Source organism: Asanoa hainanensis (assembly GCF_900188485.1).
Lineage (GTDB): Bacteria > Actinomycetota > Actinomycetes > Mycobacteriales > Micromonosporaceae > Asanoa > Asanoa hainanensis.
Genome location: NZ_FZPH01000022.1, coordinates 56,411 through 113,178, shown reverse-complemented (window position 1 = coordinate 113,178; position 56,768 = coordinate 56,411). Strand labels below are relative to the sequence as shown.

Here is a 56,768-nt window from a genome sequence, read left to right as displayed (position 1 = left end):
GAGACCGGGCGGGCACTCAACCGGGCCGGTGTGGCCGCCGGCCGGTTGCTCGCGGCCGACCTGTTGCTCGACCGGCTGGCCAGCACCCGCGCGGCCCTGCTCGACCAGTTCGCCGGCTATGCCGAGGAGGACTGGCGAGATCGGGTCGGCCCACTCGCGACCCGGGTGTTCACGGTGCCCGGCCGACCGTCGTTCTGGCACGCCGCCCTGCACCTCGACGCCGTGCCGGCGGGTGCCCGGTGAACCGGCGGATCGTCAGCGAGCCCCGGTTCACCGCGGAGGCCGACGCGTTCACGGTCGTCGGCGCCGCATCTGAGGTAGCGGACCTCGCCACGCTACTCGCAGGTCGCGCCTTGCCGCCCGAGCCGGCCCTCGGAGGCACGTTGGACCCAGCAGTGCACGGCGCCGATCTCTACCTGCCGCTCGTCGGCGGTCCGACGCTGGCCCGGGTCTACCAGGCCGCGCCAGGGCCGCGGCCCCTGCTGCTCTGGCTGCACGGCGGCGGTTTCGTCGGCGGCACGGTGGCCGACCTCGATCACGTCTGCTCCGGGCTGGCCCACCGGTCCGGCCGCACGGTCGTCTCGCTGGAGTACCGGCTCGCGCCGGAGCATCCCTATCCGGCCGCGCTCGACGACACGTACGACGCGATGTGCTGGCTGAGCGCGCACGGGCGGCTGCTCGGTGGCGACGGGCGGCTCGCGGCCGGTGGGCAGAGCGCCGGCGGTGCCCTGGTCGCCGGTGCCACGCTCCGCGCCCGGGACGAGAACGGCCCGCGGCTGGACCGGCAGGTGCTCTGCTACCCGGTGCTCGACGTGCCGGCCGAGCCGACCTGGGCGGACCGGCAGTATCTGCCCGGCCCGGCCCCGGTCTATGCGGCCCCGCTGCGCGCGCCGTCACTGGCCGGGCTCCCGCCGACCCTGGTGATCGCCGCCGGCCGGGACCCATTGCGAAAGGAAGCGGAGGCGTACGCCGAACGACTCGACGAAGCGAGCTATGTGGAGTACGCGGACACGCCCCACGCATTCTTGAACTTCTGCGCCGTACTCTCGGCGGGGGACCATGCGATAGCGGTCATCGCGCAGGCGCTAAGGGTACCCTAACCAGGGGTTCTACGTCCGTGGTTCACATTGCGGCTTTTCCATGTTTACCTGCTCTGATTACGGTGCGGCTGTCTTTGACGGAGAGATTTGTCGACGGTTCTAGGAGAGCCCGAATGACGGACCAGATCCGCCGCCAGTTGCCAATCGTGGGCGTGGCCAAGGTTTCGCACGGTCGTGACCGCATGACCTGCCTCTACCGCTGCGGAAACGCGTGCGACCACGCCGTGCCGAACGGTTCCGATAACGAGTACTTCGGTGACCTGGTGAAGAACGAGGTCACCCGCCGCGGCGTGCTGCGCACCGGAGCGGCCGGCGCGGTCGCGCTCGGCCTCGGTGGCGCCGCCATGCTCAGCGGCACCCCGGCGTTCGCCGCGGAGGCCCCGCCGGCGCTGCCGCCGGTCGCGGACCTGCACGCGACGACCCCGCAGACCACGAACCTGACCTTCAAGGCCGTCGCGCCCAACCGGGTCGACGCGCTGGTCGTGCCCAACGGCTACGACCACTCCGTGGTGATCCGCTGGGGCGACCCGGTGGTGCCCGGCGCGCCGCGGTTCGACGTCCGCAACCAGAGCGTGGCCGCGCAGCTCAAGCAGTTCGGCTACAACAACGACTTCGTCGCCGTGCTGCCGCTTGACCGGAAGGGCGACCGCGCGCTGCTCGTGTGCAACCACGAGTACACCAACGAAGACCTGATGTTTCCGAACTTCGTGAGCCAGGACGCGCTGACCGTCGAGCAGATCAAGATCGCGATGGCCGCGCACGGCATGTCGGTGGTCGAGGTCGAGCGGGTCGGCAAGACCGGCCAGTACGAGCTCGTCACCAACGGGAGGCGGCCCTACAACCGGCGCCTGACCACGCTCCAGACGCACTTCCGGCTGACCGGGCCGGCCGCCGGCAGCGCGCTGCTGAAGACCGCCGCCGACCGCACCGGCACCGACGTGATCGGCACGATGAACAACTGCGCCGGTGGCGTCACGCCGTGGGGCACGATCCTGTCGGGCGAGGAGAACTTCAACCAGTACTTCGTCGGCGCGGAGACCTCGACGGGCGACGCCAAGGCCCGGTTTACCCGGTACGGCATCGACACCGTCAACCGCTACCCGTCGGGCAGCCGCAAGTGGGAGCGGGCCGACGAGCGCTTCGACCTGACGAAGAACCCCAACGAGGCCAACCGTTTCGGCTGGGTCGTCGAGTTCGACCCGTTCACGCCGGGCTCGACCCCGCGCAAGCACACCGCGATGGGCCGGTTCAAGCACGAGGGCGCCAACATCATCAAGGCGCGCGACGGCCGGGCGGTCGCGTACATGGGTGACGACGAGCGGTTCGACTACCTCTACAAGTTCGTCTCCGACAAGAAGATCGACGGCCGCAACAACTCCGAGGCCCGCCGGCACAACCTGACTCTGCTGGAGTCGGGCACGCTCTACGTCGCCAAGCTCGGCTACACCTCGGCGACCGAGATCGACGGCTCGGGCAAGCTGCCCACCGACGGCGCGTTCAACGGCACCGGCATGTGGATCCCGCTGGTCAAGGGCGGCAAGTCGATGGTCGACGGGATGACCGTCGAAGAGGTGCTGGTCTTCACCCGGCTCGCCGGCGACAAGGTGGGCGCGACCAAGCTGGACCGTCCGGAGGACGTCGAGCCGAACCCGGTCAACCGCAAGATCTACGCCGCGCTGACCAACAACACCAACCGCGGCGTCGGCACCAACCCGGCGGCGGACGAGGCCAACCCGCGCAACGCCAACAAGCACGGGCACATCCTCGAGATCACCGAGGACAACGACGACCACACCGGCACGACGTTCACCTGGCGCGTGCCGATCGTCTGCGGCGACCCGACGGATCCCGCGACCTACTTCATGGGGTACGACAAGACCAAGGTCTCGCCGATCTCCTGCCCCGACAACGTCGCGTTCGACGGTGCCGGCAACCTCTGGATCTCCACCGACGGCAACGCGCTGGGCAGCAACGACGGCCTGTTCGCGACGCCGCTGGAGGGCCCGGAGGCCGGTCACCTCAAGCAGTTCCTGAGCGTGCCCTACGGCGCCGAGACCTGCGGCCCGTGGATCACCGAGGACAACAAGAGCGTGTTCGTCGCCGTGCAGCACCCGGGTGAGATCTCGGGTGCCTCGGTCGCCAACCCGGCCTCCAACTGGCCCGACGGCGACTTCGCCAAGCCCGGCATCGCGGTCACCTGGAGCGTCACGAACAAGAACATCGGCGCCTGATCCGCAGTCTCGAGCGAAGGGCCGTCCCGCCTGGGGCGGCCCTCAGCTTTCGGGGCGAAGCTCGTGCACCGCGTTGGTGAGCTGCACCCGCGACTGCACGTCCAGCTTGGTGAAGATCGAGCGCAGGTGGGTGCTGACCGTGTTGGGCGAGAGGTTGAGCAGCCGGGCGGCCGCCTTGTTGGTGTGCCCGGCGCTGATCAGCTCGGCCACTTTGACCTCCGCGTCGGTGAGCGCCGCCCAACCCTGCTGAGGTCTGGCCCCGTCCGTCTCCCACTTGGCCCGGCGGGCACCGGCCCGGCGCATCACCTGCTGCACCCCGACCACGGCCGACCGCGCCCCGATCCCGTGGTAGATCGCCCACGCCCGGTCCAGCTCGGCGATGCCCTCGTCGCGCCGTCCGTACGCGAGCAGCATCCGGCCACGGTCCTCGGCGGCGTTGCCCCGCAGCATCGGTCGTGGGCTGCGGTCGAGCACCCGGTTCGCGGCCGTGAGCAGGCGCAGGTCCTTGTGCGCCAGGCCCCGCAGGGCCAGCGACACGCCTTCGAAACTGGCCACACCCGGGTTGCGGGCGGCGCCCTCCGCGGCGATCGCCACCGCCTCGCCCGTGAACCGCGCGTCGCCGGTCGCGCGCCCGACCCGCACGAAGACCCGCATCCAGCCGGGCCACCACGGCCAGTCGGCCCGGGAGTCGCGGGCTCCGTAGAGCAGTGGCCGCAGGATCGACCGCGCGTCGTGGGCCCGCCCGTCGCTGGCGGCCAGCCAGCCCTCCATCAGCCGGAGGCCGGGGAGCCGCACCGAATCCTCGACGTGCCCGTCGTCGTCCGCCGGAGCCAGCCGGCCGGCGGCCTCGGCCAGGTTGCCGCGCAGCAGCGCGACCGCGCCGAGGACGAGCACCGCGTCGAGCTCGTGCACGTGGTCGCCGATCTCGCGGCCGATGGTGAGCAGGGTGCGGGCCCCGGCCTCCGCGTCGTCCAGCCGACCGAGGTTGAAGTCCTGCCACATCCGCGCGGCGGTCATGGACGGCAGGGTGGCCTCGATGCCGCCCCGGTCGTCCTGGTGCGCGGCGTCCAGCAGCGCGCCCGCGTCCGCGTACCGGTCGAGCAACTGCAGCTCGATGATCTCCTCGGCCAGGTAGCTGGTCCCGCTGACCGCGCGCAGCTCACGGAAGTAGGCCAGCGACTCGGCGTGGTGACCGCTGTTGCGACCCAGCTCGCCCATCGCCCGCAGGGCCAGCATCGTCGCGTCGTGGTCGTCGACCGAGCGCGCGTCCCGCAGGGCCGGCTCGGCCGCGACCCGGGCCTTCCACGCGGGCTCCTTCCGGGTCAACGCCAGGGCGCGGGCCGCCGTCAACCGGGCCCGCAGCGCGGGGGAGACATCCGGCGCGGCCAGCGCGTCGTCGATCCGGGCCACCGACTCCGCGGGCCGGCCGATCTGCCAGAGCGCCTGGGCCGCGACCACCTGGACCCGGGCGTACGTCTCGGCGTCGCGGACCCGGGCCAGCACGGCGTCGGCGATCCGCACCGCGTCCGCGCAGCGCTGCACCCTGTGCAGCACCTCGACGCACCGTTCGCCGGTCGACTCCCACGAGCCCTGCGCCGGCCGGACCAGCTCGAACGCCTCGACCACCAGGTCGCCCGCCGTGGCCGGCAGCACCGGCACCGCCTGGTGCGCCGCCTCACACAGGATCGCGGCGCTCTCCTCGTCGCCGGGCGTCGCCGCGGCCCGGGCGTGCGGCGCCGCGGCCAGCGCGTCGTGGCCGGAGGCCAGCAGGTAACGCGCGCACCGGCGATGCAGGTCCCGCCGAACCGCTTCCGACAGTCCCGCGTAGACGGTCTCCCGGACCAGGTCGTGCCGGAAGCTCAGCCGGTGGCCGTCGCCGGTGAGCAGCCCGGCCGCCACGGCGTGGTTGACGTCCGCGGCGGTCACCGACGGGAGGACCCGCTGCGCCTCGTCGATCGCGAACGGCCGGCCGAGCACCGCGGCCAGCAGCACGACAGTCCTGTCCGGCAGGGCATCCAGCGCCGCCTCGACCGCCCTGACGAAGCTGGCCGGCGGCTCGCCGTCGTGCTCCGGCCCGTCGAGGATCTGGGTGACCAGGAACGGGTTGCCGCCGACACCTTCGAGCATCCGCGCCGTCGCCGGGCTGGCCGGGTGACCGAGCCGGTCCCGCGCGATGGCGGCGACGTCGGCGTCGGTGAGCGGCCCGAGCGCGATGGTCTCCACCGGAACCGCTGACGGTGTCGTGGTCAGCTCGTCGCTCGGATCGCGGGTGGCGAACGCCCAGACCACCGGGTTGCCGGCCAACCGGTCCGGCAGGACGCGCAGCGCCAGCCGGCTGAGCTGGTCGGCCCACTGCACGTCGTCGACGACCACCAGCACCGGCGCTACGCTGGCGACCCGTTCGAGCCGGGCGCCCACCCGGTCGACGAGCACGAGCGGATGGTTGCTGAGGTGGTCGAGCTCGGCCAGGGCCTCGGCGTCCAGCAGCGGCCGCGGTCCGCTGCGCAGGGCCAGCAGGACGGGTGCGCCAGGCGAGATCCGGCCGATCTCGTCGGCCTTGCCGACCCCGGTGCGGAAGCCCATTCCGGTGGCCTGTGCGCCGATCGCGTCGAGTACGGCGGTCTTTCCGATGCCGGCCTCGCCGGTGACCACCACCATGCCGCTCTGGCCGTGCCGTGCCGCCCGGCGCAGCGCCGGCATCGCTGCCGACATCGCCGCCGAGCGACCACGCAGAACCACCCGTGCCACCTTCCACAACCTAGCGAGCGGCGCTCACGTATTCAGGTGATTCGGGGGATGGGCGGACGCGTTCTGCTGGCGTGATGGACGAAGAACGGTTCGACGTGATCGACGACCTGGGCATCCGGTACGTTTCCAGCCCGGTCAGCCGGTCCGACCGCGAAGCGGACACGTTGCTGCTGCTCAGCCCGTGGCCGGAGAGCCTGTACGCGTACACCCCGATCTGGTCCGCCCTCGCCGCCGAACGCCCGGTGATCGCCGTCGACCTGCCGGGCTTCGGTCGTTCCGAGGGGCGCGCGGAGCTGATGTCGCCACGGGTGATGGGTGAGTTCGTCACGCACCTCGTCGACCACTTCGGCCTCGAACAGCCACACGCGGTCGGCCCGGACGTCGGCACCGCCGCGGTGCTGTTCGCGGCGGCCGCGCAACCCGACCTGTTCCGCAGCGTGGTCGTCGGCGGGGGCGCGGCCACGCACCCTCTGACGCTCGAGGGGCCGTTGCGCACGCTGGTCGAGGACGACCTCGGCGCGGTTCCGGACGGGCAGCGGGTGGTGGCCGGCTTCGTCGACGAGCGACTGCCGCGCACAATCCGGGACGACTACGCCGCCTCGTACTCCGGTGACCGGTTCGCCGGGTCGTTGGCCTACCTGCGGTCGTACCCCGCCGATCTGGCCGCGTTGGATCCGCTGTTGGCGACGATCCGGACGCCGGTGCAGATCATCGCCGGCCGCGACGACCCGTACGGCCTGGCCCGCGACGCGGAGGTGCTCAACGAGAAGCTCCCGTCAAGCCGCCTGGACGTGCTGGACTGCGGGCACGCGGCGTGGGAGGAACAGCCGGGCAACTACGCCGGCATCGTCAGCGACTGGGTGGACGGCTCGTACCTGGGCGTCGCGTGACGGGAGGGCCAATTCGAGCAATTCACCCTTTTGCGTTAAATGTCCAATCTGGCCGTAACCTTCTCGTGTCGGCTGGCACCGTGGCGAACACAAGAGCCGTCTTCGCTTCGGGAGCTGTCCATGCACAAACCCGCCATCGCCGCCGCCGCGGCCGTGGCCGGCGTCGCGTTGAGCGTCGCCGGGATCGCCGTCGCGGTGGACCGGCCGGTGACCCGGACCAAGCTGTCCGCCACCACACCGACCGTCGACTTCATCAACCCGACCACGGCCGCGAGCAACCTGCGCGTGCCGTGGGGAATGACGTACCTGCCGGACGGTTCGGCGCTCGTCGCGGAACGCGACCGCAGGCAGATCCTCCACGTTCAGCCCGGCGAGCCGACCGGGATCGTCGGTGTGGTGCCCAACGTCGTCTCGGGCGGCGAGGGCGGCCTGCTCGGCCTGACGGTGTCGCCGACGTATGCGACCGACGCCCTCGTCTACGCCTACTTCACGACGGCCACCGACAACCGCATCGTGCGCTTCAAGGTGACCGACCTGGCGGCGCAGACCCCGATCATCACCGGGATCGCGAAGGGCAACAGCCACAACGGCGGCCGGATCGCGTTCGGCCCGGACGGCATGCTGTACGCCGGTGTCGGCGACGCCGGCGTGCCCAGCCGGGCGCAGAGCCCCGCCAGCCCCAACGGGAAGATCCTCCGGATGCGTCCCGACGGGAGCGTGCCGGGCGACAACCCGACCGCGGGCTCCCTGGTCTACAGCTCCGGCCACCGCAACGTGCAGGGCCTCGCCTGGGACTCCGCAGGCCGGCTCTACGCGACCGAGTTCGGCCAGGACACGTACGACGAGGTCAACCGGATCGAGCCCGGCGGCAACTACGGCTGGCCGAACGCGGAGGGCAACTCCACCAACCCGGCGTACCGCAACCCGCTCCTCACCTGGAGCCCGGCGGAGGCCTCCCCGAGCGGCGCGGCCATCATCGGCGACTCGCTGTTCGTCGCGGCGCTGCGTGGCAACCGGCTCTGGGTGGTGCCGCTGAACGGCTCGGGCGGGGTCGGCACGCCGGTGGCGGCGCTCAACGGGCGGTTCGGTCGGCTGCGTACGGTCGAGAAGGCACCGGACGGTTCGCTCTGGGTGGCCACCAGCAACCGCGACGGGCGCGGCAACCCGACGGCGAGCGACGACCGGATCTTCAAGTTCACGGTGACGATGCCGACGCCGGACCCGACGACCTCGCCTACGACCTCGCCGACGCCGACCCTGTCGCCGACGGCGGACCCGACCACCACGCCGACCGCGACGCCCACGACGTCGCCGTCCCCGAGCGAGACGCCGAGTGAGACCCCGAGCGAGACTCCGAACGAGCCGGAAGGGGCGTGCACGGTCAGCTACAGCGCCAACGGCATCGCGGGCCTGCTGATCGGCAACGTCCGGGTCCGCAACGACGGCCCGGCGGTCAGCTCGTGGACGCTGACGTGGACGTTCGGCGGCAGCCAACGGATCACCAGCGCCTGGGGCGCCCGCGTCAGCCAGTCGGGCAACAAGGTGACGGCCCGCAACGAGAGCTGGAACGGTGGCCTGTCCGAGGGCTCCAGCGCCAACTTTGGGTTCCTGGCCAACGGAAACGGCACCGGCCGCCCGAGCAACATCAAGCTGAACGGGACGTCCTGCGACTGACCGGCACGCACCAAGAACCGCCCGGGCCCACCACGGACCCGGGCGGTTCCGCTTTCAGCGCACCGTCTTGAGCACCTCGCGGGCCGCTTCGAGGGTGCGGTCGACCTCTTCCTCGGTGTGTGACCCCGAGATGTGGTTGCGCTTCAGCGACATCGGGAGCATCAGGAAGCCGCGCTCCGTCATGCCGCGGTGGAAGGCGACGTAGGCCGTGTGGTCGTTGCGCAACAGGTCGCGGTAGCCGAGGGCCGGGCCGGCCAGGAAGTAGACCGCGAACACGCCGCCGAAGCCCGCGACCGAGGCCTGCATGCCCAGCTCCGCGAGGATGCCGCGCAGGCCGGTGCGCATCCGCTCGCCCAGGGCGTGGGTGCGGGTGTAGAAGTCCGGGTGTGCGGCGAGGTAGTCGATGGTGGCCAGCGCGGCGGCGCAGCCCAGCGGGTTGCCGTTGAACGTGCCGGCCATCAGCACGTCGCCGGTCTGGCCGTTGAAGTGCTCCATCAGGTCGCGCCGGCCGGCCAGGCCACCGACCGGGAAGCCGTTGGCCATGCCCTTGCCGAAGGTGGTCAGGTCCGGCGTCACGCCGATCACCTGCTGGTAGCCGCCGAGCGCGTGCCGGAAGCCGGTGATCACCTCGTCGAAGATGAGCAGCGCGCCCTGCTGCTCGGTCAGCTTGCGCAGACCCTCGACGAACTCCTGCGTCGGCAGCAGCGCGCCGACGTTGTGCGGGATCGGCTCGAGGATGACGGCCGCGATCCGGTCGCGGTGCGCGTCGAAGAGCGCCGACACCGAGTCCAGGTCGTTGAACTCCGCGATCAGCGTCGCGTCGACTGCCTGGTCCAGGATGCCCTTCGAGAGCGGGTCCCGGCCGTACGCCTTCTCCGGCGTCGAGATGACGTTGCGGGCCACCGCGTCGTGCCAGCCGTGGAATCCGCCCTGGAACTTGATGATGAGGTCCCGGTCGGTGACCCCGCGGGCCAGCCGGATCGCCTGCGCGGTCGCCTCCGAGCCGCTCATCGTGGCGATCATCGACTCGGCGGACGGGATGACCTCGACGATCCGCTGCGCGAGGCGCACCTCGGGCTCGGTGACGCCGATGCCCGTCAGGTCGACGCCGCCGAGCGCGGCGCGGATCGCGTCGTTGACGACGGGTGCGTTGTGGCCGAGCAGGATCGCGCCGAACGCGGCGTGGTAGTCCAGGTAGCGCCGGCCGTCGGCGTCCGTCAGGTAGGCGCCGTCGGCCTCGACGAACGCGTACGGCGCGCCGATGTAGCGGGTCGACGAGTTGACTCCGCCGGGGATGACAGCCGCGGCAGCGTCCGCGATGGCTTTGCCGCGCGGGGATTCAGGGGATGGCATGTGCGACCTCGTATCCAGTTGGGCTGGCGGAGCCGACGCTAGAACAACCGTCATCAACATGGCAAGGCGTTCCATGTTTTACGCGAGCGACCTTGACACGGCCCCGTGCCCACCACAGGATGACCGAACATGAAACATCGTTCCGTGCCTGGGGAGGTCACGTCGATGGATCGGATCGGAATCGTGCTGGTGGGCGCCGGCTTCATCGCCGACGCGCACAGCGGTGCGATCGACGCCGACCCGCGGGCCGAGCTCATCGGGATCGTCGACGCCGCACCGGGCCGCGCCGCGGCGTTCGCCCGCAAGCAGGGCGGCATCCGGCACGCCCTCGACCTCGACACCGCGCTGTCGTGGCCCGGCGTCGACGCCGTCATTCTCTGCACGCCCAACGACACGCACGCGCCGATCGGGCTCGCGGTCGCCGCGGCCGGCAAGCACCTGCTGGTGGAGAAGCCGCTGGCCACCACGGTGGCCGACGCGCAGCGGCTGGCCAGGGCGTTCGAAGCGGCCGGCACCGTGCTGGTCGCGGCGCACACCCACCGCTTCTACGACTACGGCGTCGCGGTCAAGCAGACCATCGACTCGGGTGCGATCGGGCGTCCGAAGCTGGTCCGGCTGGCCATCCTCGGTGGCTGGATCTGGCCCGACTGGAGCGCCTGGGTCGGTGACCCCGACCGCTCCGGCGGGCACGCGCTGCACAACGGCGTACACCTGCTGGACCTGGCCACCTGGTGGCTCGGCCAGGAACCGACCGCGATCTACGCCCGCGGCCGCAAGCAGACCGCGGCGGAGCTGCGCATCTACGACTACCTGGAGATGGTGGTGACCTACGCCGACGGGGCTACCGCGGTCTGCGAGATGAGCCGCGCACACCGCCCGGGCTCGCTGGCGCAGCGCGAGCTGCTGGTCGCCGGCACCGAGGGGATCGTCGAGCAGGGCTGGGACGGCGAGTCCTCGCTCGTCTTCGGCGAGGCCGGCACGGCGACGCTGCCGGCCGCCGGTGGCAACGGCTTCGCCAAACAGCTAGGTGCCTGGCTCGACGCGATCGGCGGCGCGCCACCACAGATGCCGGTGGCCGACGCGGTGCGGGCCGTCGTGCTCGGCGTCGCCGTCGAGGAGTCCATCGCGACCGGCAGGCCCGTGGCGGTGACCGCATGACGATCACCGTCGCGCTGGTCGGCAACGGGGGCATCGGCACCCAGGACCACCAGAGCTCCATGTACGGGCCCGCGTTCGAGCGGCATCCCTTGTTCTCGCTGGTGGACGACCCGGCGGCCGCGCAGGTGCTGAGCATCGCGGTGCCGCTGGCCGAGCGAGGCGCCGCGATCGCCGACGCTGTGCGGGCCGGCAAGCACGTCCTCGCCGACAAGCCCCTCGCCGCCACGCTGGCGGAGGCGGTCGAGATCGAGCGGCTCGCGGCCGAGCACGGGGTGGTGGTCGTGCCGGCGCACCACCAGCGGTTCAATGCCGCTCTCCGGTCGGCGACCGCCGCGGTGCGGGCCGGCCGGGTCGGCCTGCCGTGGAACGTCCAGTGCGACTTCGTCGTGGCCGGCGGCGACCCCGCGCCCACCGGCGAGCTCGTCAACTTCGGCCTCTATCCCGTCGACGTGGTGCGCGCGCTGCTCGGCCTGGAGGTGCGCCGGGTCCACGCGACCGGCTCGCCGGACCTGGTCACGCTGCTGCTCGACCACGACCACGGGGTGACCAGCACGATCGTCTGCGGCCGGGTGCCGGCGTTGCGGGACCTGCCGCCGGGCGGTCTCGCGGTGCACCGCTACCGGATCAGCGGCTCGCACGGGGTGCTCGCGGTCGACGCCCGCAAGCCGGCCCTGCAGGTGCGCACGACGGAATCCAACGGTCTGGTGTGGACCGGTCCGGGCACGGTCGACGCGCTGCTCGACGTGCTGGCGGCGGGCATCGCCTCCGGCGCTGGTCGGGCGGCGATCGGCCCCCACGACGCGGTGCGGGCGCAGCGCGTGATCGAAGCCGCGCAGCGGTCCATGGAGACCGGGCAACCGGTCGAGACAGGGGAGTGAGCAACGATGCGACTCGTCACCTACCGCCGCGCCGGCGAGGTGCGCCACGGCCGGCTGACCGACGACGACCGGGTGGTCGAGTTCGGCGACGGCGACCTCGGGGTCCATCTCGACGGCGGGCCCACCGAGGCTCGGCTCGAGGTCGCCCTGGCCGACGTCGAGCTGCTGGCACCGTTGCCCCGCCCCGGCAAGCTGCTCGCGGCCGCCGCGAACTACCAGGACCACGTCACGGAGTCCGGCGCCGAGCCGCTGGACAAGGCGCGGCTCAGCCCTCGGCTGTTCCTCAAGCCGTCGACCTCGATCGTCGGCCCCGACGCGACGATCCCGCTGCCGGCGGTCAGCTCGGAGGTCGACTGGGAGGCCGAGCTCGGGGTGGTGATCGGCCGCCGGGTCCGCGACGTCGCTGTCGAGGACGCGCTCGACGCCGTGGCCGGCTACCTGACCTCCAACGACGTCTCGGCCCGCTCGGTCGACTACGGCTTCCCGCGCGACACCGACGACAAGATGGTCTGGTTCTTCGACTGGCTGGCCGGCAAATGGCTCGACGGCTTCGCGCCGCTCGGGCCCTGGCTGGTCACCGCAGACGAAGTGCCGGACCCGCAGGACCTCGATATCCACCTCGACGTCAACGGGGTGACCAAGCAGTCAGGTTCTACAAAGGACATGATCTTCAGCGTGGCGGAGCTGGTCGCGCACGCGTCACGACTGATGACCCTCGAGCCCGGTGACGTGATCCTCACCGGTACGCCGTCCGGCGTGGGTGCCGCGACGGGCGAATTCCTGAAGGCCGGCGACGTGATGACCGTCGTCGTCGGCCAGCTGGGCCAACTCCGCAACACGGTTGCTTAGCAACCGCCCCCACTGAGAGGTCCAACATGTTCAGAAACCGGATACGGACGGCGGTCGTCGGTTTGACCGTCGCCACTCTCGCGGTCGCCGGATGCACGGGGCCGTCGACCACCCCCGCAGGCAGCGGATCGTCCGCGAACAAGGCTCTCAACATCTACCTCTACCAGGAGCCGGCCGGGGTGTTCAGCCCCATGGCTCCGGTCAGTGGTCCCGACGGCCAGGTCATGTCGTTCATCTACGAAGGCCTGCTCGGCGTCGACCCCAGCTACAAGCTGCAGCCCCGGCTCGCCGAGAGCTACGACGTGTCGGCGGACGCCACGACGTTCACCTTCAAGCTCCGGCAGGGTCTCAAGTGGAGTGACGGCACGCCGTTCACGTCCAAGGACGTGCTGTTCACCTACAACCTGATGGCGAACCCGAAGACCACCAGCACCACGGCCGGCAACTACAGCGGCGTCGCGGGTGTCACCGACTTCGTCGGAGGCAAGGCGACGAGCATCTCGGGCTTCACCGCGCCCGACGACAACACGTTCGTCATCAAGGCCGCCAAGCCGAACTTCGGTTTGCTCGCGCTGATCGGCAGCGTCTGGATCCTGCCCGAGCACATCCTGGGCAAGGACAGCCCGGAGACCGTCGCGAAGGACGAGTTCTTCCGCAAGCCGACGGTGGGCATGGGCCCGTACACGTTCGTCGAGTACAAGACCAACCAGTACGTGCACGTCACCGCGAACCCGAACTACCGCTCGCCGGCGAAGATCAAGGACGTCTACCTCAAGCCGATGACGTCGGACAACGCCACCGCGCAGCTCGGCAACGGCGGCATCGACATCGCCTCGTACTCGCCGACCGACATCGAGACGGTCAGCGGCTTCGGCACCGTCACCACGCAGGAGAAGCCGGGCGCCGGGTTCGTCCGGATCGCGGTCAACCAGGCCAAGCCCTACTTCAAGGACGCCAAGGTACGCCAGGCGTTCCTGTACGCGCTCGACCGCAAGCAGATCGTGCAGACCGTACTCGCGGGTAAGGCCGAGGTCCGGCTCTCGAACTTCGCCAAGGCCAACGAGCCCAGCGGTCTCAACGAGTACGCCCAGGACGTCAACAAGGCCAAGCAGCTGCTGGCCGAGGCGGGCTGGGACAACAACCGTGAGATCGAGCTCCAGTGGGTGCACGGCCAGCGGGACCGCGACGCCACCTCGACGATCGTGCAGAGCCAGCTCGCGGCGATCGGCGTCAAGGTGAAGCTGGTCAACATCCAGGCCGCCGAGATTCCCAAGACCTACGCCGAGAAGACGTACGACATGGTGCTCTACGGCGGCGGCAACTACGCGGTGGACTCGTCGACGATCAACGGCATCACCGCGTGCGCCAACGCGTACCCGGCGGGTGGCAATATCAACTACTTCTGTAACCCGCAGCTGGACGAGCTGATGGCGCAGGCCAACTCCACGGCGGACGAGGCTGGCCGCAAGGCGCTCTACGACCAGGCCGCGAAGTTGGAGAACGAGCAGGCCGACCTGATGTGGCTGTACTCCCCGTACGGTCTCTGGGCCGTCAACAAGAAGGTGCAGGGCTTCCAGGCCTCGGGCTCGCAGGACGCCCTCTTCTGGGACCCGGCGAGCTGGAGCATCACGGGCTGACCAGGGCAACCGCGGTCGGGCTGGTCAACGGCGACCGGCCCGGCCGCGGTCCGCACCACCGAAAGGAGTGAGTATGGGCGCATTCTTGGTCCGGCGACTGTCGATCAACGTGCTGGTCTTCTTCCTGATCACCATCGCGATCTTCGCGCTGGTGCACAAGACACCGGGCGACCCGATCGCCATGCAGATCCCGGCCGACCAGCTCAACTCCGGCAGTGCCGAGTTCATCGCGCAGAAGCGGGCCGAGCTGGGCCTGGACGGGTCGCTGGTCACGCAGTACTGGCACTGGCTGACCAACGCCTTGCACGGCGACCTCGGCTATTCGTTGCTCAACGGGCGCCCGGTGACCGAGGTGCTGGGCGAGCGGGTCGGCCCGACCGTCGAGCTGATGGGCGTCGGCCTGCTCGTCTCCCTGCTGATCGCGTTCCCGCTGGGCATCCTGGCCGCCCGCCGCCGCAACTCGTGGCTCGACTACGGCGCCACCGTCGTCAGCCTCGGCTCGGTCTCGGTGCCCGTGTTCTTCGTGGCCCTGATCGTGATCTACGTGTTCACGCTCAAGTTCCAGTGGTTCCCGTCGTCGGGCATCTCCGACCCGACCAACCCGAGCCTGCTGAACACCCTGCACCACCTGGTCCTACCGGCGCTGATCCTCGGCTTCGGAAACTCCGGACCCTTCATGCGGTACGTGCGCAGCAGCATGATCACCGAGTTGGGCGCGGACTACGTGCGCACCGCCAACGCCAAGGGCGCCCCGCCGCGCCGGGTCGTGCTGCGGCACGCGTTCCGCAACTCGCTGATCCCGGTGCTCACCGTGATCGCCTCCAACCTGCCGCAACTCCTCGCCGGCGCGGTGGTCATCGAACAGGTCTTCGCCTGGCCGGGGATGGGACAGCTCGCGGTGAGCTCGGTCAACCAGCACGACTACTCGGTGATCGTCGGCTTCGCCCTGCTGATCGCGATCCTGGTGCTGCTGTCCAACCTGCTGGCCGACGTGCTCTACACGGTCGTCGACCCGAGAGTGAGGCTGCGATGACGGTGACCGCTGTTCGAACGCCCGCGGGTGCCGCACTGCGCCGCTTCCGCAAGCACCCGGCGGCCGTGGTCAGCGTGGTGTTCATCGCTCTGGTCGTGCTCGCCGCGATCTTCGCGCGCCTGCTGTCCGGGCACGACCCCAACGCGATCGACCTGCTCAACGCCCGCTCCGGCCCGTCCGGCGGGCACCTGCTGGGCACCGACTCGACCGGCCGCGACGTGTTGTCCCGGCTGCTGTTCGCGGGCCGGATCTCGCTCGGCGTCGGCATCGCGTCGGCCGCCATCGCGGTCGTGCTCGGCACCATCCTCGGCAGCATCGCGGGCCTGCTCGGCGGCTGGGTGGACGGCCTGGTGATGCGCCTGGCCGACGTCTTCATGTCGTTCCCGTCGCTGGTGGTCATCGTGGTGGTGGCCGGCATCCTGGGCCCCAGCGTGCTGACCATGGTGATCGCGATCGGCCTGTTCCAGTGGCCGGTCTGCGGCCGGATCGTCCGCGGCGTCACGCTCTCGTTGCGCGAGCAGGAGTTCGTGCTGGCCTCCCGAGCGACCGGCGCCGGTCCACTGTGGCTGATGCGCAAACACATCATCCCGGCCGCCCTGCCCCCGGTCAGCGTGGTCGCCACGCTGGCGGTGGCGCAGGCCATCGCCTTGGAGGCCACGCTGTCCTTCCTCGGTCTCGGAGTGCAACCCCCGGCGGCGAGCTGGGGCAACATGCTCACGGACGCCCAAAGCCTCACGGTGATCCGCTCGGAGCCCTGGCTGTGGTTGTCGCCGGGCATCGCGGTCGCCCTGACCGTCTTGGCGGTCAACTTCATCGGAGACGGCCTCCGCGACGCGGTCGACCCGAGGTCGTCGTCATGACCGAGTCGTTGTTGCGCATCGACGGGCTGGGCGTCGACTTCCACACCGACGACGGGGTGGTGCACGCCGTCACCGACGTGAGCCTGGCCGTCGAGGCCGGGGAGATCGTCGCGATCGTCGGCGAGTCCGGGTCCGGGAAGACCGTTACCGCGATGTCCGTGCTGCGGCTGCTGCCGAAGGCCGCCGAGGTCAGTGCCGACGCCATCGCTTTCCGGGGTACGGATCTGCGGACGCTGTCCGGTGCTGAGCTGCGCAAGATTCGTGGCGGTCCGGTCGGGATGATCTTCCAGGATCCGATGACCGCGCTGAACCCGGTGATGACCATCGGTGCGCAGGTCGCCGAGGCGGTGGTGTTGCACCAGGTCCGGCCCGACAAGAAGGCCGCCTGGCAGCGCGCGATCGAGCTGCTGCGCCTGGTCGGGGTGCCGGATCCGGGTGAGCGGGTCAAGCAGTACCCGCACGAGTTCTCCGGTGGCATGCGCCAGCGGGCGATGATCGCCATGGCGATCGCCAACGATCCCGATCTGATCATCGCCGACGAGCCGACCACCGCGCTCGACGTGACGATCCAGGCCCAGGTGTTGGCGCTGCTCAAGAAGGCGCAGGCCGAGACCGGTGCGGCGACCATCCTGATCACGCACGACCTGGGCATCGTCGCCGAGCTCGCCGACCGGGTCGTCGTCATGTACGCCGGCCGCGTGGTCGAGTCCGCCGGTGTCACCGAGCTGTTCGCGACGCCGCGGCACCCGTACACGAAAGGGCTGTTGGCCAGCCTGCCCCGGATGGACGTCGACGTCGACCAGCTCGACCCGATCCCCGGCAACCCGCCGAACATGGCCGACCCGCCCGCCGGCTGCGCGTTCCATCCCCGCTGCCCACTGGCCCGCGACAGGTGCCGCACCGACCGGCCGCCGCTGCTGGCGATCGGTGCCGGACGGACGAGCGCGTGTCACTTCAACGAGGAGCTGGCATGACGAGCCTGCTGAAGGTGGAGGGGCTGCACAAGCACTTTCCGATCCGGCGCGGTGTGCTGCGGCGGCAGGTCGGTGAGATCCGGGCCGTCGACGGCGTCGACCTCGAGCTGGAGACCGGCGAGACGCTGAGCCTGGTCGGCGAGTCCGGCTGCGGCAAGTCGACCACCGGCCGGCTGCTGGTCCGCCTGCTGGAGCCGACCGCCGGGAAGATCCTGTTCGAGGGTGCCGACCTGGCCACGCTCTCGCAGCGCGAGCTGCGAGCCAAGCGGCAGGCGATCCAGATCATGTTCCAGGACCCGTACGCCTCGCTGTCGCCCCGGATGACCGTGCAGGAGATCGTCGCCGAGCCGTTGCGGGTGCAGGGCCGGTACGCCGACGACGGCGGCGCCGACCGCGTCCGCGAGCTGCTGGAGCTGGTGGGGCTGCGGCCCGAGCACTCCCGGCGGTACGCGCACGAGTTCTCCGGCGGGCAGCGCCAGCGGATCGGGCTGGCCCGCGCGCTCGCGCTCAACCCGCGGCTGCTGGTGCTTGACGAGCCGGTCAGCGCGCTCGACGTGTCGGTGCAGGCTCAGGTGATCAACCAGCTCCGGGGGCTGCAGGATCGGCTCGGGCTGGCGTACGTGTTCATCTCGCACAACCTGTCGGTCGTGCGGCACATCTCGCACCGGGTCGCGGTGATGTACCTGGGCTCCATCGTGGAGGTCGGCACCCGCGCCGACATCTTCACCGCGCCGACCCACCCGTACACGCAGGCGCTGTTGTCCGCGATCCCGGTGCCCGATCCGGTCGGCCGCGCCGAGCGGGACCGGATCACGCTGGCCGGAGACGTACCCAGTCCGAGTAACCCACCGACCGGTTGTCGGTTCCGCACGCGGTGCTGGAAGGCTCAGGATGTGTGCGCGCAGGAGGCGCCTCCGCTGATCGACCGGATCGGCGTCGGCCACCCCAGCGCATGTCACTTCCCCGAGGTTCCAGCCACTGTCGGCGGCGCGTAGGAGAGTCCACAATGCCGAGAGTACCCCGCATCTCCGTCGACGACGCCAAGCCGGCGTCGGCCAACTACCACGCCAACGCCCTCGCCCGCGGTCTCGCCCTGCTGGAGATGCTGGCCGCGGCGCCCGAGCCGCTGACGCTCACCGAGTTCAGCGACGCGACCGCACTGCCCAAGAGCACGCTGGTACGCCTGCTCGCGGTGCTGTCCGAGATGGAATACCTCGTCCGGGTCGACGACCGACCGTCGTACCGGCTCGGCCACAAGGTGCAGCGGCTGGCCGCCGCGTACGTGTCCAACCTGGACCTGACGGTCGTCGCCGAGCGCTACCTGCAGCCGGTCGCCGAGCAGACGGGACAGACCGCCAACCTCGGCGTGCTCGACGGCGACCAGGTGCTGCACATCTGTGTCGCCGAGCCCGATCGGCCGCTGCGGTTCACGAGCGCGCTGGGCGCGCGGGACCACACGTACGCCACCGGTCTGGGCAAGGTGCTGCTCGCGAACCTGCCGGACGACCAGGTCGCCGCCGCGGTGCCGGCCGAGCCGTTCACCGCGTTCACCGACAGCACCATGACCACGCTGGCCGACCTGCGCAAGGACCTGAAGAAGGTGGCCCGGCGCGGCTTCGCGCTCGACGACAGCGAGCGCAGCGTCGGCCTACGGTGCGTCGCGGTGCCGGTGCGGGTCGCCGGCGACTGCCTGGCCGCGATCAGCGTCTCCGGGCCGGCGGGCGAGTTCGGCACGGCCAAGCAGCAGGTCTACGTCGCCGCGTTGGAGGAGGCCGCCAAGGCGGTGACCGACGACCCGGACTTCGTCACGGCGCTGCGCATCGTGCACCGCTCTCTCCGGGTCGCCGGCCGCCCATGAGGGCGTCAGCCTACGTAGGCGATCGCTTCGATCTCCACGCGTACGTCGGGGTGGCCGAACGCGACGACCACCGTCGTGCGGGCCGGCGGCGCCTCCGGGAAGCGGCGCCGGTAGATCTCGTTGAACGGCGCGAACAGGATCGCGTTCGACAGGAACGCGCCGATCTTGACGATCTGGTCGGGACGCGCGCCGGCCGAGGCCAACACCGCCTCCACGTTGTCCAATGTGCTCTCCACCTCGCGGGCGAAGTCGCCGATGAAGACCTTGTTCTCGTGGTCGGTGGCGATCTGGCCGGAGACGAAGACGAAGTCACCCGCCCTGGTGGCGGACGACAGCGGCACGGTCGGTGCGGGGAGCCCCTCGGGGTGGAACCTCTCGATCATTCGCACATGGAACCACATTCCATGCGAGCTGCCCATGCCTGAGGAGCTGCTGCTCACCGGCGGCCTGGTGGTCGACGGGTCCGGCGGGCCCGCCGTCACCGCCGACGTCCTGGTGCGCGACGGCCGGGTCGCCGCGATCGGGTCCGGGCTCTCCGCCTCCTCGGTGCGGGACGTCACGGGCCGCGTCGTCTGCCCGGGTTTCGTCGACGTGCACACCCATTCCGACCTGACGCTGCTGTCGGACCCGCGCGGGCTGAGCAAGGTGCACCAGGGCGTGACCACCGAGGTCGTCGGCAACTGCGGCCTCGGCGTGGCACCGCTGGCGCCGGGCGCCGCCGTTGGGCCGATCCGGCAGGCGGTCGGCTATCTCGACCTGGATCCTGACGTTGACTGGTCCTGGGGGGATCTCGCCGGCTATCTCGACGTGCTGGCCGCCGTCGGTCCCGGCATCAACGTGGCCACCCTGGTCGGGCACCTCGCGCTGCACGCCTCGGTGGTCGGCTTCACGGACCGCGTGGCCACGCCGGTCGAGCTGGACCGGATGTGTGGGCTGCTCGACGACGCCTTCTCCGCGGGTGCCGTCGGGCTGTCCACCGGGCTGGTCTACGCACCGCTGCCCTTCGCCCGTGACGCCGAGCTGTTGGCGCTGGCGTCCGTGGTCGCGTCGCGGGATCGGATCTTCACGTGGCACGTGCGGAACTACGACGACGACCTGCTGTCCTCGGTGGCGCAGGCGGTGGCGGTCGCTCGGGCCACCGGTGCCCGCACCCAGATCTCGCACCTGGCCGCCGTCGGTCGCCGCAACTGGGGTGCGGTGCGGCGGGCCCTCGACCTGGTCGACGCGGCCAACGCCGACGGTTGCGACGTCGGCGTCGACATCTACCCCTACCTGCACGGCAACGCGCCGCTCTCGCAGTTGCTGCCGGCGCACGTCCAGGAGGGCGGGCCGGCGGTGTGGGGTCCCCGACTGCGCGACCCCGAGGTGCGTGCGGAGGTCCGTGCCGCCTGGGTGGACCGGCCGACGGGCTGGGACGAGCTGACGCTGAGCTGGACCAGCCGCCCGGCGCCGGATCCGGTGGTCGGGCAGACGATCGCCGCGCTGGCGGTTGGTGGCGACCCCGCCGACGTCGTGCTCGACCTGCTGGCCGAGCTCGGCAACGGCGTGCTGATGACGGCCGGCGGGCGCAGCGAGTCCGACTTGCGCGCCGTGCTCGACCACCCGGCCGCGGTGGTCGCCTCGGACGGGCTCGCGCTCGACCCGGGCGGGGTGACCGGGGCCGGCGTCCCGCATCCGCGCAGCTATGGGACGTTCCCGCGCTACCTGCGTACGTACGCCACCGATCTGCCCGATGCGGTGCGGCGGTGCACGTCGGCGCCCGCGGCCCGGGTGGGGCTGGCCGACCGGGGTCTGCTGCGGCCGGGCGTACCCGCCGATGTCGTGGTCTTCGACCCGGCGCGGTTGAGTGACCGGGCCACCTTCACCGATCCGCACCAGTTCGCCGCCGGCATCGACCTCGTGCTCGTCAACGGCGTGGTCACCGTCGACGGGGGAGAGCACACCGGCCGGCGGGCCGGGAACGTCTTGAGAGGGTCAGCATGATCGACGTACACACGCACTGTCATCTCGCCGAACACTGGGGTTGCGAGTGGCATCGCAACTGGCAGCCCGTCTACGGCCACGAGTACGCGAACCGGACCCCCGAGCAGTACGACGAGGCGATGGCCGCGGCCGGCGTCGACCTGGCGTTCGTGTTCGGCATGCGGGCCACCCGGGCCGGGGTGATCACGCCGAACGAGTACGTCGAGAAGTTTGTCGCTGAGACGTCCACCAACACGATCGGCTTCATGGCGCTCGACCTCTCCGACGCCGACGTCATGGACCAGCTCGCCGACGGCATCGCCCGGGGGCTGCGGGGCGTCAAGCTCTACCCGGTGCTGGCCCACTTCGACCCGCGCGACGAGGCGCACGACCCGTTCTTCCGGGCGGCCACCGAGGCCGGGCTGATCGTGCTCTGGCACATGGGCACGACGCCGAGCCCCGAAGGCCGGCTGGAGCTGACCAACCCGCTGCTGGTCGACGACGTGGCCCGGCGGCACCCCGACCTCAAGCAGATCATCGCCCACCTGGGCCACCCGTGGCAGCGCGAGACCATCGTGGTGCTGCGCAAGGCGCGCAACGTGTTCGGCGACGTGTCCGCGTCGTGGGCCAGGCCGTTGGACGGCTTCATGGCACTGGTACGCGCGCAGGAGTGGGGTGTCACGCAGAAGCTCCTGTTCGGCTCGGACTATCCGATGTGGACGCCGGCCGAGGCGGTGGAGGGGCTGCGGTCGCTCGCCTCCATGCGGCCGTCCGGTTTGCCGGCGATCAAGCCTTCGACCTTCGAGTGGTTGCTCGACGGCGACCCGCGCGAAGCCCTGGGGCTGGCATGATCCCGCTCGCCGCGTTGCCGACGCCCGCGCTGCTGGTCGACCTCGACCGGCTGGAGCGCAACATCGCCGCGATGGCCGGCGCGTTCGCGGCCGCCGGTGTCGCGCTGCGCCCGCACGTCAAGACGTCCAAGTGCTGGGAGGTCGCCCGCCGCCAGCTCGCCGCAGGCGCGATCGGCTTCACCTGCTCCACCGCGGCCGAGGTGGCGTGGCTGCAGTCGCACGGTGTGGGCGATCTGCTGTGGGCGCACATCCCGATCGGGCCGCGCAAGGTGCGGTTTGTCGTCGACGCGATCGCTCAGCACGGTGGCGGGTTGACCGTCTCGCTGGACTCGGTGGAGGCGGCCCGGCCGTTGTCGGCTTCTGCTTTTGCGGCGGGGATCACGGTGCCGTTCGTGCTCGAGGTCAACACCGGGCACGCCCGGTTGGGCGTCGAGCCCTCGTCGGCGGTCGCGACGGCCACCGCTATCGCTTCGCTGCCCGGTCTGCGACTGCGGGGCGTGCTGACCCACGAGGGGCACATCTCGGCGCTGGCGGACCGTCCGGCGCTGGAGGAGGCCGGGTCGACCGCGGGTGCGCTGCTGGTGTCGGTCGCTGACGCACTGCGTACCGCCGGCTTTTTGGTCGAGGTGGTTTCGGTCGGCTCGACACCCGGTGCCACGTCGACGCCGTTCGTGCCCGGGGTGACGGAGGGCCGGCCCGGCACCTACGTCTACTACGACGCGAACCAGACGCGGCTCGGCAGTTGCACGCTCGACCAGTGCGCCCAGACGGTGCTCGCGACCGTGGCGTCCGTGCAGCGCGCCGGTCGGCCGATCATCGACGCCGGCATCAAGGCGATGAGCTCCGACGCGATCGCGGCCGCCGGCGGGGTGGGCCTGGTGCTCGACCGGCCGGACGTCACCTTCCCGGAAGCCAACGAGGAGCACGGCTTTCTGGTCGGGAGCGGCTTGGCCGTCGGCGATCTGGTGCGGCTCGTGCCCAACCATGCCTGCGGCACGACCAACATGTGGAGCCACCTGTACGCGGTGCGGGGCGACATGGCGGTCGAGCGCTGGGAAATCTCGGCCCGCTACTGATTGACATGGAACGGCGTTTCACGTTCGCTGGACAACCATGAAGGTCATGACCATCTACGCCCACCCGGCGGACACGATCACCAACTGCGGCGGCACCCTGGCCCGGCACGCGGCCGCGGGCGACGAGGTGGTCGCGCTGATCCTGACGCACGGCGGGCGGATCCACGCCAACCGGTACGCCGAGGAGTGGCGCAAGGACTCGCCCGACGAGGCGATCGCGAACGCCGGCCTCGACGACATCGTGGCCCACAAGAAGGGCGAGCTCGAACGGGCCGCCGAGATCGTCGGCATCTCCCGCGTGATCACGCTGGACCTGGACGACAACTACGCCGCCCTGCGCGAGGACGTCGTCGACCAGGTCGCCGAGCAGCTCGCGATCGAACGGCCGGACGTCGTGATCTGCGACTACCCGGTCAACCCGGTGGCGGCAGCCAACATGCACACGGTGGCGACGGTGACGGTGCTGGCCGCGCTCGGGCGGGCCGGCGCGTTCGTGAAGAACCTCGACGACCGCGCGGAGTTCCACGTCAAGCAGGTCTTCTTCACCTCGCTGCCCGTGATGGCCGGCGACGGGCTGAGCCTGTACGGGCTGCGCAACGACGTCTACATCGACATCACGGACGTGGTCGGCAAAAAGATCGCGGCGATGGACTGCTTCGACAGCCAGGGTTACTCGGGGTTGTTCGCGCGCAAGCTGATCGAGGCCAACAACGGCGAGAGCGGCCGGGTGGCGGGCGTCAACTTCGCCGAGGCGTTCTACCGCATGAACAACGAGACCCACTCGCTGCTGCCGGTCACCGAGGCCGCCCGCGGCGACGACGTGCTGACGCGGCACATCACGTACAGCACGGTCAACCTGCGGGCCACGTACCCGATCTGACTTCTGGAGGTTTTGGTCATGGCAGCGCGCTACCTGAAGTCGGCGCCCGCGGCGACCCAGGACGACGCGCAGGCTCGCGGCGTGCGGGAAACGGTGGCGGGGGTGATCGCCGATGTCCGCTCACGCGGTGACGCCGCGGTCCGGGAGTACTCGGAGAAGTTCGACAACTGGTCGCCCCCGTCGTTCCGGCTGTCTCCGGACGAGATCGAGCGCATCGTGGCGACCGTGCCGGAGCAGGCGATCGCGGACATCAAGACGGTGCAGGCTCGGGTACGCGACTTCGCCCAGCGGCAGAAGGACTCGTTGCGCGACTTCGAGGACGAGGTGTCGCCGGGGGTGTTCCTGGGCCAGAAGAACATCCCCGTGGCCGCCGCGGGCGCGTACGTGCCCGGCGGCCGCTACCCGCTCGTGGCGTCGGCCCACATGACCGTGGTGACCGCCAAGGTGGCCGGCGTCTCGCGCGTCACGTCGTGCACGCCACCGATCCGGGGCAAGATCCCGGCGGCGACGGTGGCTGCGCTGCACCTGGCTGGCGCCGACGAGATCTACCTGCTTGGCGGCACCCAGGCGGTCGCGGCGATGGCGCTTGGCACCGAGACCATCGGCAAGGTGGACCTGCTGGCCGGCCCGGGCAACGCCTATGTCGCCGAGGCCAAGCGGCAGCTCTTCGGTGAGGTCGGCATCGACCTGTTCGCCGGCCCGACCGAGATCCTGGTGATCGCGGACGGCACGGCGGACCCGTTCGTGGTCGCGGTGGACCTGCTCAGCCAGGCGGAGCACGGCCCGGACTCGCCGGCCATCCTGATCACTGACTCCGAGACGCTGGCCCGCCGGGTCATGGAGCTGATCGAGGAGATCCTGCCGGGCATGCCCACCCGCGACTTCGCCGCGCCGGCCTGGCGCGACCACGGCGAGGTGGCGGTGGTGGCGGACCTGGCCGAGGCGTTCGAGCTGGCGGACTCGTACGCCTCGGAGCACGTCCAGGTCCTGACCGAGTCGCCCCGAGACGCCCTGACGGCGATGCGCAACTACGGCGCCCTGTTCCTGGGCGAGGGCACGTGTGTGTCCTATGGGGACAAGGTGATCGGGACGAACCACACGCTGCCGACGCGCGGAGCGGCCCGCTACACGGGCGGCCTGTGGGTAGGCAAGTACCTGAAAACGGTGACCTACCAGGAGGTCACCAGCCCGGCGGCGAGCGTCGAACTGGGCCGCCTGTGCGGCCGCGCGGCCCGGGTGGAGCTCTTCGAGGGCCACGCGCGATCCGGCGACGTCCGGGCACACAAGTACGCCGGCGATCCGCTGTCCTGGCGGTGAGCGGTTGACCGGTGCGGTCGCGCGCTGGTGAGCCGACGGGAACGGGCGGGCGTCCCCCGGACGCCCGCCCGTTTCGCGTTACGGCGTAGGGACGGCCTGGCGAGTCACCTGCCAGGTCGCCGTCTGCGCGGCGGTCTCCAGCAGGACGGTGATCTGGCCTTCGGGCAAGGTGCAGTTGAGGGTACGGTCGGCCGACGGCGTCATCGTGTAGCAGTAGCGGATGCCGTCCGCGCTGAAGACGGACATCGTCGCGTTGCCGGTGCCCGACGTGCGCCGGTAGCGCAGGTCCTCACGGGCGGTGTGGTCGTCAGCCGCGATCGTGAAGCAGAAGCCGACCCGGTCAGCGCTGCTGTTGACCGTCGAGTCGTTCGCCTGGGCGGCGCACGACGGTGGCGGCGACACCGTGGCGATGCCCACCTGATACGTGCCGGTCGGCGTCCCCCCGTTGCGGTTGTCGACCAGCGCGAAGAACGGCGCCTCGCCGGTCAGCTCGCACGAGTACTGGTAAAGAGGGTTCGCGTCGCAGACGTAGCCGCCGTTGGCGTCGACGACCGACACGTACGGCCGGCCGACGCCGGTCGCGTCGGTCGGCAGCACCCGCACCACCTTGCCCCCGGCCGGCGCGGACAACTCGAGACAGTCGAGCTGGCCGGCGGCGCGGAACTCGCCAGACACCAGGTCGCCGTTGCCCGGCGCGCTCGCGCAGGACGACGGAGCGGCCGGCAGGAACGTCGTCGCGTACGCCGAGTCGTTCTGGATGATGGAGTCGGAGGTGGCCGACAGCACCATCGTGTAGCGCCCCGGCGCCGCGAACTGGCAGAAGGTCCGGCACAGCTCCCGGAAGTCGGCGTCGAAGACGGTGGGGCTGGCATCGTAGTTGTCGGCCCAGTGTGCATCGACCCGGTAGTCACCCGCGGCCGGCACGTCGAGGATGCGGCACCGGATGCCCGCCGCCGCTCCGGCCGGAGCCGCGCCGTACGCGCCCGGGCTGACGGTCGGGCAGCCGACCGGGTTGTTGAGCCGCCGCACCTGCAGCTCGTACGGCGCCTGGGGCTCCTCCGTGCTCTGGTTGCCGAGGTAGGAGATCACCCGGTAAGTGCCGGTGGTGGGTAGCACGCACCCCGCCTGCTCGTCGTAGTACGGGCAGAACGGGTTGCCGGCGCTGTCGACGACCCAGTGGTAGAAGTCGTTCCAGCGGGTCGGTGCCCCGAACGCGAGGATCCGGTCGCCGGCCTGCCCGCGGAAGGGCTGGCAGTGGGTGCCGATCAGCGAGCCCTGCGTCACCGAGATGGTCGGCTCGGTCCACGTGGTGCCGGTCGTGGGCGCGCAGCCGGAGTTGCGGTAGAGGGTCACGGCAGCCACCTGGTAAGTGACCTTTTCCCAGTTGGTGTTCGGCATCAGCAGGATGTAATCGCCGGCGGCCGGGATGGTGCAGCCGCGCGCATGCTCGTACTCGCTGCAGATCTGTTGGGCCGCCTGGTCGTAGAGGATCCAGTCGAAGTGTTGCCCGTTATAGACCCGGAACAGGGTCGCGCCGGCCGCGGCCGCGCGGACCTTGTGGCAGGTGAAGTCGTTGCCCTCGACCGTGGCGGTGTTGCTGTTGGCACCGGGATCGCCGAACCCGGTGGTGCGCAGCAGCGGGCAACCGGCCGGTGTCGTCAGGCGGGGCATGCGCAGCCGGTAAGCGGCCTCGGAGCCGCTGTATTCCCGGATGAACACGCGGTAAGGGCCGGCCGTGCGCAGCCTGCACTGCGTCGCGCCGTAGGAGATCTGGCAGACGGGCTGGAACGCGGCGTCGACGATCGTCCCTTGAACGCCGCCGAGCGGCGTCGTCAGCTGCAGCACGCTGTCGAGGGGCTGGTTGAATCGGTAGCACTGCCCTGCGGAGCCTGCTGGGATGGTCGTGGAGATGCCCGGCGACGCGAACGAGAAGAAGGCGTTGTCGAGCTGGGTGCAGGACGACGGGGTCTTGAGCGAGTCGACGGCGAGCGTGTATTCGCCTGGGCCCCATCGGCTGGACATCGTGATGGTGTACGTGCCGGCAGCACCGGCGACACAGTCCGAGACGCTGCCGAATACGGAACAGACCTGTTGGCCCGCGGCGTTGGTGACGACGCCTTCGACGATCTCGCCGCTGACATTGGCGCGCGTGATCAGCAGCGTGTCGGCGGCCTTCGCGGTGGTGACCGTGTAGGTCTGGGTCTCGCCTTGGTCGATCGAGCACGCCGCGATCTGGCCGAAGGGCAGGGGACCGCCGCAGTCAGCGCGCACCTGGGAGGTCTGGGCGGCCCCGGTCGCCGGCGGTGTCGCGGCTTGGGCGGCGGAGGGCAGGGCGACGGCTGACGGCAGCACGGCTAGCAGTGTTGCGAGGACAGCCAGACGTCTTCTTCTGACACGCATGTGAACTCCCCGTTGGTGCCTCCGCCCGCGTTGACGGAAAGGCGGAAACATAGTGACATGGGCATGCGTCAGTTACCAGGCCTCCGCTCGAACGCTAGAAGTCGCCGTCGGCGACCTGGCAGACCGTTAGCTCGAAGACGGTGCGCCACATGCGGACGACCTGGTCGCGGTCGTCGATGACGAAGGCGACCTCGTAGCGCGGCGCCACGAAACGGCGGTAGAGGTCGGCCTTGGTCTTGTGGTCCGGGCGGTCGTCGCGGTCGGCGCGCATGACGAGCTCGGCGAAGGGCACCCCCTGAGCGTCGAGCCAGAGCTCCGTCTGTCTCCGCGACTGCTCCTTGCGGCCGGACATCACGACGATCTGGTGGCGGCCCGCGGCCGCGATCGTCTGGACCAGCTCGATCACGGCCGGGTTGGGCTGGTCTTCGCCTACCCGGCTCCAGTCGTAGGGCGAGCGCTTCCCGCGGATGGCCAGCGTGCCGTCGACGTCGACGAGCACCGCCCGCTGTCGTTCGCTCATCTCATGATGATCGCTGGCCGTCGCCGCATGGGCCAATGAGGTTTATGCCACGCTCACCTGCCCCACGATCGGCAGGGTCGGGGTCGCCGAGCCGCCTTCGGGCTCGATGGTGGCGGCGAACGTGTCGGCCGCCGCCGTGCCCGTGATCAGGCGGGTGGCCGACGTCGTGCCCGGCGGCAGGACGGCGGCGCTGGTCGGGGTGGTGCCGTCGAGCATCCACAGCTGGTAGGTGCGGTCGGCGCCGGCCGGTCGCTCCGCCGTCATCGTCAGGACAGCCTCGCCCCGGGCGGCGGAGGTGACCACCGTGAGGCGCACGCCGCTGGTGGACCCGGCCGAGCGGAGGATCGCGTCGGGCGCCGACAGCACCTCGGTGACCCGTGCCGACTCCGCCTGGGCCGTGGTGCGCTGCTGGTCGAGGCGGCGTTCCTGGACGGCGAAGGTGCCGGTCGCCGCCACCGCGGCCAGGACGACCGCCGCGGCCACCGAGAACAGGCGCCGGTTGCGTTGTGGGCGCACGGGTTTGGCCGGTGTCGGCGCGTCCTGGCGGGTACGCGAGACCTCGGCGAAAACCCGGTCGCGGAGCGCGGGCGGCGGCACGGACCAGGCGCCGTCGGCCAGGCGGGCCGCCGTTTCCTGGAGCTCGGCCACCTCGATCGCGCAGGTCGCACAGCTGACCAGGTGCCGGCGGAAGGTGGCGCGCTCGATGTCGGTCAGCGCGTCGAGCACGTAGGCACCGGACAGCGCGTGCACGTCGCCGTTGGTCATGACGGCACCTCCACGCCCAGGCAGTCGCGTAGGCGGATCAGGCCGTCGCGCATGCGGGTCTTGATGGTGGGCAGGCTGACGTTGAGCAGCGTGGCCACCTCGCGGTAGCTGCGGCCGCCGTAGTAGGCCAGCGTGATGGACTCGCGTTGCAGCGACGTGAGGTCGTCGAGGCAGCGCCGGACCTGTTGCCGCTCCAGCCGTTCCTCGACCTCGCCGGACACCTCGTCGTAGGGCGTCTGTGCCGACCACGAGCCCGCCTTCTGCACGCGGTCGGTGGCGGCCTGCTCGGAGCGCACCCGGTCGACCGCCCGCCGGTGGGCGATGGTGAACACCCAGGCGGTGGCCGAGCCCTTGCTCGGCTCGAAGCGGGCCGCCGTGCGCCACACCTCGACCAGCACCTCCTGCGCCACCTCTTCGGCCTGGGCCGGGTCGCGCAGCACCTGCCGGGCCAGGCCGTAGACGCGGGCCGCGACCAGCTCGTAGAGCTGCCGGAACGCGCCCTCGTCACCGCGACCCACCGCGACCAGCAGCCGGTCGGCCTCGGACCGGTCGTCGACCGGCGCGGGCACCGCGGTCAGGTGGTCGCGCGGCGGGTCGCCGTGGCTCTGCTCGCGCATGAAGACTCCTCGCCGCTGCCTGTGTCGTGCTGTTCGCAGGGGGAATGATTCCGCGCCCGTGGTCATGGTCGCCACCCCGGTCAGGCGATTGTGGATAACGCTCGGCCGGCCAGGCCGAGCCCGACCACGACGATCAGGGCAGCGGTGGCCGACGGTGCCGCCACCTGCCACCGCTCCACCAGGCGCAACCGGCCGGCGAAGCGGTCCCGTACCCGGATCAGCAGCAGGCCCGCGGCCGTCAACGTGGCCGCCATGCCCAAGCCATAGGCGAAGACCAGCAGGACACCGAACGCGGTACGTCCCAGCGCGATCGCACCCAGCAACACCACCAGCGCCGACGGGCTGGGCACCAAACCACCCGCGATCCCGATCCCGGCGATTCCCCACTTGCCGGGCCCGTGCGAATGAGTGTGGCCGTGTACGTGCGTGTGGCCGGCGCCGTGCTTGTGGTCATGGCCGTGCGAGCGGCCGTGGTCGTGACCATGCGGTTGGCCGTGGTCGTGCCCGGCAGCCAGGCGGTTGTGGCTTCGGCGGCGCAGAGCGGACACCAGCGCGCCCACCCCGATCGCCGCCACGATCCCCCCGCTGACCACGCCCAACCAGGCCAACACCGACTCACCAGCGATCCCGGCGAACGTGGTCAGCAGCAACCCGAGCGCCAGCACTCCGCCGGTGTGCGTCAGCGTCACCGTCGCACCCACGGCCACGGCGTCCCGGGGCCGACCGGCCCGACCGGCCAGGTACGCGGCCATCACGGTCTTGCCGTGCCCCGGCAACGCCGCGTGGGCCGCACCGAGCACCAGCGCCAACAGCACCGCCAAGAGCCCGACCAGCGGCGTCAGCCGAGCACCGCCGACCACCGAGTCCAGCCACCGCTCGGCCCCGGCCAACGGCCCGGACAACCCGAGGGGCGCCGCACCCGACGACCGGGCCGCCGGCCCCGCACCCGCGGCCACCGCGGACCCGTCGGCCACGGCCGAGAACGCGGCCGTACGCACGTCGGGCGGCGACGACAACAGATCGTCGGGGTACCGGCGCAGCTCGGCACTGACCGAGGCGGACGGCACGGTCGAACCCTCCAGCCGCACGCCAGCACCGGTCGCGGTCAGCTCCCGCCACCCGATCCGGTCGGCCCGGAACCCGTTGTCGACGGTGACGTCCGCCGCCGACGAAAACGAGGCAGCCGCGCTCAGCCGGCAGTCCAGCCGACTGGTCTGCAGCCCGCCGGCCCCATCGGAAAGCGTCAGCGCGGAAGAGTCGACCGTCCATGAGAGACGCTGACCAGCCACGGTCACCGCGAGCGCGTCCGCCGCCTCCGCGCACGACGGCGCCGGGTCCTGCAGCGTCGGCAGCTCGGCCACGTCGGCCACCACGACCGCGTCGACCCGGTCGGGATGCAGCGTCAGACCGGCGTACCGGTTGACCGAGAAGTTGCCCAGCGGGTGCGCCGCCGCCGGTGCCGACGGCAGCGCCAGGAAGCCGACGACCGCCAAGCCAACGAATGCCAGGAAACGCCTCACGGCCGAGCCTCCAATGCGGACAGTGCCCGGCTGGCCGTCGGCCCGTCGGCGGGCGAGAAGTAGGGGTTGATGGCGCGCACCTGCCGCAGGGCCGACAGCGCGCCCGGCTGGTCGCCCAGGAACAGGAGCGTCATGCCGAGGTGGTACGCGTAACCGGCGTTGCGCGGCGAGCCGTCGACCGCGCGCCGCAGCAGCGGCAGCGCCTCGCGGTCCCGTCCGGCGAGGTGCAGTGACCAGCCCAGCACGTCGGCCACGTCGGCGAACGGCCGGCGGCGCCACTCGGCCTGGGCCAGCCGCACGGCGGCACCGGCGTCACCCCGGGCGAGCGCGAGCTGCGCCCCGGTCAGGTCGTCCTGCCCACCGTTCGCGACGAACAGCTTGTGTGCCGCCTCGGCCAGCGTCAGCTGGCGCGCGGCCTCGGGCAGCCGGCCGGCCAGCTTCAGCAGCGTGGCGTACTCCAGCAGGGTGTCCGGCGTCGGCGTGCGAGCCGCGACGGTTCCGGCGGCGTTGACCGCACCGGTCAGGTCGCCCTGCGCGGCAGCCACCCGCGCCTTCCCCCGGAGCAGTGAAAGATAACCGGGGCTGGCGGCCAGACCAGCCGCGTACTCGCGGGAAGCACCTGAGAGGTCGCCGGTCGACCAGGCGAGGTCGCCCAACTGGTTGCGGCAGAACGCGATGTCGGCCGGATCGGCGGCGGCGTCGAGCGCCCGCCGCATCAACTCGGTCGCCTCGGCGAGCTCACCGCGCTGTTCGAGGTCGTAGGAGGCGCGGGCGTACGCGGCCAGCCCAGGACGCAGGTCGAGCATCCGCTGGATCGCGGTCGTCGCCGCCGCGGGGTCGCCGAGCTGGGTGTGCGCGTCGGCCAGCACCCCGTACGCGTCGGCGTCGAAGGGGTTGGTCTTCAAGGCGTCGGTGGCGAACTTTCGCGCGGCCGCGAACTCGTGTCGGGCGTTGGCGAGCGCGCCGAGCCCGACGAGGGCGGCCGGGTTCTCCTTCGGCTTCACCGCCAGCGAACGCTCCAGCGCCCCTTCGGCTCTGGGATAGAGGCTGGGATCGGCGGTCACCCGGGCCTGCTCGACGTAGGCCAGGCCGAGCGCCGCCCAGGTCTCGTGGTCCCGCGGGAGCTTGCGCAGCCGCTCCTGGGCCCGAGTGATGTTGGCGGCCAACCGGTCGGTCGCGGCGACGGGCACGGTCGAGGGGGAGAGGGCCGGGGCCGGCTTGCGAAGGCCGAACACCGCACCGGCGGCGAGCAGGGCGACAGTGGCGACGGCCACCACCGCGACCGTCCGAAGGGGAGTGCGCATGAGCGGGGGTCCTTCCGGGAAGGCGGGGCGCGCCCCAGCAGTGGGACGCGCCCCGTGCACCTGTCAGAGCTTTACGGTGTCGTCCGGAGCCGGACCCGCTGCAGAGATCGAAGCCGTTCGTTGCCTGCGGAACCACCAGGTCACCAGGACCAGGGCCAGCAGGAGCGTGCCGATCACGGCGACGGTGAGGACCGAGCCGGTGCTCATGTCGTCGGACGCCGCGGCGGCGGCCGGCGAGAGCGACGGCGCCGGAGAGTCCTCGTCACCGGGCGGCACGATCGCCGCCGCGTTCGGGTCGGCGGAGGCGCTGCTCTGCCCACCGTTGACGGCACCCACGTTGGGCAGGGCCACGTACGGGAACTGGTCGCCGAACTGGTTGTCGTTGGCGTCCACCTTGTCGCCCGCGGCGAGCGCGTCGACGAGCTGACCGGTCTGCGCCGCGCCCTCGACCGCCTGGATCGAGATGTCGACCGCGTCGTCCGTCAGCCGCCGGCCGTTCGGGAAGCCCTGCAGGTCGCCGCCGAGCACGCCGAGCCGGTTGGGCTGGTCGGCGACCGGCACGCCCAGGTTCAGCCGGAGCATCTCGGAGGGCTGGAACCGCTTGGCGTTGACGTCCTTGTTGTTGAGCTGCGAGTTGAGGTCGGCCTTGATCGGGCCGTTGGCCTTGGTGGTGATACCGGTCAGGAAGATCTCGACCAGGTCGTTGCGGGGTGTGGCCGGCGCGGGCACGCCGTAGCTGGCCTCGATCAGCTTGGGCAGCTCGGGGTCGGTGACCCGCTTGACGACGGCGGGGATGCCGGCATCCTTGTCCGGTGAGATCGAGTTGAACGCGTCCTTGAGGTTCGCCGGGACGACGACCTCGTTGACCAGCGGGTTGCCGAGCCGCGAGACCTGCACGCGCTCGCCGCGGATGCCGTTGGTGCTCTGGCCGGTGACCCGCACCTTGGCCCGGTCGGTGGTGGTCCAGATGCCGACCACGGGGTTGCGGTTGGCGTCGCCGCGCAGTGCCACGTCCTTGAACGGCACCTGCAGCGCGATCGTGTTGACGTTGTAGCCGGCGAGCGTGTCCTGGCCGGTCTCGCTCAGATCGCCGCCGTACAGCAGGTCGAAGACCCGCAGGTCGAGGAAGAACGGGTCGTCGGCCTGGCCGGCGAACAGCTTCCAACCACCGTCGAGCTGGATCGTGGCCTCGTCGCGGAGCTTCTGGTAGTCCGGCATCGACGCGTTGCCGATCCGGGACGGCGCGACCGGTGCGTTGCTGACCCGGGTCTTGAACGGGCCGCCGTTGAACGACGTCTCCAGCTTGTAGGTCTGCTTGAACAGCAGGTTCGGGTCGTCGAACGAGTCGACCGGGCCGTTGTTGTAGAGGAACGTCGAGCCGCCCCGCTTGTCGATGTTCTTGAAGGTGTAGCGGAACACCGCGTCGGCGCGCGCGTCGCCGTCGTTGTCGATGTTGATGTTGTACGCCGCGTCGGTCGCGAACGGGTAGAAGTTCGGCCCGCCGTTGGGCTCCTCGAACGGGATCCAGTTGGCGATCAGCGTCACGTAGTCCGGTCGCTCGGGGCTGACGAAGGCGTACAGGTCGGTGTTGTCGGCGGCCGGGTCGCTGGCGATCAGCGGCGCCTCGCGGTGGCTGGACGCCACCGTCGGCTGCGGCCCGAGCGCGGCCAGCGCGATGCCCGTCACGGCGAGTGCCGCGAGGATCGCGCGGGGTTTTCTGGTCATCTCTGTCCTCCGCTTCAGGGGGTGCCTGCGCGAGGACTTCGGCGCCCGGCCGGGTGCCGGATTGGTCGGAGTCGGGTTCCTGTCACCAACCCATCCGGATCGCCCGCGGCTTCGAATAGCCGTCTCTTCCCTGGCCAGGCAGGTTGTCAGCAGTTGCGCAGCCGGCCATCTCGGGCTAAGTGGACCAAGTGCGTTTTTAGGTCAGATGGGGCACGGGGAAACGCGCAAAACCCGTGTAACGGACCGTCGACCGGTAGCTCCGCCACCTGGCACATTGCCAAGTGCCGTTATGGCCGGCCCGCGCCGAGTTGAATTCGTGTCGACGCCTACTGCACCATGGCCTCTGGCCATTGAAAACCGTGGCCGGTGCGGAGAGCAACCATTTAGCAGCGGCGCGTAACGAAATGAATGGTGGTGCCCGTGGGCGGTCGACGCGTGGCGTTAATTGTCGGCGTGAACGATTGTGGCTCGGCGGCGGCGCTGCCGAGCCTGCGTTACGCCGAGAGTGACGCGCGTGCCGTCCACAAAGCACTGACCGACCCCGTCGCGGGCGGGTTCGCCGCCGCTGACGCGTTCCTCCTTACCGGGGCGGAGGCCGACGGCCGGAGCATCCGCGACCAGCTACGGGCCCTCACCGAAGAGTCGACGAGCTCCGACACGCTATTCGTCTATTTCGCCGGCCATGCGTTGACCGCCAACTGGAACGGAATAGCCGACGATTATCTGGTTACGCCGGAGTTGGGCCGGGTCGCGTTGAACGAGCGCCCGGACGACGGCCTGCGAATGGCGTTCCTGCGCGGCGAGGTCCTCGACACGTTCAAAGGCATCGCATTTCTCGTTGTCGACTGGCGGCATGCCGGGTCGTACATCGGTGGTGGTGCCGAGAAGTTCGAAATGATGCGCGTCGGCGGGCGGCATTCGAAACAGCACAACGTGTTGCTGGCCGCGCCCCACGAGGGCGGGGCTCGGGAGTCGGAAACCCTCGGCCACGGACTGCTGACCAAGCACCTGCTGGACGCCCTCGCCGGAAAGGCGGCCAACAGCGAAGGGCTCGTGACCTTCGGCGGCCTGGCGGACTACGTGGCGGGGCTGCGCCTCGAACCCCAGCCGGACCTGTTCGTGCAGTCGCGAGGCACCACGGCGGTCTTGACCCGGCCGGGACGGGGCGCATCCGACGGCGCCGTCGTCGACCCGCTGCCGGCCAACGTCCGGATCGTCGACCTGGCGAACCCGCTGGAAAGGTCGGCCGCGGCGATCGTCGAACTGCTGGGTCGGGTATTCCCTCGCCACGGTGCATTCGGCCGGCCACCGACGTCGTCCACCACAGAGGCGTTCGGCGCGACCAGCGAAGGCCCGCAGCCCGCGCGCAAGCAGGAAAAGATCGAGCTGATGCGGGTCGCGACGGAGGCCGACGCCGCGGCATTGCTCGAATACACGAGCTCCGGGTTCGTGACGATCTCCGAGACGCGACATTTCCGCGAGGACGACCTGCATTACCTGATGCGTGGTACGGCGCAGTACTCGTCGTTCCCACTGCGCAGTCACGTCCTCGATGGCACGTCCGCCGGCCGGGTGCTGTGCGTACCGCTGCGCCACGGTCTCGCGACCTCGCTCGTCCTGGTGGTGGTCAACCCGGCGCAGGCGCTGCTGGACATCGGCGAGCCACTGGCGAAGATCCTCGAGGCGATCTGGGCGACCGATCTGAGCGGCCCGGTCGAAGAGGGCGAGATCGCGGTGCTCACCGCCCTGCGGGAGAGCTTCGGCCGACTACCCCCGCGGCTCTACAGCCGCTGCTTCGAGCTGTACCGCCAGGTGGTCGGATCGTTCTCGATGGTCTTCCAGCCGATTGTCGCCATCGACGAACGGCAGCAGTACGTCGATATCCACAGCTACGAGGCCCTCGCCCGGTTGAACGCCGCCGACCCGCGGGCCCCACGTGAGCTGATCCGCCTCGCCCACGTCTGGGGCGACCAGTTCGTCGTGGCACGCGACGAGGCCATCCTGCGCAAGGCCATCCAGTCGTACGCGGAGGCCCACCGGCGGTGCTACGGCGACAACGCGGGCGCGCCACGTCCGGTGTCCATCAACGTAGCCGTGCGCTCCCTGCTCAGCGACTCCTACGTCGACGAGATCGAACGGACGATCAGGGCCGCCGGACTGCGCCCGAGCGCGGTCACCTTGGAGATCTCCGAGCAGGACCCGATCGAACCGCGCGCGTACGAAATCTGGGGCGACGACAAGCTGGGCTACTTCCACGAACGCCTCGTGGCGATCGCGGACCGCCTGGACGTCCGGTTCGCGGTCGACGACTTCGGCGTGGAACATTCGTCGGTCTCCCGGATGGCTGAGCTACCGCTCACCCAGATCAAGGTCGACCGCGCGCTGCTGCGCCACCCGCTGGCGTACCAGGAACTCGAACTGGTGGCGAAGGTCGCCCGGCACCCGGTCAAGATCGGCCAATCCCCGGCCCGCCGCAGCGTGGTCGTGGAGGGCGTCGAGGACGACTCACCGATCAGCCTGGAGCAGATCTACGGGCTGGGCATCCGGCACGTCCAGGGCTTCATCACGGGTGAGCGGCCGTCCTCGACCATCAAGAGAGAGATCGACCGCGAGATGCGCGAACGCCTGGCGTCCTTGGTACGCGGCAACCGCGCGCCGCTGCGCAGGAGCGCGTGACGCGCGGAGGTCCTGCGGGCTCAGCCCGCGGTCCGCGCAAGGCCGAGAACCATTGCCGTGACCTGTGCTTCGGCCCGGCCGCGCTGGGCGGCGCGCACGGCCCGCGCCGCGGGCCGCTCGAACGTGGCGAAACAGTCCTAGCTGGACCGGCGGCGCCTGCACTCCCAGCGGGCTTGTCGTTCGGAATAGGCACGCCGCGCGTCCGCCAGGCTGACTGGCCGCTCCGCATACGCGCGCCGCGCATCCGTCAGGCTCCGCGAGCCGTTCGGACCGCCCCGAACCGTTTCGGCGTCTTCATCGTCTTGCCCGTCGTCCTCCCAGCCACAGGCGAAGCAGATCTCGAAGTGGCCTCGCCCGTCGAGCGTCGGGTATCGGCAGCAGGGGCACGCGTGCGGTCCGCCGCCGGCTTCAATCACCACAGAACGTGCGTTCAACGCCTCCACGTACTGCTCAAACCATCTAGTTCGCCTGGCCAGTTCCTCCGCGGATGGCCCTTCTCGTTCATCGGCGCCCTCGCCCATCCCCCGCCCTTCGTCTCCTTGCTCAGTCAACCAGTTCGACACACCGAGCCTCCCGCCGGAGCTGACCCGCTCTGGCGCCTCTTCGTTGGCGAGCACAGCCCCTAAGATCAGCCGATGCGGTGGAACCGGGGAAGATCCGTAGCTGAGCTGTGCACCGACCTGGCCGAGGCGATCGACCGGCAGGACGAGGGCGCGGCGCAGCGGGCGTTCAAGGACATCGTGGGCCAGGTGGAACGGGCCGACGCCGCTGCGCTTACCGAGGCGCTGGTCGCATTGCGGCCGGCGCTCGCTGAGGTGCCGCTGGGCAATGGCGCGCCGCTGGCCGCGCTGGCCGGCGGGCTGGTAGAGGCCGGCGGCGACCCCGCCTCGGCGCTCGACGTGCTGGCTTTGCGGGTGGCGGCGGGGCTTGAGCAGGCTTCGCGGTTCCCCGCGCTCGCCGGCACCGAGGTGGATCCGCCGACCGACGGGGAGTCCGCACGGGCGATCGTCGAGCGGGTCGCCGAAGCGGGCGGCCTGGACCTCGACGAGGCGTCCCAGATAACCCAGGCGTGGTTCACGGTCAACGAATGGATCCCGGCGCTGCTGCTGCCACTGCAGCAGAAGGCGGGCCGGGCGGCGTTGCCGCACCGGCAGCGGCTCATCGAGGCCGCATCCGTCGCCCCGGACGAAATCGCCGACGCGCACTGGCTGCTCGGCTTGTTGCTGGTGCTCGACGACGAGCCGCTCGTCGTGGTGCATCGCCCGTCCGAGGCCGTTTTCCTGGTGACGATGAGCGGCGTCGGTGACAACTTCCAGCTGCACACGCTGCTCGCCGACGCGCTGGTCGGCGGTGGGCACCTGCCCGGCGAGCCGCCGCAGCCGTCCTGGGTCGCGGCGGCGAGCGACGGGCCGCTGCAGCCACCGCGGCCGATCCACGGTCAGTTCAACCTGGTCGACGCCGGCGGCAAATGGATCTGGAACGAGGGTCGCCCGGTCGACATCGAACCGGTCGCCGGCCGGCGGATCATCGTGCTAGATCCGCCGCCGTACGACCGGTCCTGGAATGTCGGTCGGGTCTATCCCTTGATGCGGCCGGAGGTCCGGCTCGACGCCGTACTGCCGCCCGATCAGGCCGCGGCCTGGCTGCGGTTGATCAGCCCGGCGAAGTCCCCGACGGGCGACCGCCCAGGTCCAATGTGAACCCGGGCGGTCGCTGACACGCGTCAGTAGCGGTAGTGCTCCGGCTTGTACGGGCCTTCGACGTGCAGGCCGAGGTACTCCGCCTGCTTCTTGCTCAGCTCCGTCAGCCGCACGCCGAGCGAGTCGAGGTGCAGTCGGGCCACCTTCTCGTCGAGGTGCTTGGGCAGCGTGAACACGGTGTTGCCGTACTGGCCCTGCCACAGCTCGAGCTGCGCCATCACCTGGTTGGCGAACGAGCACGACATCACGAAGCTCGGGTGCCCGGTCGCGTTGCCCAGGTTCATCAGCCGGCCCTCGGAGAGCACCAGGATGGCGTGCCCGTCCGGGAAGCGCCACTCGTGCACCTGCGGCTTGACCTCGATCTTCTCGATGCCGGGCACGCGAGCCAGGCCGGCCATGTCGATCTCGTTGTCGAAGTGGCCGACGTTGGCGACGATCGCGTTGTGCTTCATCCGCGACATGTGGTCCGCGGTGATGATGTCGACGCCGCCGCTCGTGGTGATGAAGATGTCGGCCTGGCCGACCACGTCGTCGAGGTGTACGACCTGGAGGCCGTCCATCGCCGCCTGGAGCGCGCAGATGGGGTCGATCTCGGTGACCACCACGCGGGCACCCTGGCCGCGCAGCGCCTCGGCCGAGCCCTTGCCGACGTCGCCGTAGCCGCAGACCACGGCCAGCTTGCCGCCGAGCATCACGTCGGTGGCCCGGTTGAGGCCGTCCGTCAGCGAGTGGCGGATGCCGTACTTGTTGTCGAACTTGGACTTGGTGACCGAGTCGTTGACGTTGATCGCCGGGAACAGCAGCGTGCCCTCGCGGGCGAGCTCGTAGAGCCGGGTCACACCGGTCGTGGTCTCCTCGGAGACGCCGCGCATGCCGGCCGCGATCCGGGTGAAGCGCTGGGCGTCCTCGCCGAGGCTGGACCGCAGCGTCTCGAGGATGAGCCGGTACTCCTCGTGGTCGTCCTCTGTGGCCGCCGGCACCTGCCCGGCCGCCTCGAACTCGACGCCCTTGTGCACCAGCAGGGTGGCGTCGCCGCCATCGTCGACGATCAGGTTCGGGCCCTGGCCGTCACCGAAGTCGAAGAGGCGCATGGTGCACCACCAGTACTCCTCCAGCGTCTCGCCCTTCCAGGCGAACACGGGGGTGCCGGTCGGCGCCTCGGTCGTGCCCTGACCGACCACCACCGCGGCGGCGGCTTCGTCCTGTGTGGAGAAGATGTTGCAGGAGACCCAGCGGACGTCGGCGCCGAGCGCGACGAGCGTCTCGATGAGCACGGCCGTCTGCACGGTCATGTGCAGCGAGCCGGCGATCCGGGCGCCGCGGAGGGGCTGCTGGGCGGCGAACTCGCGGCGCAGCGCCATCAGGCCGGGCATCTCGTGCTCGGCGAGCCGGATCTGGTGCCGGCCGGCGGTGGCGAGGTCGAGATCGCGTACCGCGAACTCGATGCCGTTGATGTTCTGGACGTGCGCAGTCTTTCCAGTGCTCAAGTGGCACCTCCTGTGACAGGAGGCGCCCTTGGGAATCAATGGGCTGGTCGAGCGTGGCGGACCTCGTTGTCCGTCGCAGCGCCTCTCGACCGGCGCTGTCCACCATAACGCCTTCAGCGCGACGGTGACACAAGCCCCATTTCAAAGGCCATGATCACCAGGTGTACGCGGTCGCGTGCGTCGAGTTTCGTGAACAGCCGGGCGACGTGGGTCTTGGCCGTGGCGACACTGATCACCAGGCGCTCGGCGATCTCGGTGTTGGAGAGCCCCTGGCCGACGAGGGTGAGCACCTCGCGCTCCCGCTCGGTGATGGCCGCGAGCGCTTTCGGCGTCTCTCTCGTGCGCTCGGGCCGGCCGGCGAACTCGGCGATGAGGCGGCGGGTGACGCTCGGGGCGATCAGACCGTCGCCGGCCGCGACGACCCGGACGGCGTCCAGGATGTCGTCGAGCGCCATGTCCTTGACCAGAAACCCGCCGGCGCCGGCCCGCAGGGCGCCGTAGACGTTCTCGTCGTCGTCGAACGTGGTCAACATGATCACGTGCGTCTGTGAGCCGCCCTCGACGATCTCGCGGGTGGCGGTGATGCCGTCCATGACCGGCATACGGATGTCCATCACCACGACATCGGGTACGAGGTCGCGGGCGAGCTCAACCGCTTCAGTTCCGGTGCCGGCCTCGCCGACGACCTCCAGGTCCGGGGTGTCGGAGATCAGCACCCGGAGACCGGCGCGAACGAGCGGCTGGTCGTCGGCGAGCAGCACACGGACGGTCATGCTGGGACCTCCTGGTCGAGGTCGGGTGCGCCTGCGATGCGGGCCTGGAGGCCGGCGCAGACGAGCGGTCGGTCGTCGGCGAGGCGCCCGGCTGTTGCTGTGGTGGCTGAATGCCTCGGGGGAGCTGATGGGGCGGTCGTGGTCGAGCGGCGGCCTGCCTTTCCGGCCTGCCGACGGGCGATGGCGACGCCTGCACGGCTCGCCTGGCCCTGGTCGCGACCGGGGGTTGCCGGGCTCGCGTCCGGACCCGGCGCCCGGCGCCGGATCCTCGTTCTGTTGGATTGAGGGCCGGCAGTGCGCCTGACGTCCGTTTTCGCAGCGTCGCTGATCATGCCTGGTCCGCCGGCAGCGGGAGGGTCGCGCGGCGTGCGTCCGCTGTCGGGGCGTCGCTGGTCATGCCTGATCCGCTGGTAGCGGGAGGGTCGCGCTGACTTCGAAGCCGCCCTCTTCGCGGGGCCCGGCGGTCAGGTGGCCGCCGAGGAGAGTGGCGCGTTCGCGCATGCCGGGGATGCCGTAGCCGGTGCCGCTGTCGATGCCGCCACGGCCGGCATCGCTAACGACGATGGTGAGTTCGGGTAGTGCGTATCCGATGATGATCGTGCAGTTCTCGGTTTGGGCATGGCGGACGATGTTGGTGAGCGCTTCCTGGATGATCCGGTAGGCGGCGAGGTCGACGTCCGGTGGCAGCACGCGTGGCTCGCCGTCGATGCGCACGCGGGCGCGGACGCCGGCGGCTTCCGTCGTGGTGACGAGGCTGTCGAGCTCGGCCAGCCCGGCGGTCGCGGTGGTGGCGGGCTCGGCGTCGCTGCGGCGCAGGGCGACCAGCGTGCGGCGCAGCCCGGCCAGCGTCTCCCGGCTGGCAGTCTCGATCGTGTCCAGCGCCTTGCGCGCCTCGTCGGGCTGCGTGTCGATCACCCGGCGCCCGACGCCGGCCTGGATCGCGATCACGCCGATGCTGTGCGCGACCTGGTCGTGCAGGTCGCGGGCGATCCGCAGCCGCTCGGTGGTGACGGCGTCGGAGGCGGCGCGGGTGAGCAGTGCGGCCCGGTAGTCACGGCGCTGGCGCAACGCCGTGCCGCCCAGCCAGGCGACCAGGACGCCGAGCAGCAGGGCGACGAGGACATTGACGTACTCGTTGCCGTTGCTCGCGTAGATCGTGGCCGCGGCGCCCTCCGCCAGGATGGCCGTGCCGACGGCGCCGGCGGTGGCGATGCGTGATCGGGTCGCGGCAACGTAGGCGACCGCCACGTCGAGGACGATCGCCTGCCCGAAGCCGACCAACCCCGAGATGTTCAGCGGGGCGAGGCCGACGACGCCGACCAGCAGGCCGACGAAGCCGACCAGGGGCCAGCGGGGCAGCAGGATTCCGGGGAGGGCGAGCACGAGGATCGGCAGCATCGTGGCGGGACCGTTGACCTCGTCCCCGGTGCCGACCGCGACGGTGAGTGCCAGTGCGACGGGATAGGCGGCGAGGGCGACCCATGGCATGACGGCCGACGGGACGCGGGCGGCAACGGGGCGGGGGACGGTGGCTTCCATGCTGCCGATGCTAGATATCCGCAGGTGGGAGCGCGTCGGCCCGTGGGCGTACGACCCTGGGCTGACGCCGAGTTGATGGCCGGCATGGTGAGTCGCGATTCATTCACGACAGCCGAGGGCATCGATATTGCGCAGCTCCGTAGCCGCGTCGTAGCTTGGTTGAGTCGAGACGGCGATCCGCCTCGCATCTCGCACCAATGACTCGCCGCATCTTTGCCGGAGCCCATGTACGGCCACAAGCGCCCAGGGCTGATTCTCGCGCGGCACCTCGAGCCCTCACTCGGCCTTGTAAGGCCTGCTGGATCGCTCGTCTCGCGTCCCCGGTTCACCCTGCGCGAGAGGATCACCCATGTCAGAGTTCAACCCCTTGCCTCCTGAACGGCCGCTGCGACACGGTGAAGCCTGGAGCTGGACGGACTACGAGCAGCTCTTGCAAGGCGTGTTCGACGGCCTGTCGGTGCGAGAGCTCGCCGCCAAGTTGCGACGCACGCCAGGAGCCGTGCGCGCGCAGCTCGGTCAACTTGTGCCCGATGAGGCGAAGGCGTGGCGCACCGCTGAACGCATCGACTGGCTGCGACGGTGTCTGGCGGAGAATCCCGAGTACGACTGGCAGGCCGTCCTGAACTCGCATCTGACCGACCCATTTCGGCTGTGGAGTGGAACGGAGGAGTGCCTCCTTCGAGACGGCTGGGAAAATCGGACCGCCCTGCCGGATCTCGTCGCCACGCTCCAGATTTCCGAGCCGACGATCGTCCACCACTTGATCAAAATCGGCCTTGCGGCGCACGTTGGCGAGGTTGTCGATCGACTCGGCGCCACCGCGGGAGGCAGCGTCGAGGCACGTGCCCGCCTGCTGCGCGCCGAACTGTCGGAGGCGATCTACGTTGTGATCGTCGAGGGGTCTCGGCGGCCAATCGCCAGCCTTCACCACAGCGCGGAAGGGGCCGAGAAGGCCATGCGCGAAACCATCGGTAACCCCACGGTTACCGAACCACGGCGGTGGGTCATGCGGCGCACCCTCGACGGACGGTCCGCAGGCCAAATCTGGAGCAGCCCGTCACGCCGTCATTAGGTGCGGCCGGCTGGCAACCTTGGCGCCGACCGCCGCGCTCTGTTGCCGCTGTCACGGTCCGGCTGCCCCCCCACTGCGGGCGCCAAGGGTGCTGCGCCCGCAGTCCAACCAGCATAGGAACCGCCCGCCGACGTACCCGAACGCGTCGGCCGCAGCCCTGGCACTTGCGGATACGCCCAAGTCGGTACGATAGCGGCCGCAGGCCCTCGTAGCTCAGGGGATAGAGCATCGGTTTCCTAAACCGTGTGTCGCAGGTTCGAATCCTGCCGGGGGCACAAGCTTCCGCGCGCGTTTCAGCGAGCGGGAGCTTGTGCTGATTCCTTTCCGTGGCCCGAGCCCACCCCACGCCGTGGGTCTTTCGCCCTGGACCCGCGCCTGCGCTATGGGCTTTCGCGGGCGGGATATCCGCGCTGGCGAGTCAGGGCGACCGGGGTCACGATGTATGCGTGACACCGGGCGTGATCACTCTTGCGGACGGGCGGCCGCTCTGCTGGCGTGAGTTCGGAGATCCTGCCGGATTCCCGGTTCTCTACACGGCCGGGACGCCGGTGTCGGGTCTCGGTGGAGCCTGTTACGACGAGGCCGCGCGGGGGGCCGGGCTGCGGTGGATCTCGCCGGACAAGCCCGGCTACGGCGCGTCTGGTTACCAGCGGGGGCGCAGCCTGGCCGGTTGGAGTGATGACCTGCTCGCGTTGGTCGGTCGTCTTGGGCTTGGCCGGTTCGCGCTGGTGGGTGAGTCCGGCGGCGCCCCGTTCACGTTGGCTGCCGCGTATCAGCTGGCCGACCGGGTCGATGTTGTCGGTCTCATCGCGGCGGGTGGGCCGATGCGGCCGGCCGAGCTCGTCGGCATGACGGCGAGTGCGCGGGTCATGAACTGGTTCGCCAGGAATGCGCCTGTGCTCAACACGTTCCGCCTAGCGGCGCTGCGCCGGGAGTTGGTCAACCCGCGGAACCGGCAGCGTGCCCTCGACGATGCGATGGCCGCCGCGCCGGATGCCGGGCACGCGGCTGCCATGCGCATCGAGTACGAAGCCGTCGCTGACGCGTTGCGGCAGGGTGCCCGCGCCGCGGTGCAAGAGCTCGCCCTGATCAAGCGCGAATGGACGTTTCCGCTCCGTGCGGTCGCCACGCCGGTGCATCTGTGGCACGGCGCTCGCGACCGTAATGCGCCAATCGCCTTCGCTCGTCGGCTGGCCCGCGAACTACCGAACGCCACCCTGCACGTCAGCGACTCATCGGGGCACGATGTCGGCGTTGACCGCGGCGTCGAGATCGTGTCCGTGCTTGCCTCGTACGTCAAAGGCTCTCGCTCTTGACGGCGTGCCGTGCGGTGGGCGTTCGATGGCGGTGTTCGGTCTCGAGCAGGTCGAGCCCGGCGGTGCTGACTGCGGCCGCTGCGGCGAACCAGGCGCCGACCCTCGGCGAGAGCGTGACCTGGGCGAATCAGGACGCGGCCGTGGTCAGGGCGGCGATCAACGCGCCCAGGGCCGGCGCGGAGGACGCGGTCTCGCGGGTCGCCGCGTAGATCGTTCTGGTTGGCGACGGGCGGCGGACCTGGCGCACCACGACGCCCGGGTGACGGGCGCCCAGACCGAGCCCCGGAATCAGGCTCACGCCCAGCCCGGCAGCCACGAAGCCCTGCGCCGTCGCGTAGTCCTCCGACTTCGCCACGAAGTTGGGGCTGAAGCCTGCCGCTCCGCAGGCGTCGATGATCGGCTCCAGGCACGGGCCCGGTGGCTCGCTGCCCACCCACGCCTCGTCGGCGAGCGACGCCAGGTCGATCACCCGGTGCGCGGCGAGTCGGTGGCCGGTCGGCAGCACCACCCGGTATGCGTCGGAGAGCAGCGGCGTCAGGCGAATGCCGGGAGGCGTCGGGTCGTTCGGGCGGCGTACCACGATGGTCAGGTCCGCGTCCCCGAACGAGAGGTCGTCCGGGGCGCTCAGCTTCGGGTCGACCGCCACCCCCGGGTGCGAGGCACTGAACCGGGCCAGCGCCGGCGCCAGCAGCGTCGGCCCGATCGAGGCGAAATACCGGACCGTCAATCGGCCGGTACGGCCGGCGCGTAGGTCTGCCAGCGCCGTCGAGGCCGCTGCCAGTTGCGCGGCGATGATGGCCGCATGCTCGGTCAGCAGGTGGCCGGCCGCCGTGGGTCGGACGCCTCGGCCGAACCGTTCAAGCAGCGGCACGCCGGCCTCCTTCTCCAGCGCCGCCACCTGCTGGCTGACCGCTGAAGCGGTAAAGCCGAGGTGGGCCGCCGCCGCGGTCACCGAGCCACTGGTGACCACCGCCCGCAGGACCTGCATGCGTCGTACATCGAGCATGTAGCAGAACTTAACGGAGATGCAGAACTTTTCGCTTGTCCTTCCAAGTCAACCCCGGCAGCGTGACGGAAGTGGTCAGGACATGGGCGCGGGTCGGCGCGTTGGCGTTGCTGTGGGGCTCGACCTTTCTCTGGATCGAGCTCGCGCTCCGGGCGCTCACCCCGGTGCAGGTCACCCTCAGCCGCTGCGTCCTCGGCTCGGCCACGCTGCTGGTCGCCTGCTTCGTCTCCGGCAACCGCCTGCCCCGTGGCCGCGCCGTCTGGGGCCACATCGTCGTCGCCGCGTTCTTCTGCAACGCGCTGCCCTTCGCGTTGTTCAGCCTGGGCCAGCAGACGATCGACTCGGGCGTCGCCGGCGTCCTGAACGCGACGACACCACTATGGACACTGCTGATCGGGCGAGAGCGCGGCGCCACACGTCTGGCCGGGCTCGTCGTCGGGTTCGTGGGCGTCCTGCTCATATTCGCGCCGTGGCAGACGACCGGATCGGTCGGCTGGGGCGCGTTGGCCATCGTCGCCGCGGCGGTGAGCTACGCGATCGGCTTCGCCTACATGGGTCGCAAGCTGGTCGGCCGGGGCATTCCCACCATCTCGCTGTCCGCGGCACAACTCGTCGCGGCGACCGGCCTCACCGCGCTGACGCTCCCCGCCGGTGGCCTGGCCGCGATCGAAGTCGGCCCGGCAACCCTGGCCGGCGTCCTGGTGCTCGGCGTGGTCGCCACCGGGATCACCTTCCACCTGACCTACCGCATCATCGCCGCCGAGGGCGCCGCCAACGCCGCGACGGTCGGCTACCTGCTTCCGGTGGTCTCGGTCCTGCTCGGCGTCATCGTGCTCGACGAGCCGTTCAGCGCCCGCGTCGCCGCCGGCATGGTGGTCGTCCTCGTGGGCGTCGCCCTGACCAGGACCCAAAACCTGTTGCGCCACGGTACGGCCGTCGCCGAAAGTTGACCCATGACGTTCTGACGAAGACACCCAGCGCCCCGACGAACCCCTGTCTTCGAAGAGAGAACGTCCTTGTCTGTCACCGTATTCGCTTCCGCCCGCAGTTGGATCGAGTCCGCCGCCGTCGACCAGTGTCACCAGGTCGCCGCGCTCGACGGGATGGTCCACGTCGCGGGCATGCCCGACCTGCACCCCGGCAAGGGCGCGCCGATCGGCGCCGCCATGGCCTCGACCGTGCTCTACCCGTTCCTCGTCGGCTCCGACATCGGGTGCGGCATCGCGGTGTTCCCGGTCGGCCTCAAGCGGGCCGTGCCTGAGCGCCTGGCCCGCAAGTTCCCCAACCTCGACGACGAGCTGACCGACGACGACCCGGCCTGGGACGCGCTGACCACGGACATCCCGGGCGGTCACCTGGACGGCCTCGGCACCGTCGGTCGTGGCAACCACTTCGTCGAGCTCGCCCGCATCGGCACGGTCTTCGAACCCGACCACGCGGCGCGGCTCGACCTGGACAAGGGCAGCCTCGTGCTCATCGTCCACAGTGGCTCGCGTGGCCTCGGCGAGCGCATCCTGCGGGCCCACACCGAGGCACACGGGGCCGGGCCGGCCTCGGACCCCGAAAGCTACCTGACCCAGCACGACATCGCGGTGCGCTGGGGTTCGCTGAACCGACGTCTCATCGCCGCGCGCGTGCTGCGCGCCCTCGGCGCCCGGATGACCGAGCCGATCGTCGACCTGAGCCACAACCTGGTCGAGGTTCGCGACGGCGGTTACCTGCACCGCAAGGGTGCCGCGCCCGGCGACGGTCGGGACGTGCTCATCGCCGGCACCCGCGGCACCCACTCGTACCTCGTCGCCGCCCATGCCGGTCCCGAGGCCAACCGGTCGGTGGCGCACGGCGCGGGACGCAAGATGTCCCGTGCCGACGCGCTGCGCCACGGCAAGGCCAAGCACACCGTTGAAGGACTCCGCCGCACCGCGCTCGGGTCCATCGTGGTGTGTGGCGACCGGCAGTTGCTGTTCGAGGAGGCGCCCACGGCGTACAAGCGGATCGAGCAGGTGGTCGCCGACCTCACCGACCACGGGTTGGCGACCCCGGTGGCCACGACCGTCCCACTGGTGACCTACAAGACCGCCGAGCGGGGGCGGTCGTGAGACACCTGCTCATCTCGGCCGGTCGGGGCCCGCAGGAGTGCGCTTGGGCGGTGGCCCGGTTGACCAGCCGCCTGGAAGCCGAGGCGGCCCGACTCAAAGCACAGGTCGAGCGGATCGAGACCGTCGCCGGCGAGCGCACCGGCACGTACCGCTCGATCCTGCTCGGCATCGACGGCCCGGGCGCCGACCGGCTGGTCGCGGCCTGGACGGGCACCCTGTGCTGGCAGGCGCCCAGCCCCTACCGGGCGAGCACGGGCCGAAAGAACTGGCACGTCATCGCCAGCCCGCACACGCCGGACCGTGCCCATACGGCCTTCCGCGAAGCCGACATCGACTTCGCGCCCTGTCGCACCGGTGGTCCCGGCGGGCAGCACCGCAACAAGGCGAGCACGGCCGTACGCGCGACGCACCGTCCCTCCGGCACCGTGGTCGTCGTCGACACCGAACGCCAGCTCAGCCACAACCGCCGCCTCGCCATCGAACTGCTGCGGGAGCGACTCGCCCGCACCGACCACGACGCCGACCGCGCCCGCGACGCGGCGCGTCGCCACATCCACGACGAGCTCGTACGCGGTAATCCCGTGCGGGTCGAGCGCCCTTAACCGTTCAATGGACGAATGGACGGCATGGAGGTCGGCAAGGACGGGCGGACCTGGCGGATCGGCGCGGCCGCCGACGTCGCGTGGCTGGCCGAGGGCCGCACCGCGGAAGGGCTGTCGATCACCACGGCGATCCCGCCGATCTACGCGGGATATGCCACGTTCTACCCGCTGAACCGGATTAGCTTCGCCGCCCACGAACGCGCCGTAGTCGACGTTCTGATCGCACAGACCCCGCCTCAGCCCTGGTGGCTGGGCTACCTGGAGACCGGCGCGCACGACATCGTCTTCCCGGAAGCGCCGCGGGTGCCGCTCTACTGGGACTGGCCCTACGTGCTGGTCGAGGCCGGCCCGGACCAGGCCCTCACCTGGCGCACCGGCCACATGCGCGGCGACGGGTCGCTGCCCGACCTGTTCTTCCCCAGAGACCGCTCATGGCTCGTCTCGGCGCTCTGGGACGACACCTGGACCGACATCGGCGGCCCCGCGCCGTTGATCACCGCGCTGTGCCAAGACCCGCTGGTCAATGCCCGCGCCGTCGACCCCGACGAGGATCCTCTGCCGCCCGGGCTAATCCGCGACTGAACCGATTCGGGAGCGATAGGTTGGGAAAGATGCGGCTACGACGGGTGTACGACGAGGTCGAACCGGGCGACGGCACGCGCGTGCTGGTCGACCGGATCTGGCCGCGCGGCGTACGCAAGGGCAGCTTCGACGAGTGGCTCAAAGACGTGGCGCCGTCCACCGAGCTGCGGCACTGGTACGGGCACGACCCGGACAAGTTCACCGAGTTCCGCCGGCGCTACCTGGCCGAGCTCAAGGCACCGGAGCAGGCCGCCGCGCTGGACCAGCTCCGCTCCCTCCAGCAGCAGGGCCCGGTCACGTTGCTCACGGCGACCAAGGACGTTGAGATCAGCCACCTCGAGGTCCTGGCCAAGCTGCTGCAATAGAGTCCAGCACCATGCCTACCGTCGCCGTGTTCTCGCTGGGCGGCACGATCGCCATGACCACCGGCACAGACGGCGGGGTCGTGCCCGCGCTCGGAGCCGCCGACCTGGTGGCCGCCGTGCCGGGGCTCGCCGAAACCGGGATCAGTGTGGAGGTCACCGACTTCCGGCGGCTGCCGGGCGCGGGTCTCGGCTTCGCAGACCTCGCAGCACTGGTCGCCGCGGCCGCCGAGACGGGTTCTGACGGCATTGTCGTCACGCAGGGCACCGACACGATCGAGGAGACCGCGTACGCGCTCGATCTGTTGTGGACGCACGACACGCCCCTGGTGGTCACCGGCGCGATGCGTAACCCGACGCTGGCGGGCGCGGACGGCCCGGCCAACCTGCTCGCCGCGGTCCGGGTCGCGGCCGTCCCGGAGGCGCGGGGGATGGGCTGCCTCGTCGTGCTGGGCGACGAGATCCACGCTGCCCGCTGGGTGCGCAAGACCCACACCACCAGCCCGGCTGCGTTCCGCTCGCCAGACATCGGCCCGGTCGGTCTGGTCGCCGAGGGACGGCCGCGCCTCCTCACCCGACCGATCCGGCACGGGCTGCGGATCGACGAGCCGACCGCGACGGTACGCACAGGCGTGGTCCCGGTCGTCCTCGGCGACGACGGCGAGCTCCTGCGCCAGGCCGGTGCGGTGCTGGACGGGTTGGTCGTCGCGGCCTTCGGGGTCGGACACGTTCCGGTGAGCACAGTGGACGTCCTGACCGACCTCGCGCACGCCAAGCCCGTCGTGCTCGCCTCGCGGATCGGTGCCGGGCCGGTGCTGGCCCACACCTATGGCTATCCGGGCGCGGAGGCCGACCTGCTCCGCCGAGGGCTGATCGGGGCCGGCGCGCTCGACCCGTACAAGGCGCGGATTTTGCTCCATCTCCTGCTGGCCGCGGGTCAGGATCGCGACGGGGTCGCGGGTGCCTTCGCGACGGTCGACGGGCGGGCGCCCGAGGACGCCCGCCCGCCGAGCTAGCTCACCACTGCGAAGGCGCCGGAGGCACCACGACCGGAGGCCGGTCGTCGCACGTGATCGTGTTGGGCAGCTCCCACGCCGCCAGCCACGGACCGGTGGTGCCGCCGCCGTCGTTGCCGCCGCGGTCGGTCACGCTGAACTCGGAACCGGTCGGCGGGAAGTTGAACGACCCGCAGTTGTTGATGCCGACCGCTCCGACGTTGCGCGCGTCGACGTTCTCGAACGACGCGCCGCCCTTGACTCGGGCGCTGAGCACCGACGTACCCGTGCCGTCGATCCGGACGTCCTTGAAGTGCACGTTGGTGATCGAGTAGAGGTCCTTCACGGTCCACTCGCTGACCATCATGATGGCGTTGTAGGTGCTGTCCAGGTAGTGGTCGCCGGTCACCTGGATGTCCGCGTCGATGTTCTTCTCCAACGCGTAGATCCAGATGGCACCGAGACCGATGTTCCAGTTGAGCTCGTACGTGCCGGCCCGCACGACGGTGTTGTCGGTGATCGACAGCTTGCCGCCGAAGGCCACCGCGCCGAACCGGGAACCGACCTGGATGCCGCTGCCCTCGCGGATCGGGTCGGCGATCAGGTTGCGGGACACGGTGTTGTCGTCGCCGCCGTAGATGGCGATGCCGTTGGCCAACGTCGGCGTCTGCACGGTGTTGCGGTCGAACGTGTTGCGCGCGTTGGCCGTCGTCTCCGACCACATCGCCAACCCGTCGTCACCGGTGTTGCGGACGAAGTTGTTGCGCACCAGCGAGTTCGTGACTCCGATGTAGAAGTTGAGCGCGTCGGCGATCTGGTCCACGACGATGTTGTCGGTCACCTTCGTGTTCGTCATCGGCCCGTCGAACCACAGCCCGACCTTGGTGTGCCGGATGTGCAGCCCGGAGATGGTCGAGTCGCTCATCGCGCCACCGATGCCGTTGACCTGGTCGGTGTCGATCCGCTCGCGTACGTCGCCTTCGATCGAGAAGCCGGACAGGTGCACGTTGCGGCTGCCGCCGTCGGCCGCGTCCTTGCCGTAGAAGCCGACGCCGGTGTGCACCGAGCCGTCCGGCGCGGGCGGGTCCAGCGCGACCTCTTTGCCCTTGATCTTCGTGTACCAGTTGCCCGCGCCTTCGATCGTCACGTTGTCGACGATGATGTGGCGGTTGACCTGGTACGTGCCGGGCGGCACGTACACCTTGAGCCTGGCCAGCTTCGCGATGGCGATCGCCCTCTCGAATGCGCGGGCCGAGTCTCGTGCGCCGGTGGGGTCCGCCCCGAACAGGAGCACATTGGACGCGAGCAGGTTGACGTGCGGTGCCCCCACGAGCTCGGAGTCGAGCAGGTCGATGACGGTCCAGGCCGCGGCCGTGCCCTTGGGCGCGGTCAGCCTTATCTTGGCGCCGGCCTGGTACGTGCGGCCGAGCAGCAGCCGCTCCTCGTCGTAGAAGTGCATCGGCCGGAACGGCTTGGTGATGACGGGAGTGGGGGTGGTCGCGGCCGGCACGCACGCGCACTCGGTGATCCACCAGTCCGGGTGCAGCAGGTCGGCCTGGGGGTCGTTGGTGAACGGGTACTGGTTGTAGAGCCACGCGTACTCGGACGTGAGCGTCATGGTCTTCTTGCCAGCGCCGTTGACGGTGACGTTCAGCGGGGCGCGGATGCCACCGCCGTTGGGCGCGTCCGGGATGCTGTAGCGCACGGTGATCGCGTTGGCCGCCGCGGGCAGCGTGAACTCGACGTACTGTCCAGGTTGGAGCCGGACGGCTGTGCGGCCGGACGCCTCGGCGGGCAGCGTGTAGGCGGTGCGGTCGGGGCCGATGACGGTGCCGTTGGTGGCCGCGTTCTCGGCTTCCTGCTCGAGGAAGTTGACGGAGGCGCCCCGGCCGGCGACCAGCGCCGGGTCCAGCGCGGCGCGGGTCACGACCGGCGCGGTGCCGGCACTGGCCGGACCCGCGATGCCGATCACGCCGAGGCCCAGGGCGGCGACGGACGCGACGGCCAGCAAACGAGATGGTGTCCGTGACATCAAGGACTCGTTTCTGTGGCGAGGTAGGGAAATGGGGACCCTGACCTTAGAGCCATCGATGTCGATTACACAAGCGTCTGTCTATAATTTGCAGAATCTTGTAGTGCGCTTGCAGGTTGGCATCATGTTTTTGCAGAGGTGCGCCTTTCGGTAGCGGCGACGGGGTCCGGGCTACAGAGGTGAACCGATTCGGCGCATCGTGATCGTGCTGATGTCGACGCCCTCGGGTTGGGTCAGGGCCCAGACGATGCTGGCCGCGACCTGCTCGGCCGTGAGGTAGCCGCCTGGCCGACCTGCCGGTGCGCCGCCGACCGGTCCGAAGAAGTCCGTGTCGGTGCCGCCCGGCGAGACGAGCGTGACGCCGACGCCCTGGTCGCTCACCAGTTGGCGGGTGTTGCCGGCGAGGCCGGTCAGCGCCCACTTCGTGGCGCCGTAGATGTTGCCCGGCGTGTGCAGCAGCCCGGCGACGCTGCCGACCAGCACGATGCGGCCGCGGGCTTTGGCGAGATGGGGGAGCGCCGCGCGGATCAGGGCCGCCGGGCCGAGCACGTTGGTGAGGACCATGTCGCGCCAGGCTTCGGGATCGCCGCCGTCGAGGCCGTCGTGCGTGGCGTACCCGGCGTTGGCGACCACGTTGTCGAGCCTCCCGAAGTTGGCCACCGTGCTGTCGACGGCGGCCTGCACCTCGGTGGGCACCGCGCTGTCGGAGACGAGCGTCAGTGCGTCCGGGTTCTCGGTGCTGAACCGTTCAAGTCGATCGGCCCGCCGGCCCGTGACGGCGACGTGCTGGCCCAGGTTCATCAGCTGCCGTGCGGTTGCGGCGCCGATGCCGGACGATCCGCCAGTGATCAGGGTGACTGTCATGGGCGGACCATAGGACTTAGAGCGGGCTCTAGCTCAAGCGCTAACCTGCGGTGATGGCGTACGGAATCGGAGAGGTCGCCGCCCGGACCGGGCTGAGCGTGCACGCGTTGCGTTTCTACGAGCGTGAGGGCTTGTTCGTCGGCCCGATCGTCCGCGACCCGGGCGGCCGGCGCGTCTACTCGGACGGCGACATCGGGTGGGTGGAGCTGTGTGCGCGGCTGCGGGACACGGGGATGCCGCTGGAGACGATCCGGAAGTACGCCGACCTGGTGCGCGACGGGGTGGGCAACGAGCCGGAGCGCCTGGCGCTGTTGCGCGAGCACCAGGATCGGATCGAGTCGCAGATGCGGGAGCTGTCGGTCGGCCTGAGCATGATCAGCTACAAGGTGCGGGTGTACGAGAAGCGCCTGGCCGAGGGCACGGCGGCCGGGCTGTGGTCGGGCGGCAGGTCTTCGGGCGATTAAACCCGAAAAAGACCCATATGACGGTACGTTGACGGCATGGCCGACGCCTCCGACGACACTCCGACGTCGAAGGCCGCTGTGCCCACGCCCGCCGAGCTCCGCCGGGCGTACCGCGAAGAGCTCGCTCCGAACGAACGCTCGGTGCTCTGGTCCTGGCTCGGCTTCACGGTCACCTTCGGCGCGGTCCGGGCGATCACCTACAGCATTCGCCGAGGCGGCACGGGTTTCCACAACGTCAGCATCGGCGGCATCCATCTCCACCACTACATGTGGGGCATCGGCATGGTCAGCGCGGTCGGCGCCCTGGCGGTAGCCGGCTGCGAGGACGTCCGCCGCCATCCCGCGACCGGGGTGGTCTACGGCTCCGGTCTCGCGTTGATCGTCGATGAGTTCGCACTGTTGCTGGACCTCAAGGACGTCTACTGGGCCAGCCAGGGTCGACTCTCGGTCGACCTTGGTGTGGGGATGGTGGCCCTCGGGGGTACGGCGCTGAGCATCCGCCCGATCCTGTCCCGCCTTGCCCGCGACCGTGGGTATACCGGGCGCCGGCCCTCAAACGGTTAACCCGAACCACGCGACCACAGCTGTCGAGTTGGTCCATCCACGCACGTCACGTCACAACCGGACGACCGCGCGGCGCGGCGATTCGGGCGCGTCCCGCCATGACTGGACGACCGCGCGGAGCGGCGATTCGGGCGCGTCCCGCCATGACCAGCGGACCGCGCGGCGCGGCGATTCGGGCACGCCCCGCCACGACCAGCCGACCGCATCCCACCACCGACGGCCGCTTCGCGCGTGCGGCCGGTTGTGCCGTGCCGCGTTCGGATTGCCGCTCCGTGCGTGCGGGCGGTTAACCGGTTGATGCCGTGGCGTCTGGTGTTTCACGCTGGTGGGGTGCGAGTGACTTTCGATCGACCTGCAGACCATGTCTGGGGCTCGATCTTGATCGAGCGCGACGACGGCGTCGTCTATCGAATGAACGCGGGGCCTATCACCGCGGAACTGCCGCACGACCTGGTGCATTTCACCGTCGAGGACGCGATGCGTGTCCCTGACGGCATCTGGGGCGCGATCGCGGGCGGCGTCGTGTTCAAGAGCATGAACCACCAGTCCGGGCGGCGCCCGCCGCACGCGGCTGAGCGGTCGGCCAGGTTGATCCGCGAGTATCGCGATCGCATCCAGCATGCCGAGCTCCTAGGTGGATTCGTCGAGGCAGCGGCCGCGGAGCCGGGCGCTGACCTCCGGAAGCTGACCTCGCAATGGTTTGCGACGCGTCCCGAGGACGCCCCACCGATCGAGGCGGTGCGGGCTGCCATCGAGGCGCTGCGGGTCGCCGCAGAGCGGTGGCGGGCGGTGCCGGTCGGCGGTGGCTTGACGGTCGAGTGGCCGGCGTTTCGCAGCGTCGGAGAGCGTCGGGCGGCCAGGCGCTCGACGCGCTAGGGCGCCGACTGGAGCCGCCGACCGCGAGGTCGCTGTCACAGATCCCCCATATGCCTCAAGATGCTCGAACGAGGGCGTACCGGTGGGTCGGAGCTAGGCTCCGAAGAGGGCGGATCAACCAGGAGCCTCCGATTTGCCTGGGATTGGAGACGCGCCATGCCGAACGCCAGTGCCGCGGGGACCATCGACATCGGTGGGGACATCACCGTTAACCGGTTCGGTTTCGGAGCCATGCGGATCACCGGGCCGGGCATCTGGGGTCCGCCGGAAAGCAAGGAGAACGCCATCGCGGTCCTGCGTCGGGCGGTCGAGCAGGGAATCAACTTCATCGACACGGCGGACTCCTACGGACCCAACGTGAGCGAGGAGCTGATCGCCGAGGCGCTCTATCCGTACCCGGACGATCTGGTCATCGCGACGAAGGCCGGCATGTACCGCACGGGCCCGGACGACGGCGAGGCAGACGGGTTCTGGCCGAAGGACGGGCGTCCGGAACACATCGTCGAGGCCTGCGAGGGGTCGCTGCGGCGTCTTCGACTAGAGCAGATCCCGCTGTTCCAGTTCCACAAAACGGACCCGAAGGTGCCGTTCGAAGAGTCGATGACCGGCGTGGTGCGGCTCAAGGAGGAAGGCAAGGTCCTCCATGTCGGACTGTCCAACGTGACCGAGGAGCAGATCCGCGTCGCCCAGCAGATGGTGCCGATCGTCTCGATTCAGAACCGCTACAACGTCGACGACCGGCGCTCGGAGTCCATCCTGGACCTGTGCGAGGAGGAGCAGATGGTCTTCATCCCGTACGCGCCGATCCAGAACGCGGACAACCCGACGATGGCCGAGATCTCGGAACGACACTCGGCCACTCCACGCCAGGTCGCACTGGCCTGGCTACTCGGCCGCTCGTCGGCAACGCTACCGATCGCGGGCACCGGCGACCCGGCACACCTCGACGACAACATGGCCGCCCTCGACCTGAACCTCACCCGCGCCGAGATCGGGGCCTTGACCCAACTCGGAAGCTGACGGACTCGCACGAGAACAACCTCGCGACCCGAGCGACGCGCCAGCGCCAGGCCGCGCGGGGGATTGGGCAGAGCAGGCAGTGCCGCCGGTGTACGGCGCCGTAGTTCGCGAACAGCGCGCATGGTGCGCGACGCGGTAGTGCGCGGGTGGTGCCGATTGGCCGGCGGGTCGACGGCATCGCGGACGCCGAGGAGCTGGCGACGGGCGCCGAACCGGCGGTGGACCTCGGGGAGCCGGCGGGGTCGAAAGGCGCCCGGCCGGGCGCCCACTGGTGCCGGGGCCGGTGCTTGCGACTGTGCGGACAGTGAGACGTGCGGGCGCGCGGCCCGGCGGTGCGCAGGCAGTCCGATGGTGTGCGGCCCGGCGGCGCGCGGGCCAGTGCTCATGGTGCGCTGTGCGGCCAGTGTCGATGTCGATGGTGTGCGCGCGGCGGTGCACTGGCCAGCAGCCATGGTGCGCTGTGCGGCCAGCGCCGATGGTGTGCGCGCGGCGGTGCACTGGCCAGCAGCCATGGCGCGCTGCGCGGCCAGTGCCGATGGTGCACGGGGCCAGCGGCCAT

50 protein-coding genes, 1 tRNA gene and 1 riboswitch (1 of these 52 cut by a window edge) are annotated in these 56,768 nt (G+C 70.5%); of the genes, 34 read left to right on the top strand and 17 right to left on the bottom strand.

Annotation, left to right across the window (positions count from 1 at the left end):
* From CHC05_RS41870 to CHC05_RS36095, 3 genes are all read left to right on the top strand, one after another.
* On the top strand, positions 1 to 243 hold the 3' portion of the coding sequence (locus CHC05_RS41870; RefSeq protein WP_179266529.1) for a maleylpyruvate isomerase N-terminal domain-containing protein. 264 nt of this gene lie to the left of the window's left edge; the window shows 243 of its 507 coding nt (coding positions 265-507); its start codon lies off the left edge, out of view; its stop codon occupies positions 241 to 243.
* A complete protein-coding gene (locus CHC05_RS36100) occupies positions 240 to 1,100 on the top strand; it encodes an alpha/beta hydrolase (RefSeq protein ID WP_179266528.1) in 861 nt (286 codons plus the stop codon). The genes CHC05_RS41870 and CHC05_RS36100 overlap by 4 nt, the downstream gene beginning before the upstream one ends.
* Before the next feature lie 113 nt (positions 1,101 to 1,213).
* Entirely contained in the window at positions 1,214 to 3,331 is a 2,118-nt protein-coding gene (locus CHC05_RS36095) for a PhoX family protein (RefSeq protein ID WP_089255128.1), read from the top strand.
* Between the two features lie 42 nt (positions 3,332 to 3,373).
* On the opposite strand, the gene CHC05_RS36090 is transcribed toward CHC05_RS36095, so the two are convergent.
* Positions 3,374 to 6,070 carry a helix-turn-helix transcriptional regulator gene (locus tag CHC05_RS36090; RefSeq protein ID WP_179266527.1) on the bottom strand — a complete coding sequence of 899 codons (2,697 nt, stop codon included), beginning with the start codon at positions 6,068 to 6,070 and terminating at the stop codon, positions 3,374 to 3,376.
* 83 nt (positions 6,071 to 6,153) lie between these two features.
* On the opposite strand from CHC05_RS36090, the gene CHC05_RS36085 reads away from it, so the two are divergent.
* Complete coding sequence (locus CHC05_RS36085; RefSeq protein WP_089255126.1) at positions 6,154 to 6,969, top strand: alpha/beta fold hydrolase; 816 nt, start codon at positions 6,154 to 6,156, stop codon at positions 6,967 to 6,969.
* 120 nt (positions 6,970 to 7,089) lie between these two features.
* Entirely contained in the window at positions 7,090 to 8,643 is a 1,554-nt protein-coding gene (locus CHC05_RS36080; protein WP_089255125.1) for a PQQ-dependent sugar dehydrogenase, read from the top strand.
* A gap of 54 nt (positions 8,644 to 8,697) precedes the next feature.
* On the opposite strand, the gene CHC05_RS36075 is transcribed toward CHC05_RS36080, so the two are convergent.
* Positions 8,698 to 9,996 (bottom strand): aspartate aminotransferase family protein, encoded by a 1,299-nt coding sequence (locus CHC05_RS36075; protein WP_089255124.1) that lies wholly within the window; start codon positions 9,994 to 9,996, stop codon positions 8,698 to 8,700.
* Positions 9,997 to 10,161: 165 nt separating this feature from the next.
* On the opposite strand from CHC05_RS36075, the gene CHC05_RS36070 reads away from it, so the two are divergent.
* From CHC05_RS36070 to CHC05_RS36030, 9 genes are all read left to right on the top strand, one after another.
* Positions 10,162 to 11,154, top strand: a complete 993-nt coding sequence (locus CHC05_RS36070) for a Gfo/Idh/MocA family protein (RefSeq protein ID WP_179266526.1) — start codon at positions 10,162 to 10,164, stop codon at positions 11,152 to 11,154.
* Positions 11,151 to 12,032 carry a Gfo/Idh/MocA family protein gene (locus tag CHC05_RS36065; protein WP_089255122.1) on the top strand — a complete coding sequence of 294 codons (882 nt, stop codon included), beginning with the start codon at positions 11,151 to 11,153 and terminating at the stop codon, positions 12,030 to 12,032. The genes CHC05_RS36070 and CHC05_RS36065 overlap by 4 nt, the downstream gene beginning before the upstream one ends.
* A 6-nt stretch (positions 12,033 to 12,038) precedes the next feature.
* Complete coding sequence (locus CHC05_RS36060; RefSeq protein WP_089255121.1) at positions 12,039 to 12,881, top strand: fumarylacetoacetate hydrolase family protein; 843 nt, start codon at positions 12,039 to 12,041, stop codon at positions 12,879 to 12,881.
* A gap of 62 nt (positions 12,882 to 12,943) precedes the next feature.
* Positions 12,944 to 14,518 (top strand): ABC transporter substrate-binding protein, encoded by a 1,575-nt coding sequence (locus CHC05_RS36055; RefSeq protein ID WP_179266525.1) that lies wholly within the window; start codon positions 12,944 to 12,946, stop codon positions 14,516 to 14,518.
* Between the two features lie 73 nt (positions 14,519 to 14,591).
* Entirely contained in the window at positions 14,592 to 15,551 is a 960-nt protein-coding gene (locus CHC05_RS36050) for an ABC transporter permease (protein WP_089255119.1), read from the top strand.
* Between the two features lie 2 nt (positions 15,552 to 15,553).
* On the top strand, positions 15,554 to 16,411 hold the full coding sequence (locus CHC05_RS36045) for an ABC transporter permease (RefSeq protein ID WP_218824784.1): 858 nt from the start codon (positions 15,554 to 15,556) through the stop codon (positions 16,409 to 16,411).
* Positions 16,408 to 17,385 (top strand): ABC transporter ATP-binding protein, encoded by a 978-nt coding sequence (locus tag CHC05_RS36040; RefSeq protein ID WP_089255117.1) that lies wholly within the window; start codon positions 16,408 to 16,410, stop codon positions 17,383 to 17,385. The genes CHC05_RS36045 and CHC05_RS36040 overlap by 4 nt, the downstream gene beginning before the upstream one ends.
* Positions 17,382 to 18,380, top strand: coding sequence for an ABC transporter ATP-binding protein (locus CHC05_RS36035; protein WP_089255116.1), 999 nt, complete (start codon positions 17,382 to 17,384; stop codon positions 18,378 to 18,380). The genes CHC05_RS36040 and CHC05_RS36035 overlap by 4 nt, the downstream gene beginning before the upstream one ends.
* A gap of 11 nt (positions 18,381 to 18,391) precedes the next feature.
* Positions 18,392 to 19,243: an IclR family transcriptional regulator gene (locus tag CHC05_RS36030; RefSeq protein WP_179266524.1), complete on the top strand. Its 852-nt coding sequence runs from the start codon at positions 18,392 to 18,394 to the stop codon at positions 19,241 to 19,243.
* Between the two features lie 5 nt (positions 19,244 to 19,248).
* On the opposite strand, the gene CHC05_RS36025 is transcribed toward CHC05_RS36030, so the two are convergent.
* Entirely contained in the window at positions 19,249 to 19,626 is a 378-nt protein-coding gene (locus CHC05_RS36025) for a RidA family protein (RefSeq protein ID WP_089255114.1), read from the bottom strand.
* Between the two features lie 34 nt (positions 19,627 to 19,660).
* On the opposite strand from CHC05_RS36025, the gene CHC05_RS36020 reads away from it, so the two are divergent.
* From CHC05_RS36020 to hisD, 5 genes are read left to right on the top strand one after another with little or no spacing between them, the layout of a single operon-like run.
* Positions 19,661 to 21,226, top strand: coding sequence for an N-acyl-D-amino-acid deacylase family protein (locus CHC05_RS36020; protein WP_089255113.1), 1,566 nt, complete (start codon positions 19,661 to 19,663; stop codon positions 21,224 to 21,226).
* Positions 21,223 to 22,056, top strand: coding sequence for an amidohydrolase family protein (locus tag CHC05_RS36015; RefSeq protein ID WP_089255112.1), 834 nt, complete (start codon positions 21,223 to 21,225; stop codon positions 22,054 to 22,056). The genes CHC05_RS36020 and CHC05_RS36015 overlap by 4 nt, the downstream gene beginning before the upstream one ends.
* Positions 22,053 to 23,132 (top strand): alanine racemase, encoded by a 1,080-nt coding sequence (locus CHC05_RS36010; protein WP_089255111.1) that lies wholly within the window; start codon positions 22,053 to 22,055, stop codon positions 23,130 to 23,132. Before CHC05_RS36015 ends, CHC05_RS36010 begins: the two co-directional genes overlap by 4 nt.
* A gap of 46 nt (positions 23,133 to 23,178) precedes the next feature.
* The gene (locus tag CHC05_RS36005; protein ID WP_179266523.1) at positions 23,179 to 24,012 is read left to right on the top strand and encodes a PIG-L deacetylase family protein; all 834 of its coding nucleotides are present in this window, start codon (positions 23,179 to 23,181) and stop codon (positions 24,010 to 24,012) included.
* 18 nt (positions 24,013 to 24,030) lie between these two features.
* Positions 24,031 to 25,329 carry a histidinol dehydrogenase gene (gene hisD, locus CHC05_RS36000; RefSeq protein ID WP_089255109.1) on the top strand — a complete coding sequence of 433 codons (1,299 nt, stop codon included), beginning with the start codon at positions 24,031 to 24,033 and terminating at the stop codon, positions 25,327 to 25,329.
* A 78-nt stretch (positions 25,330 to 25,407) separates the two neighbouring features.
* Here the strand turns inward: hisD and CHC05_RS35995 are convergent, their stop codons facing one another.
* The 7 genes from CHC05_RS35995 to CHC05_RS35965 form a co-directional block, all read right to left on the bottom strand.
* Positions 25,408 to 27,681 (bottom strand): hypothetical protein, encoded by a 2,274-nt coding sequence (locus tag CHC05_RS35995; protein ID WP_089255108.1) that lies wholly within the window; start codon positions 27,679 to 27,681, stop codon positions 25,408 to 25,410.
* Positions 27,682 to 27,823: 142 nt separating this feature from the next.
* The gene (locus tag CHC05_RS35990; RefSeq protein ID WP_089255107.1) at positions 27,824 to 28,249 is read right to left on the bottom strand and encodes a phosphatase domain-containing protein; all 426 of its coding nucleotides are present in this window, start codon (positions 28,247 to 28,249) and stop codon (positions 27,824 to 27,826) included.
* Between the two features lie 42 nt (positions 28,250 to 28,291).
* The gene (locus CHC05_RS35985) at positions 28,292 to 29,014 is read right to left on the bottom strand and encodes an anti-sigma factor (RefSeq protein ID WP_089255106.1); all 723 of its coding nucleotides are present in this window, start codon (positions 29,012 to 29,014) and stop codon (positions 28,292 to 28,294) included.
* Complete coding sequence (sigK, locus tag CHC05_RS35980) at positions 29,011 to 29,631, bottom strand: ECF RNA polymerase sigma factor SigK (protein WP_089255105.1); 621 nt, start codon at positions 29,629 to 29,631, stop codon at positions 29,011 to 29,013. Before sigK ends, CHC05_RS35985 begins: the two co-directional genes overlap by 4 nt.
* A gap of 80 nt (positions 29,632 to 29,711) precedes the next feature.
* On the bottom strand, positions 29,712 to 31,151 hold the full coding sequence (locus tag CHC05_RS35975) for a nickel/cobalt transporter (protein WP_089255104.1): 1,440 nt from the start codon (positions 31,149 to 31,151) through the stop codon (positions 29,712 to 29,714).
* Positions 31,148 to 32,455 (bottom strand): tetratricopeptide repeat protein, encoded by a 1,308-nt coding sequence (locus CHC05_RS35970; RefSeq protein ID WP_089255103.1) that lies wholly within the window; start codon positions 32,453 to 32,455, stop codon positions 31,148 to 31,150. Before CHC05_RS35970 ends, CHC05_RS35975 begins: the two co-directional genes overlap by 4 nt.
* Before the next feature lie 63 nt (positions 32,456 to 32,518).
* On the bottom strand, positions 32,519 to 34,180 hold the full coding sequence (locus tag CHC05_RS35965; RefSeq protein ID WP_089255102.1) for a DUF4331 domain-containing protein: 1,662 nt from the start codon (positions 34,178 to 34,180) through the stop codon (positions 32,519 to 32,521).
* Between the two features lie 420 nt (positions 34,181 to 34,600).
* On the opposite strand from CHC05_RS35965, the gene CHC05_RS35960 reads away from it, so the two are divergent.
* Positions 34,601 to 36,856 (top strand): EAL domain-containing protein, encoded by a 2,256-nt coding sequence (locus tag CHC05_RS35960; RefSeq protein ID WP_179266522.1) that lies wholly within the window; start codon positions 34,601 to 34,603, stop codon positions 36,854 to 36,856.
* Between the two features lie 137 nt (positions 36,857 to 36,993).
* Here CHC05_RS35960 and CHC05_RS35955 read toward each other — a convergent pair whose 3' ends face one another.
* A complete protein-coding gene (locus tag CHC05_RS35955; protein ID WP_245871392.1) occupies positions 36,994 to 37,473 on the bottom strand; it encodes a CPCC family cysteine-rich protein in 480 nt (159 codons plus the stop codon).
* A gap of 18 nt (positions 37,474 to 37,491) precedes the next feature.
* Between CHC05_RS35955 and CHC05_RS35950 the strand changes: the two genes are divergently transcribed.
* Entirely contained in the window at positions 37,492 to 38,556 is a 1,065-nt protein-coding gene (locus tag CHC05_RS35950; protein WP_089255099.1) for a hypothetical protein, read from the top strand.
* Positions 38,557 to 38,579: 23 nt separating this feature from the next.
* On the opposite strand, the gene ahcY is transcribed toward CHC05_RS35950, so the two are convergent.
* From ahcY to CHC05_RS35935, 3 genes are all read right to left on the bottom strand, one after another.
* Entirely contained in the window at positions 38,580 to 40,043 is a 1,464-nt protein-coding gene (ahcY, locus tag CHC05_RS35945) for an adenosylhomocysteinase (RefSeq protein WP_089255098.1), read from the bottom strand.
* Between the two features lie 13 nt (positions 40,044 to 40,056).
* A riboswitch (S-adenosyl-L-homocysteine riboswitch) is annotated at positions 40,057 to 40,136 on the bottom strand.
* 20 nt (positions 40,137 to 40,156) lie between these two features.
* Positions 40,157 to 40,816, bottom strand: coding sequence for a response regulator (locus CHC05_RS35940; RefSeq protein WP_089255097.1), 660 nt, complete (start codon positions 40,814 to 40,816; stop codon positions 40,157 to 40,159).
* A gap of 393 nt (positions 40,817 to 41,209) precedes the next feature.
* Entirely contained in the window at positions 41,210 to 42,355 is a 1,146-nt protein-coding gene (locus tag CHC05_RS35935) for a sensor histidine kinase (protein WP_144022922.1), read from the bottom strand.
* A gap of 349 nt (positions 42,356 to 42,704) precedes the next feature.
* Between CHC05_RS35935 and CHC05_RS35930 the strand changes: the two genes are divergently transcribed.
* The 3 genes from CHC05_RS35930 (at position 42,705) to CHC05_RS35920 (ending at position 44,743) form a co-directional block, all read left to right on the top strand.
* Positions 42,705 to 43,427 carry a hypothetical protein gene (locus CHC05_RS35930; RefSeq protein WP_089255095.1) on the top strand — a complete coding sequence of 241 codons (723 nt, stop codon included), beginning with the start codon at positions 42,705 to 42,707 and terminating at the stop codon, positions 43,425 to 43,427.
* Between the two features lie 202 nt (positions 43,428 to 43,629).
* Positions 43,630 to 43,702 (top strand) — tRNA-Arg (locus CHC05_RS35925).
* Between the two features lie 171 nt (positions 43,703 to 43,873).
* Positions 43,874 to 44,743, top strand: coding sequence for an alpha/beta fold hydrolase (locus CHC05_RS35920; protein WP_179266521.1), 870 nt, complete (start codon positions 43,874 to 43,876; stop codon positions 44,741 to 44,743).
* 127 nt (positions 44,744 to 44,870) lie between these two features.
* On the opposite strand, the gene CHC05_RS35915 is transcribed toward CHC05_RS35920, so the two are convergent.
* Positions 44,871 to 45,749, bottom strand: a complete 879-nt coding sequence (locus CHC05_RS35915; protein ID WP_179266520.1) for a LysR family transcriptional regulator — start codon at positions 45,747 to 45,749, stop codon at positions 44,871 to 44,873.
* Positions 45,750 to 45,820: 71 nt separating this feature from the next.
* Here CHC05_RS35915 and CHC05_RS35910 point away from each other — a divergent pair, with 71 nt between their 5' ends.
* The 6 genes from CHC05_RS35910 (at position 45,821) to CHC05_RS35885 (ending at position 50,410) form a co-directional block, all read left to right on the top strand.
* On the top strand, positions 45,821 to 46,699 hold the full coding sequence (locus tag CHC05_RS35910; protein ID WP_089255092.1) for a DMT family transporter: 879 nt from the start codon (positions 45,821 to 45,823) through the stop codon (positions 46,697 to 46,699).
* A gap of 66 nt (positions 46,700 to 46,765) precedes the next feature.
* Positions 46,766 to 47,848 (top strand): RNA ligase RtcB family protein, encoded by a 1,083-nt coding sequence (locus CHC05_RS35905; RefSeq protein WP_089255091.1) that lies wholly within the window; start codon positions 46,766 to 46,768, stop codon positions 47,846 to 47,848.
* Entirely contained in the window at positions 47,845 to 48,450 is a 606-nt protein-coding gene (prfH, locus tag CHC05_RS35900) for a peptide chain release factor H (protein WP_089255090.1), read from the top strand. Before CHC05_RS35905 ends, prfH begins: the two co-directional genes overlap by 4 nt.
* Before the next feature lie 15 nt (positions 48,451 to 48,465).
* Entirely contained in the window at positions 48,466 to 49,032 is a 567-nt protein-coding gene (locus CHC05_RS41865; protein ID WP_245871391.1) for a hypothetical protein, read from the top strand.
* 29 nt (positions 49,033 to 49,061) lie between these two features.
* The gene (locus CHC05_RS35890; RefSeq protein WP_089255089.1) at positions 49,062 to 49,397 is read left to right on the top strand and encodes a DUF488 domain-containing protein; all 336 of its coding nucleotides are present in this window, start codon (positions 49,062 to 49,064) and stop codon (positions 49,395 to 49,397) included.
* An 11-nt stretch (positions 49,398 to 49,408) separates the two neighbouring features.
* Positions 49,409 to 50,410 carry an asparaginase gene (locus tag CHC05_RS35885; RefSeq protein WP_089255088.1) on the top strand — a complete coding sequence of 334 codons (1,002 nt, stop codon included), beginning with the start codon at positions 49,409 to 49,411 and terminating at the stop codon, positions 50,408 to 50,410.
* Between the two features lies 1 nt (position 50,411).
* Here CHC05_RS35885 and CHC05_RS35880 read toward each other — a convergent pair whose 3' ends face one another.
* Entirely contained in the window at positions 50,412 to 52,421 is a 2,010-nt protein-coding gene (locus CHC05_RS35880; protein WP_089255087.1) for a glycosyl hydrolase family 28-related protein, read from the bottom strand.
* A 171-nt stretch (positions 52,422 to 52,592) separates the two neighbouring features.
* Positions 52,593 to 53,285, bottom strand: coding sequence for an SDR family oxidoreductase (locus tag CHC05_RS35875; RefSeq protein WP_089255086.1), 693 nt, complete (start codon positions 53,283 to 53,285; stop codon positions 52,593 to 52,595).
* 53 nt (positions 53,286 to 53,338) lie between these two features.
* On the opposite strand from CHC05_RS35875, the gene CHC05_RS35870 reads away from it, so the two are divergent.
* The 4 genes from CHC05_RS35870 (at position 53,339) to CHC05_RS35855 (ending at position 56,209) form a co-directional block, all read left to right on the top strand.
* Entirely contained in the window at positions 53,339 to 53,749 is a 411-nt protein-coding gene (locus CHC05_RS35870) for a MerR family transcriptional regulator (protein ID WP_089255085.1), read from the top strand.
* Positions 53,750 to 53,785: 36 nt separating this feature from the next.
* On the top strand, positions 53,786 to 54,313 hold the full coding sequence (locus tag CHC05_RS35865; protein ID WP_179266519.1) for a hypothetical protein: 528 nt from the start codon (positions 53,786 to 53,788) through the stop codon (positions 54,311 to 54,313).
* A 336-nt stretch (positions 54,314 to 54,649) separates the two neighbouring features.
* A complete protein-coding gene (locus CHC05_RS35860; RefSeq protein WP_179266518.1) occupies positions 54,650 to 55,189 on the top strand; it encodes a hypothetical protein in 540 nt (179 codons plus the stop codon).
* A 156-nt stretch (positions 55,190 to 55,345) separates the two neighbouring features.
* The gene (locus CHC05_RS35855) at positions 55,346 to 56,209 is read left to right on the top strand and encodes an aldo/keto reductase (protein ID WP_089255083.1); all 864 of its coding nucleotides are present in this window, start codon (positions 55,346 to 55,348) and stop codon (positions 56,207 to 56,209) included.
* Positions 56,210 to 56,768: the final 559 nt, after the last annotated feature.

Excerpts from the sequence above, each read along its gene's own strand:
- CHC05_RS36095 (WP_089255128.1), top strand. The coding sequence starts at position 1,214 with ATGACGGACCAGATCCGCCGCCAGTTGCCAATCGTGGGCGTGGCCAAG.
- CHC05_RS36085 (WP_089255126.1), top strand. The coding sequence starts at position 6,154 with ATGGACGAAGAACGGTTCGACGTGATCGACGACCTGGGCATCCGGTAC.
- CHC05_RS36080 (WP_089255125.1), top strand. The coding sequence starts at position 7,090 with ATGCACAAACCCGCCATCGCCGCCGCCGCGGCCGTGGCCGGCGTCGCG.
- CHC05_RS36075 (WP_089255124.1), bottom strand. The coding sequence starts at position 9,996 with ATGCCATCCCCTGAATCCCCGCGCGGCAAAGCCATCGCGGACGCTGCC.
- CHC05_RS36070 (WP_179266526.1), top strand. The coding sequence starts at position 10,162 with ATGGATCGGATCGGAATCGTGCTGGTGGGCGCCGGCTTCATCGCCGAC.
- CHC05_RS36065 (WP_089255122.1), top strand. The coding sequence starts at position 11,151 with ATGACGATCACCGTCGCGCTGGTCGGCAACGGGGGCATCGGCACCCAG.
- CHC05_RS36060 (WP_089255121.1), top strand. The coding sequence starts at position 12,039 with ATGCGACTCGTCACCTACCGCCGCGCCGGCGAGGTGCGCCACGGCCGG.
- CHC05_RS36050 (WP_089255119.1), top strand. The coding sequence starts at position 14,592 with ATGGGCGCATTCTTGGTCCGGCGACTGTCGATCAACGTGCTGGTCTTC.
- CHC05_RS36040 (WP_089255117.1), top strand. The coding sequence starts at position 16,408 with ATGACCGAGTCGTTGTTGCGCATCGACGGGCTGGGCGTCGACTTCCAC.
- CHC05_RS36035 (WP_089255116.1), top strand. The coding sequence starts at position 17,382 with ATGACGAGCCTGCTGAAGGTGGAGGGGCTGCACAAGCACTTTCCGATC.
- CHC05_RS36030 (WP_179266524.1), top strand. The coding sequence starts at position 18,392 with ATGCCGAGAGTACCCCGCATCTCCGTCGACGACGCCAAGCCGGCGTCG.
- CHC05_RS36025 (WP_089255114.1), bottom strand. The coding sequence starts at position 19,626 with ATGATCGAGAGGTTCCACCCCGAGGGGCTCCCCGCACCGACCGTGCCG.
- CHC05_RS36020 (WP_089255113.1), top strand. The coding sequence starts at position 19,661 with ATGCCTGAGGAGCTGCTGCTCACCGGCGGCCTGGTGGTCGACGGGTCC.
- CHC05_RS36015 (WP_089255112.1), top strand. The coding sequence starts at position 21,223 with ATGATCGACGTACACACGCACTGTCATCTCGCCGAACACTGGGGTTGC.
- CHC05_RS36010 (WP_089255111.1), top strand. The coding sequence starts at position 22,053 with ATGATCCCGCTCGCCGCGTTGCCGACGCCCGCGCTGCTGGTCGACCTC.
- CHC05_RS36005 (WP_179266523.1), top strand. The coding sequence starts at position 23,179 with ATGACCATCTACGCCCACCCGGCGGACACGATCACCAACTGCGGCGGC.
- hisD (WP_089255109.1), top strand. The coding sequence starts at position 24,031 with ATGGCAGCGCGCTACCTGAAGTCGGCGCCCGCGGCGACCCAGGACGAC.
- CHC05_RS35990 (WP_089255107.1), bottom strand. The coding sequence starts at position 28,249 with ATGAGCGAACGACAGCGGGCGGTGCTCGTCGACGTCGACGGCACGCTG.
- CHC05_RS35985 (WP_089255106.1), bottom strand. The coding sequence starts at position 29,014 with ATGACCAACGGCGACGTGCACGCGCTGTCCGGTGCCTACGTGCTCGAC.
- sigK (WP_089255105.1), bottom strand. The coding sequence starts at position 29,631 with ATGCGCGAGCAGAGCCACGGCGACCCGCCGCGCGACCACCTGACCGCG.
- CHC05_RS35970 (WP_089255103.1), bottom strand. The coding sequence starts at position 32,455 with ATGCGCACTCCCCTTCGGACGGTCGCGGTGGTGGCCGTCGCCACTGTC.
- CHC05_RS35965 (WP_089255102.1), bottom strand. The coding sequence starts at position 34,180 with ATGACCAGAAAACCCCGCGCGATCCTCGCGGCACTCGCCGTGACGGGC.
- CHC05_RS35950 (WP_089255099.1), top strand. The coding sequence starts at position 37,492 with ATGCGGTGGAACCGGGGAAGATCCGTAGCTGAGCTGTGCACCGACCTG.
- CHC05_RS35940 (WP_089255097.1), bottom strand. The coding sequence starts at position 40,816 with ATGACCGTCCGTGTGCTGCTCGCCGACGACCAGCCGCTCGTTCGCGCC.
- CHC05_RS35935 (WP_144022922.1), bottom strand. The coding sequence starts at position 42,355 with ATGGAAGCCACCGTCCCCCGCCCCGTTGCCGCCCGCGTCCCGTCGGCC.
- CHC05_RS35930 (WP_089255095.1), top strand. The coding sequence starts at position 42,705 with ATGTCAGAGTTCAACCCCTTGCCTCCTGAACGGCCGCTGCGACACGGT.
- CHC05_RS35915 (WP_179266520.1), bottom strand. The coding sequence starts at position 45,749 with ATGCTCGATGTACGACGCATGCAGGTCCTGCGGGCGGTGGTCACCAGT.
- CHC05_RS41865 (WP_245871391.1), top strand. The coding sequence starts at position 48,466 with ATGGACGGCATGGAGGTCGGCAAGGACGGGCGGACCTGGCGGATCGGC.
- CHC05_RS35890 (WP_089255089.1), top strand. The coding sequence starts at position 49,062 with ATGCGGCTACGACGGGTGTACGACGAGGTCGAACCGGGCGACGGCACG.
- CHC05_RS35885 (WP_089255088.1), top strand. The coding sequence starts at position 49,409 with ATGCCTACCGTCGCCGTGTTCTCGCTGGGCGGCACGATCGCCATGACC.
- CHC05_RS35880 (WP_089255087.1), bottom strand. The coding sequence starts at position 52,421 with ATGTCACGGACACCATCTCGTTTGCTGGCCGTCGCGTCCGTCGCCGCC.
- CHC05_RS35875 (WP_089255086.1), bottom strand. The coding sequence starts at position 53,285 with ATGACAGTCACCCTGATCACTGGCGGATCGTCCGGCATCGGCGCCGCA.
- CHC05_RS35870 (WP_089255085.1), top strand. The coding sequence starts at position 53,339 with ATGGCGTACGGAATCGGAGAGGTCGCCGCCCGGACCGGGCTGAGCGTG.
- CHC05_RS35865 (WP_179266519.1), top strand. The coding sequence starts at position 53,786 with ATGGCCGACGCCTCCGACGACACTCCGACGTCGAAGGCCGCTGTGCCC.
- CHC05_RS35855 (WP_089255083.1), top strand. The coding sequence starts at position 55,346 with ATGCCGAACGCCAGTGCCGCGGGGACCATCGACATCGGTGGGGACATC.